The organism is Pantoea sp. ARC270, from assembly GCF_003236725.1.
Classification (GTDB): domain Bacteria; phylum Pseudomonadota; class Gammaproteobacteria; order Enterobacterales; family Enterobacteriaceae; genus Pantoea; species Pantoea anthophila.
The window spans coordinates 57051-114426 of record NZ_PUGA01000001.1; the positions used below are offsets into that span (position 1 = coordinate 57051).

General features: G+C 58.5%; 54 protein-coding genes, 1 pseudogene and 1 riboswitch (1 of these 56 running past the window's edge). Of the genes and pseudogenes, 24 read left to right on the forward strand and 31 right to left on the reverse strand.

Annotated elements, in window-relative coordinates; translation table 11 throughout:
• Positions 1-70: 70 nt before the first annotated feature.
• Genes CKF42_RS00270 through CKF42_RS00280 form a run of 3 tightly spaced genes read right to left on the reverse strand, consistent with a single transcriptional unit; the run spans position 71 to position 2245 of the window.
• Positions 71-544 carry an OmpA family protein gene (locus CKF42_RS00270; protein WP_111207146.1) on the reverse strand — a complete coding sequence of 158 codons (474 nt, stop codon included), beginning with the start codon at positions 542-544 and terminating at the stop codon, positions 71-73.
• A complete protein-coding gene (locus CKF42_RS00275) occupies positions 541-1755 on the reverse strand; it encodes a diguanylate cyclase domain-containing protein (RefSeq protein ID WP_111207147.1) in 1215 nt (404 codons plus the stop codon). The genes CKF42_RS00270 and CKF42_RS00275 overlap by 4 nt, the downstream gene beginning before the upstream one ends.
• Position 1756: 1 nt before the next feature.
• Entirely contained in the window at positions 1757-2245 is a 489-nt protein-coding gene (locus CKF42_RS00280) for a YfiR family protein (protein WP_233501011.1), read from the reverse strand.
• Here CKF42_RS00280 and CKF42_RS21285 point away from each other — a divergent pair.
• Positions 2141-2410, forward strand: a complete 270-nt coding sequence (locus CKF42_RS21285; RefSeq protein WP_233501014.1) for a hypothetical protein — start codon at positions 2141-2143, stop codon at positions 2408-2410. The genes CKF42_RS00280 and CKF42_RS21285 overlap by 105 nt on opposite strands.
• Before the next feature lie 88 nt (positions 2411-2498).
• Here CKF42_RS21285 and malT read toward each other — a convergent pair whose 3' ends face one another.
• Complete coding sequence (gene malT / locus CKF42_RS00285) at positions 2499-5201, reverse strand: HTH-type transcriptional regulator MalT (RefSeq protein WP_111207149.1); 2703 nt, start codon at positions 5199-5201, stop codon at positions 2499-2501.
• Between the two features lie 283 nt (positions 5202-5484).
• Here malT and malP point away from each other — a divergent pair, with 283 nt between their 5' ends.
• Positions 5485-7890 carry a maltodextrin phosphorylase gene (malP, locus tag CKF42_RS00290; RefSeq protein ID WP_111207150.1) on the forward strand — a complete coding sequence of 802 codons (2406 nt, stop codon included), beginning with the start codon at positions 5485-5487 and terminating at the stop codon, positions 7888-7890.
• Between the two features lie 8 nt (positions 7891-7898).
• The gene (gene malQ, locus CKF42_RS00295) at positions 7899-9968 is read left to right on the forward strand and encodes a 4-alpha-glucanotransferase (RefSeq protein ID WP_111207151.1); all 2070 of its coding nucleotides are present in this window, start codon (positions 7899-7901) and stop codon (positions 9966-9968) included.
• A gap of 219 nt (positions 9969-10187) precedes the next feature.
• On the opposite strand, the gene malM is transcribed toward malQ, so the two are convergent.
• From malM to malK, 3 genes are all read right to left on the reverse strand, one after another.
• Positions 10188-11129, reverse strand: coding sequence for a maltose operon protein MalM (gene malM / locus CKF42_RS00300; protein WP_111207152.1), 942 nt, complete (start codon positions 11127-11129; stop codon positions 10188-10190).
• A gap of 104 nt (positions 11130-11233) precedes the next feature.
• On the reverse strand, positions 11234-12535 hold the full coding sequence (locus CKF42_RS00305; protein ID WP_009093047.1) for a maltoporin: 1302 nt from the start codon (positions 12533-12535) through the stop codon (positions 11234-11236).
• Positions 12536-12577: 42 nt separating this feature from the next.
• Positions 12578-13687, reverse strand: a complete 1110-nt coding sequence (malK, locus tag CKF42_RS00310) for a maltose/maltodextrin ABC transporter ATP-binding protein MalK (RefSeq protein ID WP_111207153.1) — start codon at positions 13685-13687, stop codon at positions 12578-12580.
• Positions 13688-14049: 362 nt separating this feature from the next.
• Here malK and malE point away from each other — a divergent pair, with 362 nt between their 5' ends.
• From malE to malG, 3 genes are all read left to right on the forward strand, one after another.
• Entirely contained in the window at positions 14050-15240 is a 1191-nt protein-coding gene (gene malE / locus CKF42_RS00315; RefSeq protein ID WP_146239909.1) for a maltose/maltodextrin ABC transporter substrate-binding protein MalE, read from the forward strand.
• A 56-nt stretch (positions 15241-15296) separates the two neighbouring features.
• Positions 15297-16823 carry a maltose ABC transporter permease MalF gene (gene malF / locus CKF42_RS00320; RefSeq protein ID WP_111207154.1) on the forward strand — a complete coding sequence of 509 codons (1527 nt, stop codon included), beginning with the start codon at positions 15297-15299 and terminating at the stop codon, positions 16821-16823.
• Between the two features lie 106 nt (positions 16824-16929).
• Complete coding sequence (gene malG / locus CKF42_RS00325) at positions 16930-17820, forward strand: maltose ABC transporter permease MalG (protein WP_009093054.1); 891 nt, start codon at positions 16930-16932, stop codon at positions 17818-17820.
• An 81-nt stretch (positions 17821-17901) separates the two neighbouring features.
• Here malG and CKF42_RS00330 read toward each other — a convergent pair whose 3' ends face one another.
• The 6 genes from CKF42_RS00330 to CKF42_RS00355 all read right to left on the reverse strand — a co-directional run bounded on the left by CKF42_RS00330 (position 17902) and on the right by CKF42_RS00355 (position 22521).
• Positions 17902-18510, reverse strand: coding sequence for a TetR/AcrR family transcriptional regulator (locus CKF42_RS00330; RefSeq protein WP_111207155.1), 609 nt, complete (start codon positions 18508-18510; stop codon positions 17902-17904).
• On the reverse strand, positions 18507-19103 hold the full coding sequence (locus CKF42_RS00335; RefSeq protein WP_111207156.1) for an NAD(P)H-dependent oxidoreductase: 597 nt from the start codon (positions 19101-19103) through the stop codon (positions 18507-18509). Before CKF42_RS00335 ends, CKF42_RS00330 begins: the two co-directional genes overlap by 4 nt.
• A gap of 136 nt (positions 19104-19239) precedes the next feature.
• A complete protein-coding gene (locus CKF42_RS00340; RefSeq protein ID WP_046102906.1) occupies positions 19240-19908 on the reverse strand; it encodes a methionine ABC transporter permease in 669 nt (222 codons plus the stop codon).
• A complete protein-coding gene (locus tag CKF42_RS00345; RefSeq protein WP_009093061.1) occupies positions 19896-20684 on the reverse strand; it encodes a methionine ABC transporter ATP-binding protein in 789 nt (262 codons plus the stop codon). Before CKF42_RS00345 ends, CKF42_RS00340 begins: the two co-directional genes overlap by 13 nt.
• Positions 20677-21480: a MetQ/NlpA family ABC transporter substrate-binding protein gene (locus tag CKF42_RS00350; protein WP_111207312.1), complete on the reverse strand. Its 804-nt coding sequence runs from the start codon at positions 21478-21480 to the stop codon at positions 20677-20679. Before CKF42_RS00350 ends, CKF42_RS00345 begins: the two co-directional genes overlap by 8 nt.
• A gap of 21 nt (positions 21481-21501) precedes the next feature.
• Positions 21502-22521: an isopenicillin N synthase family oxygenase gene (locus CKF42_RS00355; RefSeq protein WP_111207157.1), complete on the reverse strand. Its 1020-nt coding sequence runs from the start codon at positions 22519-22521 to the stop codon at positions 21502-21504.
• 464 nt (positions 22522-22985) lie between these two features.
• Between CKF42_RS00355 and proP the strand changes: the two genes are divergently transcribed.
• Positions 22986-24452 (forward strand): glycine betaine/L-proline transporter ProP, encoded by a 1467-nt coding sequence (gene proP / locus CKF42_RS00360; protein ID WP_009093065.1) that lies wholly within the window; start codon positions 22986-22988, stop codon positions 24450-24452.
• Positions 24453-24543: 91 nt separating this feature from the next.
• Here proP and CKF42_RS00365 read toward each other — a convergent pair whose 3' ends face one another.
• Positions 24544-25128 (reverse strand): ABATE domain-containing protein, encoded by a 585-nt coding sequence (locus CKF42_RS00365; RefSeq protein WP_111207158.1) that lies wholly within the window; start codon positions 25126-25128, stop codon positions 24544-24546.
• A 178-nt stretch (positions 25129-25306) separates the two neighbouring features.
• Between CKF42_RS00365 and CKF42_RS00370 the strand changes: the two genes are divergently transcribed.
• Positions 25307-26173, forward strand: coding sequence for an alpha/beta fold hydrolase (locus CKF42_RS00370; RefSeq protein ID WP_111207159.1), 867 nt, complete (start codon positions 25307-25309; stop codon positions 26171-26173).
• Between the two features lie 51 nt (positions 26174-26224).
• On the opposite strand, the gene CKF42_RS00375 is transcribed toward CKF42_RS00370, so the two are convergent.
• Positions 26225-26773, reverse strand: a complete 549-nt coding sequence (locus CKF42_RS00375) for a YbhB/YbcL family Raf kinase inhibitor-like protein (RefSeq protein ID WP_111207160.1) — start codon at positions 26771-26773, stop codon at positions 26225-26227.
• Between the two features lie 110 nt (positions 26774-26883).
• Positions 26884-28524, reverse strand: coding sequence for a dihydroxyacetone kinase subunit DhaK (locus tag CKF42_RS00380; RefSeq protein ID WP_111207161.1), 1641 nt, complete (start codon positions 28522-28524; stop codon positions 26884-26886).
• Positions 28525-28788: 264 nt separating this feature from the next.
• Here CKF42_RS00380 and fucO point away from each other — a divergent pair, with 264 nt between their 5' ends.
• The 5 genes from fucO (at position 28789) to glsB (ending at position 33076) form a co-directional block, all read left to right on the forward strand.
• Positions 28789-29937 (forward strand): lactaldehyde reductase, encoded by a 1149-nt coding sequence (gene fucO, locus CKF42_RS00385; RefSeq protein ID WP_111207162.1) that lies wholly within the window; start codon positions 28789-28791, stop codon positions 29935-29937.
• Between the two features lie 303 nt (positions 29938-30240).
• The gene (locus CKF42_RS00390; RefSeq protein WP_009093071.1) at positions 30241-30414 is read left to right on the forward strand and encodes a GhoT/OrtT family toxin; all 174 of its coding nucleotides are present in this window, start codon (positions 30241-30243) and stop codon (positions 30412-30414) included.
• Positions 30415-30517: 103 nt separating this feature from the next.
• Positions 30518-30688 (forward strand): hypothetical protein, encoded by a 171-nt coding sequence (locus CKF42_RS21195; protein ID WP_167428668.1) that lies wholly within the window; start codon positions 30518-30520, stop codon positions 30686-30688.
• 170 nt (positions 30689-30858) lie between these two features.
• The gene (locus tag CKF42_RS00395) at positions 30859-32058 is read left to right on the forward strand and encodes an MFS transporter (protein ID WP_111207313.1); all 1200 of its coding nucleotides are present in this window, start codon (positions 30859-30861) and stop codon (positions 32056-32058) included.
• Between the two features lie 52 nt (positions 32059-32110).
• A complete protein-coding gene (gene glsB / locus CKF42_RS00400; RefSeq protein WP_111207314.1) occupies positions 32111-33076 on the forward strand; it encodes a glutaminase B in 966 nt (321 codons plus the stop codon).
• A gap of 121 nt (positions 33077-33197) precedes the next feature.
• Here the strand turns inward: glsB and CKF42_RS00405 are convergent.
• Both CKF42_RS00405 and CKF42_RS00410 read right to left on the reverse strand, forming a co-directional pair.
• Positions 33198-33922: pseudogene (locus tag CKF42_RS00405) on the reverse strand (Rpn family recombination-promoting nuclease/putative transposase).
• Positions 33923-34136: 214 nt separating this feature from the next.
• The gene (locus CKF42_RS00410; RefSeq protein ID WP_111207163.1) at positions 34137-35075 is read right to left on the reverse strand and encodes a D-2-hydroxyacid dehydrogenase; all 939 of its coding nucleotides are present in this window, start codon (positions 35073-35075) and stop codon (positions 34137-34139) included.
• Positions 35076-35296: 221 nt separating this feature from the next.
• Between CKF42_RS00410 and CKF42_RS00415 the strand changes: the two genes are divergently transcribed.
• The 3 genes from CKF42_RS00415 to CKF42_RS00425 all read left to right on the forward strand — a co-directional run bounded on the left by CKF42_RS00415 (position 35297) and on the right by CKF42_RS00425 (position 38292).
• Complete coding sequence (locus CKF42_RS00415; protein ID WP_369974590.1) at positions 35297-35689, forward strand: DUF2946 domain-containing protein; 393 nt, start codon at positions 35297-35299, stop codon at positions 35687-35689.
• 68 nt (positions 35690-35757) lie between these two features.
• Complete coding sequence (locus CKF42_RS00420; protein WP_111207165.1) at positions 35758-37488, forward strand: DUF2534 family protein; 1731 nt, start codon at positions 35758-35760, stop codon at positions 37486-37488.
• Positions 37489-37614: 126 nt separating this feature from the next.
• Positions 37615-38292 carry a pirin family protein gene (locus CKF42_RS00425; protein ID WP_111207166.1) on the forward strand — a complete coding sequence of 226 codons (678 nt, stop codon included), beginning with the start codon at positions 37615-37617 and terminating at the stop codon, positions 38290-38292.
• A 95-nt stretch (positions 38293-38387) separates the two neighbouring features.
• On the opposite strand, the gene CKF42_RS00430 is transcribed toward CKF42_RS00425, so the two are convergent.
• On the reverse strand, positions 38388-38615 hold the full coding sequence (locus CKF42_RS00430; protein ID WP_009093079.1) for a hypothetical protein: 228 nt from the start codon (positions 38613-38615) through the stop codon (positions 38388-38390).
• A gap of 171 nt (positions 38616-38786) precedes the next feature.
• On the opposite strand from CKF42_RS00430, the gene CKF42_RS00435 reads away from it, so the two are divergent.
• The 6 genes from CKF42_RS00435 to crtB all read left to right on the forward strand — a co-directional run bounded on the left by CKF42_RS00435 (position 38787) and on the right by crtB (position 45296).
• Positions 38787-39317: a YtfJ family protein gene (locus CKF42_RS00435; protein ID WP_009093080.1), complete on the forward strand. Its 531-nt coding sequence runs from the start codon at positions 38787-38789 to the stop codon at positions 39315-39317.
• A gap of 220 nt (positions 39318-39537) precedes the next feature.
• Positions 39538-40446 (forward strand): polyprenyl synthetase family protein, encoded by a 909-nt coding sequence (locus CKF42_RS00440; RefSeq protein WP_009093081.1) that lies wholly within the window; start codon positions 39538-39540, stop codon positions 40444-40446.
• 9 nt (positions 40447-40455) lie between these two features.
• On the forward strand, positions 40456-41748 hold the full coding sequence (locus tag CKF42_RS00445) for a glycosyltransferase (protein WP_111207167.1): 1293 nt from the start codon (positions 40456-40458) through the stop codon (positions 41746-41748).
• Positions 41735-42895 (forward strand): lycopene beta-cyclase CrtY, encoded by a 1161-nt coding sequence (gene crtY / locus CKF42_RS00450; RefSeq protein WP_111207168.1) that lies wholly within the window; start codon positions 41735-41737, stop codon positions 42893-42895. Before CKF42_RS00445 ends, crtY begins: the two co-directional genes overlap by 14 nt.
• Entirely contained in the window at positions 42892-44370 is a 1479-nt protein-coding gene (locus CKF42_RS00455; protein ID WP_046102889.1) for a phytoene desaturase, read from the forward strand. Before crtY ends, CKF42_RS00455 begins: the two co-directional genes overlap by 4 nt.
• Complete coding sequence (crtB, locus tag CKF42_RS00460) at positions 44367-45296, forward strand: 15-cis-phytoene synthase CrtB (protein WP_046102888.1); 930 nt, start codon at positions 44367-44369, stop codon at positions 45294-45296. Before CKF42_RS00455 ends, crtB begins: the two co-directional genes overlap by 4 nt.
• Here the strand turns inward: crtB and CKF42_RS00465 are convergent.
• The 6 genes from CKF42_RS00465 to CKF42_RS00490 form a co-directional block, all read right to left on the reverse strand.
• Complete coding sequence (locus CKF42_RS00465) at positions 45235-45762, reverse strand: sterol desaturase family protein (protein WP_009093087.1); 528 nt, start codon at positions 45760-45762, stop codon at positions 45235-45237. The two genes, crtB and CKF42_RS00465, sit on opposite strands and share 62 nt — an antisense overlap.
• Positions 45763-45952: 190 nt before the next feature.
• Positions 45953-47062, reverse strand: coding sequence for a fimbrial protein (locus CKF42_RS00470; protein ID WP_111207169.1), 1110 nt, complete (start codon positions 47060-47062; stop codon positions 45953-45955).
• A gap of 16 nt (positions 47063-47078) precedes the next feature.
• Positions 47079-49619, reverse strand: coding sequence for a fimbria/pilus outer membrane usher protein (locus tag CKF42_RS00475; protein WP_233501006.1), 2541 nt, complete (start codon positions 49617-49619; stop codon positions 47079-47081).
• A 45-nt stretch (positions 49620-49664) separates the two neighbouring features.
• Entirely contained in the window at positions 49665-50333 is a 669-nt protein-coding gene (locus CKF42_RS00480; protein WP_111207171.1) for a molecular chaperone, read from the reverse strand.
• 54 nt (positions 50334-50387) lie between these two features.
• Positions 50388-50978 (reverse strand): fimbrial protein, encoded by a 591-nt coding sequence (locus tag CKF42_RS00485; protein ID WP_111207172.1) that lies wholly within the window; start codon positions 50976-50978, stop codon positions 50388-50390.
• 441 nt (positions 50979-51419) lie between these two features.
• Positions 51420-51689, reverse strand: a complete 270-nt coding sequence (locus CKF42_RS00490; protein WP_111207173.1) for a hypothetical protein — start codon at positions 51687-51689, stop codon at positions 51420-51422.
• A 318-nt stretch (positions 51690-52007) separates the two neighbouring features.
• Between CKF42_RS00490 and CKF42_RS00495 the strand changes: the two genes are divergently transcribed.
• Positions 52008-52550 (forward strand): thioredoxin domain-containing protein, encoded by a 543-nt coding sequence (locus CKF42_RS00495; RefSeq protein WP_111207174.1) that lies wholly within the window; start codon positions 52008-52010, stop codon positions 52548-52550.
• 237 nt (positions 52551-52787) lie between these two features.
• Positions 52788-53201, forward strand: coding sequence for an ASCH domain-containing protein (locus CKF42_RS00500; protein WP_111207175.1), 414 nt, complete (start codon positions 52788-52790; stop codon positions 53199-53201).
• A gap of 8 nt (positions 53202-53209) precedes the next feature.
• Here CKF42_RS00500 and CKF42_RS00505 read toward each other — a convergent pair whose 3' ends face one another.
• The 6 genes from CKF42_RS00505 to CKF42_RS00530 form a co-directional block, all read right to left on the reverse strand.
• Positions 53210-54178: a HesA/MoeB/ThiF family protein gene (locus CKF42_RS00505; protein WP_111207176.1), complete on the reverse strand. Its 969-nt coding sequence runs from the start codon at positions 54176-54178 to the stop codon at positions 53210-53212.
• 9 nt (positions 54179-54187) lie between these two features.
• Positions 54188-54946, reverse strand: a complete 759-nt coding sequence (locus CKF42_RS00510) for a thiazole synthase (protein WP_009093096.1) — start codon at positions 54944-54946, stop codon at positions 54188-54190.
• Between the two features lie 2 nt (positions 54947-54948).
• Positions 54949-55146 (reverse strand): sulfur carrier protein ThiS, encoded by a 198-nt coding sequence (gene thiS / locus CKF42_RS00515; protein WP_009093097.1) that lies wholly within the window; start codon positions 55144-55146, stop codon positions 54949-54951.
• Positions 55136-56119 (reverse strand): FAD-dependent oxidoreductase, encoded by a 984-nt coding sequence (locus tag CKF42_RS00520; RefSeq protein WP_199559847.1) that lies wholly within the window; start codon positions 56117-56119, stop codon positions 55136-55138. Before CKF42_RS00520 ends, thiS begins: the two co-directional genes overlap by 11 nt.
• 84 nt (positions 56120-56203) lie before the next feature.
• A riboswitch (TPP riboswitch) is annotated at positions 56204-56324 on the reverse strand.
• A 107-nt stretch (positions 56325-56431) separates the two neighbouring features.
• Complete coding sequence (locus tag CKF42_RS00525; protein ID WP_009093099.1) at positions 56432-56749, reverse strand: helix-turn-helix transcriptional regulator; 318 nt, start codon at positions 56747-56749, stop codon at positions 56432-56434.
• Positions 56750-56765: 16 nt separating this feature from the next.
• Positions 56766-57376 carry the 3' portion of an alkene reductase gene (locus tag CKF42_RS00530; protein ID WP_111207177.1) on the reverse strand. The gene runs 508 nt beyond the window's last position, so the window shows 611 of its 1119 coding nt (coding positions 509-1119); its start codon lies off the right edge, out of view; the stop codon is at positions 56766-56768.

A 57376-nucleotide genomic window follows, 5' to 3' on the forward strand; every position in this document is an offset into this window, starting at 1 on the left:
CCAGGCGCGCCACGCTGCCAGCGTCGTGTCATAGCGAGGCCGGAACCCTGCGTCCGGCCTGCCGGGAGGATTACGGCGCCGTGATCACGATGGCCACACGGCGGTTCTGCGCCCGCCCCTGAGGAGTGCTGTTGCTGGTCACCGGGGCGCTCATGCCTAACCCGCGTGTGATGATATTCTCAGGGGGGATCGCCGCGCCCTGCGCCCACTGTGCCGCGACCGCGTTTGCCCTTTTCAGTGACAGCTGCTGGTTGTAATCCGGTTTGCCATAGTTATCGGTGTGCCCGTCAATGCGCACATGCTCAATACCGGTCGAGGCCAGGTTTCTCGCCATCGTCTGAATGGTCGTTTTGCTGGCAGGGGTCAGTTCGGATTCGTTAATACCAAACAGGATTTTATCGGACAGGCCCAATCCCCAGCCCTCCATGTTCTGCGTAAAGCCGGCGCTTTTCATCGCAGCGATCTGCGCCTCACTGAAGCGCGAAGTCGACTGACAGCCCGCCAGCGCCATCACAAGTAATACCAGGGAAAATTTCATTCTCATCTTTTCGCCTTACCTGCTCGTTTATTCCTGTACATGTTCATATCGGCACGCTCGAGAATGGCCGCGACCGTGTCACCCTGCTGTGACCAGGCATAGCCAACGGTCACCGAGGTCGTTATCTGCGTATCTCCGGCAATCGTGATCGCCTGCGTGATAACCTCATGAATGCACTGCACCAGACGCTGAAGCTCCTCCTCACTGACGCGACTGCTCACCAGCATGGCAAATTCATCGCCCCCTAAGCGGGCAACCAGATCCTGATCGGCCGCCAGAGACAGGAGGCGTGAGCCTATCGCTTTTAAAACGTCATCGCCTGCGGCATGACCCCAGCTGTCGTTGATGCTCTTGAAACGGTCGCCATCCAGAAACAGCAGAGCAAAGCGCCCCTTCTCCTGCTGTCGATCCAGAAGGCGGGCGAGATGCGCCGTAAAGGCGCTGCGATTGGCCAGCCCGGTCAGCGGATCTTCCAGCGCTTTGGCCGCCAGCGAGCGATTGTCACGGATCAGCGAAGCCTTCAGCGACTGCATCTCCTTCAGCAGCGAATTGAGATCATCGGAGAACAGCTGAAACTCACTCGTCGGGCTGCCGGGTATGCGCAGGGAAAAATCACCCGAATGAATCACATAGTGAATGGAACTGGTAATGTTGCGCAGCGTCGCGACGATACCCCGATGCAAAAAGGCGCTCAGCATCAGCGAGACAATCAGCACACACAGCATTCCGCTGGTCAGGATCAGGAAGGAGTAGCGAATAAATCGCATCGCGCCGGTCACGGTCCCTTCCAGCGTCAGTGTGCCGACCGTGACGTCAGCGTGATTGATGGCGACATTAAGCGGTTTGCTATACATCCACTCGCGTAACCAGCGTGAATACCAGCCCGTCGGTTCCTGCTGCGCATGCCAGCGGACCAGTTCAATATTATCCCGGGTGACGAGCTTTGCAGAGGCATAAAGGCCCTGCTCGCCGAGCTGTTCAATTTTATTACGCGCATCGTAACTGTCGGCAAAAACGGTCGCGGCGGTCAGCGTCGTGCTGAGCGTGGAGCCAATCAGTTCAAGATTACATTTCTCATAATTTTTAATGAAGAGCAGCGAGGTCGAGGAGAGCAGCAGCCAGCACAACAGTAATATTACCGCCGCATTGATGGTGCTTATTTTCTGCAGCTTATTACGTATTGATGATTTGTCGTTTCTTACTTTATCGAATTTCATATTATTCGACTCTCTGGCGGGAGAGCAAAAGCACATCCGGACTCACCCTGACGCCACTTCTGGCAAGCGAGTCAAGATTAACGGAAAAAAGCGTTCGGTCCGGTTGAAATATCAGGCAAAAAGCGGCCCCCACGGTGCACTCCGGGCTGCTCTCTGCAAGGGTAAGCACCGCTCTGCCCTGTAGCTGCTGGATAGTTTTTGCCTGCTGCTGCGGGTTTTCCGCGCCAAAATAGAGTGCATCGCACCGGTGCGTCGCAAGCTGGCTGACAGTCGCTATATAGACAACGGTAAAGGTTGCAGCAGGCGAAGTACTATTTTCCGGCAGGGAGAGATGCCGTGCCGATGAAAAGACACATAACTGGGGCGGACTGTTCAGGCCGGGCCAGTGGCTGAAGCTGATAATTCCGCTGACGATACGATTGGCTTTGCCATCCCGTATTTCGCCATAAGCCAGATGAGGAATGAGCAGCAGCAGAATAATGAGTGTCAGGACGCTTCTGCAGACAGGGCGCAGGGAATGCAGCAAACAGGCATTCAGATAAAAAGGATATTTTACGGTCATACTGCGTTCCCGGAAATAGATCGCTCGGCAGGACGCCTGAATAAGCGCCGGAATATTAACACAGCGTTAATAAGAATTGTACCGGATGAATAATTAAACGGGGTGGTGGAAAACTATATTGTCTTTCTGTCACAGGGACTGTGACGCGATGCTGACCGGGAGACGGACATCGCGTCAGAGGTCAGACATAGCCCATCATTTTTAGCAGCGACTGCACCTGGTTCATCGCTTCACTGCGGTGAGAAACGCCCAGCTTCTGATAGAGATTGCGGATATGGGTCTTGATGGTAGTGGAGGCCACAGCCAGCTCCCCGGCAATCTGATCGTTGCTGTAGCCCGAATAGATAAGCCCCAGCACCTGCCATTCACGCTGTGTCAGCGGGCTGGTGCGGATCAGCTCCGGCACGTCAGGATGGTTGAGCAACCGGCTGACAAACCCCTCATCGAAATGGGCAAACTTGTGACGGTGATATTTATTGATCTCCAGCAGGATGCGGCGGGCGCGATGGCTGTCCAGCTCATTCAGGGTATTCAGCTGAATCAACTGCCGCAGTTGTTGTGCCATCATCTCGCCTTCAATCACAAAGTGACTGATAAAACCGGTACTGCGCGCCAGTTTCAGCGCCTCAATCAGCACACGCTGCGCCTCCGCTTTGCGTTCAGTCTGCCAGTAGATCTGATTCAGCAGCAGCAGGTTGCGGTTCAGATCGCTCATCAGGCGCAGGGCGCGAGCATTCTCGTTCAGCTCTTCCAGCACTACTTCCGCCTGGCTGACATCGCCCAGCAGGATCTGCGCACGGGCGATGTTGCGCCACTGCCCCTGCAGAAAATGGTTGTTGGCAAAGGCAGGTTTTGGCGTCTGGCGCATCCAGTCGCGTGCGTTCTGACTGTCGCCGGTCATCTGCCAGTAGATCACCCGGACCTTATCGGCATTGGCAATCCAGTCGCTGTGCCAGTTGCCGTTGTTCAGCAGGTTTTCCAGCCGGTTCAGGTAGCTGCGGGCGTTATCCAGATTGCCCCGCGCCAGCGAGCACTGCACCAGCAGGCCCAGACATTGGATCTGCTGCTGCGGCTGAAAACCGTTCAGAACGCTGATGCCGTCGCGTGCGGCCTGTTCCGCCTCTTCCAGCCGCCCCCAGGCCCACAGCAACTGAGCGCGAATGCGCAGCAAAAACTCATGCAGCGGGAACTGCGCCAGATGCTGCTCTTCCACCAGCACAAAGGCGCGACTCTGGATCTCATAGGCTGCCTGCAAAAAGCCCTGCGCAAACAGAATTTCGCTCTGCTGAATCAGGCTCCAGAGGGCGTAGTGCCACACCTCATCGCGGCGCGCCAGCTGCTCGGTCTGACGCATCAGCTTGAGGGAATTCTCCAGCTCGCCTTTGCAATGCATCACTTCGCCATGCACCGACATCGCCACAATATGGCTGTAGTGACGATTGCCGGGCAGCGTGTCGAGCGCCACTTTTGCCAGTCGCTCCGCTTCGTCAATGTTGCCGTCGTTAATCGCTACCTGAGCGCGTAATGCATTAAATTCGCCGCGCAGCGCCTCATCAATCTCGCAGCGGCTGGCCTGTTCAAAGCGTGCCAGCAGGCTGTCCACCTCGGAAAAGCGGTGCTGAGTCTGCATCAGCCAGGCCTGCAGCAGCACCAGCATCGGGTTGTCCAGCATCATCTCCCACGGCAGCGCCCTGAGGGAGTTCTCCAGCAGCGGCAGCTCACTCTGATTGAACAGTGTCCAGGCGTGCTCCAGCAGCACATCGCGCAGCATGCTGGCGTCGCCGGACGCCAGCGCATGATGAATCGCCTCGCCAGGAAAACCCTGCGCCATCCAGCTCTCGGCCGCCGCCCGGTGCAGCGCGGGCAGCTCCGCCGCCAGCTCCCACTGACAGCGCTGCCGCAGGAAATTACCGAACAGCGGGTGGTAACTGAACCAGCAGCCGGAATCATCCATGCGCTGCAGGAACAGCCCCTGACGCTCGATCTCTTCAAGCCGCATCTGGCCGTTCTCTTCGCAGGTAACCCGGGCGATGAGTTCATCATTCATGGAGCGCAGCAGCGCGGTTTTCAGCAGGAAGTGGCGGGTGGGGAGATCGACATGATCCAGGACCTCCTCCACCAGATAGTCAGAGAGGTGGCTGGCATTGATGCCGGAGAGACGACGGGCCGAATGCTGAGCCGAACTGGCTCCCTGCCGCGCCGACAGCACAATCAGCTGCAGCGCGGTCGCCCAGCCCGCCACATCGTCACATAACCGGCTGCTCTCTTCGCTCTCCAGCGGGGCCGCCAGACGACAGTCGAAGAATTGCCGCGCCTCCTGATGGGTAAACGCCAGCTGCTGACTGCCCAGTTCAATCAGTTGCTCGCGCACCCGCAGGTTGGCAATACCCAGCTGGGGCAGATTGCGCGACATCAGGATCAGCGTCAGATTTTCAGGCTGGTGACGCAGGAAAAAGCGCATCGCATCGTGGATCACCGGATTGGTGATGAGGTGGTAATCATCGACGATCAGCCACAGCGGCTGTTGCCACTCCACCAGCTCGATAAACAGTTGTGAAAACAGGGCGTTAAGATTGATATACTGCCGCTTCTGCGCCAGCTGTTCGCTGCGCGGACAGCCACCGTGGGTGGCCTGCTGCAGGGCCGCAATCAGGTAATCGGCAAAACGCTCCGGCTGGTTGTCGCCCTCATCCAGAGAGACCCAGCCCAGATCGCTTTTCCCCGCCGCCCACTGTGACACCAGCGTGGTTTTGCCGTAGCCCGCCGGACTGGTGACCAGCACCAGACGATAGTTTCCGGCTGCGGTGAGCTTTTGCAGCAGGCGCTCACGGATGACGGTGCCATCAAGACGCACCGGGCGGCTGAGTTTAGCGGGTATTAACATGGGCGCGCGTATCTCCGTTTGTCGAGCGCAGCATTATTTTACGCTTCGTAATTATTCCTTACACAGGTTCAGCATTTCGTCAGATGAATGCAAGCAAACCCATTAATTAAACTTTACAAAAGTGTGCGCTATCACACTCCTGAACCGATTTCGGATTAGCCTCATCCTCTCCACCCTCCCTATCCTCCTGCGCTAATTCTTTTCAGGAGGAGGAGCGCCAGCTTTCGCGCGGGCACACTGTCGCCATATTGACCCCTTTTTCTGTTTTTCCAGGAGATCAACCATGACGACACAGCCCGAATTTAACCCGATTCAGTTCAATGCCGCCCTGACCCGTCAGTGGCAGCGTTTTGGCCTGCGCGAAGCGCAGGAGATGACCCCGTCACAGTGGTGGCAGGCGCTCAGCGGTGCGCTGGCGGATATGCTGGCCGCACAGCCAGGCGCCCCGGCACCCGCAACACAGCGCCACGTTAACTATCTGTCGATGGAGTTTCTGATTGGCCGTCTGACCGGTAACAACCTGCTGAATCTGGGCTGGTATGACGCGGTCAATGACGCGCTCTCTGCGTGGAATATTTCACTGACCGACGTGCTGGAAAATGAGACGGATCCGGCGCTGGGCAACGGCGGACTGGGTCGGCTGGCCGCCTGCTTTCTCGACTCTATGGCCAGTGTGGGCCAGCCTGCAACCGGCTATGGCCTCAATTATCAATATGGCCTGTTCCGCCAGCGCTTCGAACAGGGGGCGCAGCAAGAAACGCCGGATGAGTGGCAGCGCGATCGTTACCCCTGGTTCAATCATAACGCGGCGCTTAACGTTCGGGTCGGACTCGGCGGCAAAGTGGTCACCACAGAGGGGCAGCCTCAGTGGCAACCGGCGTTTGAACTGGTGGGTGAGGCCTGGGATTTACCGGTCGTTGGCTACCGGAATGGCATTACCCAGCCGCTGCGTTTGTGGCAGGCGAAACACGCTGAGCCGTTTAACCTCAATCGCTTCAACGACGGCGACTTTCTGCGCGCAGAGCAGCAGGGCATCGACGCTGAAAAACTGACGAAGGTGCTCTATCCCAATGACAATCATCAGAACGGTAAAAAACTGCGTCTGATGCAGCAATATTTTCAGTGCGCCTGTGCGCTGGCGGACATTCTGCGCCGCCATCATCAGGCCGGACGGTCGATCGAAACCCTGCCCGATCATGAAGTCATTCAGCTGAATGACACCCACCCTACGCTGGCGATCCCGGAGCTGATGCGTCTGCTGCTGGATGATCACCAGCTGAGCTGGGATCAGGCCTGGCAGATTACCCGCCACACCTTTGCCTACACCAACCACACGCTGATGCCGGAAGCGCTGGAGTGCTGGGATGTCCGGCTGGTACGCAGCCTGCTGCCGCGCCATATGATGATCATTAACACGCTCAACGCCCGGCTGAAAGCCGTGGTCTCAGCACGCTGGCCGGAGGATGAGGCGAAATGGGCGAAGCTGGCGCTGGTCCACAATAATCAGCTGCGGATGGCGAACCTCTGCGTCACCAGTGGTTTTGCGGTAAACGGGGTGGCCGCACTGCATTCGAAACTGGTGGTGCAGGATCTCTTTCCGGAGTATCACCAGCTCTGGCCGGAGAAATTTCACAACGTGACCAACGGCATTACCCCGCGTCGCTGGATTAACCAGTGCAACCCGGCGCTAAGTGCCCTGATCACCCGAACCCTGAACACGCAATGGCTGAACGATCTGGATGCGCTGCAGGGGCTGGAAGCCTTTGCGGATGACGCCGCGTTCCGCGCCGAATACCACGCCATCAAGCAGCAGAACAAGCAGGCGCTGGTCGGCTGGGTCAAAAACCGCACCGGCATTACGATCGATCCCACGGCGCTGTTCGACGTGCAGATTAAGCGCCTGCATGAGTACAAACGCCAGCATCTGAGCCTGCTGCATATCATCGCCCTGTGGCAGACGCTGGTGATCGATCCGCAGGCGAATCGTGTGCCGCGCGTGGTGCTGTTTGGCGCCAAAGCCGCGCCGGGTTACGCCCTGGCGAAGAACATCATCTATGCCATCAATAAAGTGGCTGAGGTGATCAATCACGATCCCCGCATCGGCAACCGTCTGAAGGTGGTCTTTATCCCCGACTACAACGTCTCCGTCGCGGAACGGCTGATCCCGGCCGCCGATCTCTCCGAGCAAATCTCGACCGCCGGCAAAGAGGCTTCCGGCACCGGTAACATGAAACTGGCGCTGAACGGTGCCCTGACCATCGGCACCCTCGACGGCGCAAACGTTGAGATCGCTGAACAGGTTGGCAGTGACAACATCTTTATCTTTGGGCATACCGTTGAACAGGTCGTGGCCTTAAAAGCTGGCGGATATGATCCCGCTCTGTGGCGTAAAAAAGATCCGCAGCTTAATCAGGTACTGCAGGCGCTGGAGGATGGCACCTTCAGCCAGGGGGATCGCCATGCCTTTGACGCGATGCTGCACAGTCTTGGCCCGGAGGGTGGCGACCCCTATCTGGTGCTGGCCGACTTCCAGCCCTATCTGGAGGCCCAGGCGCAGGTGGAAGCGCTCTGGAGCGATCAGGACGCCTGGACCCGTGCCACTATCCTGAATACCGCGCGCTGCGGGATGTTCAGCGCCGACCGCGCTATCCGCGATTACCAGCAGCGCATCTGGCAAGCGAAGCGCTGAGGAACGCCATGAAAACGATTCCGGTTAAGGATGATTTTTCCGTGGCGGGTATCGCTGCGGAATATATTAACGCCCACGGCAGACCGCAGGCGATCCCGGCCCTGACCCGCCAGCGTCTGCTGGCGGTGATGCAGCCACCGCGTCAGCAGAGCACGCCGCTGCCGCCGGTGGTGATCTTTCGCAGCGGCGATCTGCTGAGCCTCTCCCCTCAGCTGACGCAGGATGCGCAGTGGCAACTCACCCGTGAGGCGGGAGGAGTCACTTCGGGTCGCTGTCATCCCGCTCAGCCGCTGCATCTGCCGCCGCTGCCGGAGGGCTACCATCAGCTGACGCTGCAGCAGGGCGCCCGGCAGTGGTCGTGCCGGATCATCATTGCTCCGCCGCGCTGCTATGAGCCGCCAGCGTTGCAGGCGGGGGAATCGCTGTGGGGAGCCTGTGTGCAGCTCTATACATTACGTTCGGCGGAGAACTGGGGCATTGGCGACTTTGGCGATCTGCGCCGGATGCTGCCCGCTGTCGCGGCACGCGGTGGCGCGTTTATCGGGCTAAATCCCATTCACGCGCTGTTTCCCTCCAGCCCGGAGAGTGCCAGTCCCTACAGCCCCTCCTCCCGGCGCTGGCTCAATGTCCTCTATATCGATGTGAATGCGGTCAGTGACTTCCGGCAGAGCAGCGCCGCCCAGGCCTGGTGGCAGCAGCCGGAGACACAGCAGGCGCTGACGCAGGCGCGCGCCGCGGAGTGGGTCGACTATGCGGCGGTCACCCGCCTGAAAATCACGGCGCTGAGCCTGGCATGGCCGCAGTTCAGCCGGCGTGAGGCCAGCGATCATGAGGTGCAGGCATTCCACGCCTTTATCAAAGAGGGTGGCGTCAGTCTGCAGCATCAGGCGCTGTTTGATGCCCTGCACGCCGATCAGATTGCGCAGGATAGCCAGCGCTGGGGCTGGCCGGTGTGGCCGGAGGCGTTGCAGGACCCTGCCAGCCCGGCGGTGAAAACCTTTCTGCAGCAGCATGCCGATCAGGTGCGTTTCTGGCTCTGGCTGCAGTGGCTAGCCGCGCAGCAGTTTGCTGACTGCTGGCAGGGCTGCCAGCAGCAGGCAATGCCCATCGGCCTCTACCGCGATCTGGCGGTCGGGGTGGCCAAAGGAGGAGCCGAGACGTGGAGCGATCGCGACCTCTACTGCATGGAGGCCAGTATCGGAGCCCCGCCCGATATCCTCGGCCCGCGCGGTCAGGACTGGGGACTGCCGCCGATGGACCCGCAGGTCATGCAGCAGCGCGCCTGGGAGCCGTGGATTGCCCTGCTGCGCGCGAATATGCGCCACTGTGGCGCACTGCGCATCGATCATGTGATGGCGCTGATGCGACTCTGGTGGATACCGGCCGGGGAACCGGCGATGCACGGAGCCTATGTTCACTATCCCATCGACGATCTGCTGGCGATTCTGGCGCTGGAGAGCCAGCGACATCGCTGCATGGTGATTGGGGAAGATCTCGGCACGGTGCCGGAGGCGATTGTCGATAAGCTGCGGGATGGCGGCGTTTACTCCTACAAGGTGCTCTGGTTTGAACAGACCTCCCCGTCGGGATTCCGACCACCCGCCGCCTGGCCGCGGCAGGCGATGGCCGTCGCGACCACCCACGATCTCCCGACGCTGCGCGGCTGGTGGCAAAGCGACGACCTGACCACGGGTGCCCGGCTGGGCCTCTACCCGGACAAGGTGGTGCTGGCCGGGCTGTATCAGGATCGGCTGCGGGCAAAGCAGGCGCTGCTGAACAGCCTGCATCAGGTGGGCGCCCTGCCGAAACGGGCTGGACGGTCTGCCGGACGTACCGGGATGAGCAAGGCGCTGAACCGGGCGATGCAGCGCTATCTGGCGGACAGTCACAGCGCCCTGCTGGGTCTGCAACCGGAGGACTGGCTGGATATGGCCACGCCGGTCAATATCCCCGGCACCAGCGATGAATACCCGAACTGGCGACGCAAGCTGAGCGTCACGCTGGAGGCGCTGTTCAGCGATGCGGAAACCTGTGCACTGTTGCGGGATCTGACGGCGAGACGGAAGCAGTCAGCATGAATCAGGAAAGCTGAAATCAGCGCGGATCAGGGATGACCGCGCTGTATTGCATGAATAACGCTTTAACCTTAATGGCAGACAACGGCTCTTTCTCCTGACATCTCTGTCACTGAATCCGCTCACAGGTCATATCTCCCCCTCATTCAACATTATTTCAATCCAAAAAAAGGTGCGCCGGAGCGCACCAGATGGGACAACATCCCTGGTGTCGGGGCGGTTTCACCCCTTGCCTTTAACACCACGGATAAAGGTTTGCCGGGCAGAGGTAGAACCCAGCCGTTCAGCTTCATCCAGCAGCTTCAGCGCTTTGTCGATATTGCCGCTGTTAATCGCCTGAGTGATCTGCTGATTAAAGTAGCGCTCAGTGTCACTCATGATCGGTTCTGCTGCTGTTTTCGTCGCGGGTAAAGGCGCGGCCGTGGCGGCAGGGGCCGAACGATAAGCAGGCGCAGGCGCGGTGTTACCGACGGTGACCGGGCCGGGACCGGACGATCCAAACAGCGGCCCGACCAGAATGGAGGAGCCGGAACTGGTCTGCATTTTCAGTTTGAGGGTGCCCTCCCGACTGTGGCTGGCGATGGGATCGGGGATGTCCGGCACAGCATGGCCGGTGCCCTGCGCGTAGGCTTTAGCCGGATCGAGCAGGGTGGTGGTCTGGCTCAGATCGCTGTCGGTGGTGAACACCAGCAGGTAAATTTTTTGCTGGCCCAGCGCCGGGGTCAGTTTCATCACCCCTTCCAGCCTGTCTGCCGCCATCACGCCTGGCTTCTGGTAGGTAAAGTAGCGGCTGGGGAACCAGGCGGCGGGCCGCAGAGTTTCATCCAGTACCAGCACGTTAGGCGCAAAAACCTGCCCGTTGGCCACTTCACTGCTCAGCGTCAGCGTCAGTTCGCCGATTTTCGCTGGCAGGCTGTAGGCCGCCACCGGTCCGGCAATGTGCGGCGCGTTGAGCGTCTGCCCGCTGCTGGCGAGTTTTGTCGTCTGGGTCTGTGAGGCGGCCAGCGGCTGCCAGCTCAGATGTTGCAGGGTTTCAGCAGGGACAACCGGGGCGGAGGTGAGATCCTGCGGCACCAGGTTGACGTCCGCCAGGGCGGGCAGGCTCTGTCCGGCCAGTAATGTTGCACTCAGGCAGAGTGCAGTCAGCGTCTTTTTCATTTTCATTATGCGTACCTTATTACAGGTCGCGGCATGCACCAGGCAATGGCACACCGCGACCAGAGAGATTCATCAGGCGTGCAGGCACGCCCGTCAGAAACGGTGCGGGTTTACCACCAGATTTCCATCTGCGCGCCGAAGGTAAATTCGTCGTTATTACCGCGGCTGTTGGTCAGGATGCCGTTGCCGGTAGAGTCAGCAGAGGCGAAGGTGGTGAGATCGCCGGCGCTGTCTTTGTTGTAACCCCACTTCTCATCCCATTTGGCGTAGGTAGCGAACAGACGCAGCGCCGGACGTGACCAGATGCTGTCACCCGCCTGCCACTGCTGTGCCAGCGTCACTTTGTACTGACCGTTGCGCTCGCTGGCCTGCTGTGACTTCACATTGTCATAGCCCAGTTCCAGCAACGTACTCATGATCGGCGTCCATTTGTACATCGGACGCACGCCGACGGTGTACCACTCGGTGCCGCGGTCGTTATCCAGATCGATGTTCTGATACATGGCGACGTACATCAGGTCCCAGCGTTCTGCCAGCGAGATCGCCCCGTGGTCGAGGATGCGGTACATGTCACCGTTGTTATTGAGACTGGTGCCCTGCGGCACCCCTTTGCCCTGCGAGGTCATCGCGTCGGTGGCGTACTGTAGTACAAATTTGTTGTAGCCCTTGAGCATGCTCTGGGTATGTTCGGCGGTGAACATCCAGCCATCTTTTGAGGCGCCATCTTCCAGACGGTAGTCGTCACGGGCATTGGCACGACCGTAATCGACCCCCAGCTCCAGCACGCCATCCGGGTTGGTTTCCAGACCCGCCAGGCGCACATCAAACACGTCATTCGCGGTGCTGGTGGCGAAGTCACGGATACGATCGCTGGAGAAGGTGTAAGAACCGCCCGCTTCCGAGGAGCGGGTTGCCGCGAAGGAGAGTTTACCGAAGCCGAGATCGACATCTTCCAGACCGGCACCCGGTCCGGAGATATCCCAGTAGTAGAAGTCGATCATATGAACGTCATGACGCTGATAGAAACGCTTACCGGCCCAGAGGGTCGATCCTGGCAGCGCATCGATCAGGTTTTTTCCTTTTACGTTGGCTTCACGGAATGCCGGTGAGGTGGCTTCCCAGTCGTTCTGCTGGGCTACGGAGTAAGCCACGTTGGTGTCGAAATAGAAGCTTTTGTCGCCCTCTTTCCACACTTCCTGGCCTAATTTCAGTTCGGCGTAGGTTTCACATTCGTTACCCAGACGGTATTTACTTTGAGCACCGGTGGCCTGAAAACATTGCTGTTCTCCACCGCTGCCTGTCCAGCCGATGCCGGAACGGGCATAGCCGGTGAAATCGACCGCCATCGTCGGGGCGGAGAGCGTGCCCACCGCGACGGCAACGGCAAGGGGAAGTTTGCGCAGAGTTAACATTTTCTATCTCCTGAGGTCATGGCTTTTATTGTTTTGGCAGGGCTACACACCCGGCTCCTGGTACAGCCTGCGGCACGCGCTCCCGTCCTCGCGGAACAGGTGACAACGCTCGGGCGGCAGGCCAATCGCCAGGATCGCGCCCTCTTTTACCAGCACGACGTCCTCCTGGCGGTAGACCAGGTTCTGACGGATTGCGGGAATCTCGATGTGGATCTGTGTTTCATGCCCCAGCTGTTCCACCACCTGCACTTCCCCTTCAAGGGTGACGTCGGCGATATCGCTGGAGAGCAGATGTTCCGGGCGAATGCCCAGTGACATATTGCTGCCGACCAGTACGCCGGCGCTGTCAACCGGCAGCCAGACCAGCTGCTGATTCGGCAGACGGACCTGAACCTGATCGAGGGCGATGGCGGTCACTTTGACCGGCAGGAAATTCATTTTGGGTGAGCCGATAAATCCGGCGACAAAGCGGTTGGCGGGATAGTGATAGAGCTCCAGCGGCTTGCCGACCTGCGCGATGCGCCCGGCATCGAGCACCACAATTTTGTCAGCCAGCGTCATCGCTTCGATCTGATCGTGGGTCACGTAAATCATGGTGCGCTTCAGGCGCTTATGCAGACGAGAGATCTCAATGCGCATCTGAACGCGCAGGGCTGCGTCGAGGTTGGACAGCGGTTCATCCAGCAGGAAGACGCGCGGTTCCGCCACCAGCGTGCGGCCGATGGCGACGCGCTGACGCTGCCCCCCTGAGAGGGCTTTTGGCCGGCGATCAAGCAGGTGCGCCAGCTGCAGAATTTCGGCCACCTGATTGACCCGCTGATGGATTTCGGCCTTTTTTACCCCGGCCAGTTTCAGGCCAAAAGACATGTTTTCCGCTACGGACAGGTGCGGATAGAGCGCATAAGACTGAAACACCATGCCGATGCCGCGCTCGGCAGGCGGCACCTCATTCATGCGCCGGTCGCCAATGAGCAGCTCGCCGATGGTGATGGTTTCCAGTCCGGCAATCATGCGCAGCAGCGTCGATTTGCCACAGCCCGACGGGCCGACGAAAACAACAAATTCCCCTTCACGAATGGTGAGATCGATCTCTTTCGACACCACCGTTTCGCCCCAGGCTTTTGTGACATTGCGTAGCACAACGCTCGCCATGATCCCTTTCCTCTTAGCTGCACATTCGTGTCTGCTCAGCGGCAGACAGGTTCCGGGGCTCACTATGCGAGAGGAAACCGGCGGTCACATCCTCCACCGCAGCTCAATCCACTGGGGGAGGAGACGGGAGGAGGAGAAACCGTGGCAGACGAGGCAACCAGCGCGCCGCCGCGGTTTTTTGTGATCGTTCACGCAGACCTGCACGATTTTTTGCCGCGCCATCTCCCGCCCCGGACGCTTTTTGCCAGCGCGATCACAGTGATGGGCGGCGGGGCGTAGAGCAGAGGAGGATGAGATGCCGGTGTGGATACGCACAATGATGCCGACAGAGTCTTCACCACTTCCGCTAACAGGATGAATTTATGACGATGAAAACCGGAGCAAGAATTCTGGCCCTCTCGGCCCTCTCTGCCATGCTCTTTTCGGCCAGCGCGATGGCAAAGATTGAGGAAGGTAAACTGGTCATCTGGATCAACGGTGACAAGGGCTATAACGGTCTTGCTGAAGTGGGTAAGAAATTTGAGCAGGAGACCGGTATCAAAGTCACCGTTGAACATCCTGACAAAATGGAAGAGAAGTATCCGCAGGTAGCGGCGACGGGCGATGGTCCGGACATTATCTTCTGGGCGCACGACCGGTTTGGCGGCTATGCGCAGTCGGGCCTGCTGGCGGAAATCAGCCCGGACGCCAGCTTCCAGCAGAAGATTTTCCCCTTCACCTGGGATGCGGTTCGCTTTGACGGCAAGCTGATTGGCTATCCGATCTCGGTCGAGTCACTCTCGCTGATCTACAACAAAAAGCTGCTGCCCAATCCGCCAAAAACCTGGGAAGAGATGGCCGGTCTCGATAAGCAACTGCGCGCTAAGGGCAAAAGCGCCATTATGTTCAACCTGCAGGAACCCTACTTCACCTGGCCACTGCTGGCCGCTGGCGGAGCCTACGCCTTTAAGCTGACCGACGGGCGCTATGACGTGAAAGATGTCGGCGTGGATAACGCGGGCGCGAAAGCCGGGATGCAGTTCCTGGTCGATCAGGTCAAAGCCAAAACCCTGAATGCGGATACCGATTATTCGATTGCCGAGGCGGCCTTTAACAAAGGGGAAACCGCGATGACGATCAACGGCCCCTGGGCATGGAGCAACATCGACAAGAGCGGAATCGACTATGGCGTGACCACGCTGCCAACGCTGAACGGTAAACCCTCTAAGGCGTTTGTTGGTGTGCTGAGTGCCGGGATCAACGCCGCCAGTCCCAATAAAGAGCTGGCGAAGGAGTTCCTGGAGAACTACCTGCTGACCGATGCCGGCCTGGATGCGGTCAATAAAGATAAGCCGCTGGGCGCGGTGGCGCTGAAATCGTTCCAGCAGACGCTGGAGAAAGATTCCCGTATCGCCGCCACCATGACCAACGCCCGTCAGGGTGACATCATGCCGAATATCCCGCAAATGGCTGCATTCTGGTACGCGATGCGCACCGCCACGCTGAATGCCCTGGGCGGTCGTCAGAGTGTTGACGCCGCACTGAAAGATGCCCAGGCGCGTCTGAAGAAATAATTTTTCCCTGCCGCCGGGGCAACCCGGCCTGAGTGACCGTTAAGGAAAACCGCATCATGTCAGGAAAACCGAAAACGCACAGTCTGCTGTTAAAGGGCGTTCTCATCGGAATGGGCTGTCTGCTGGTCGGCTATCTGCTGGTGCTGATGTACGCGCAGGGCGAATATCTGTTTGCGCTGCTGACGCTGATCCTCAGTGCCACCGGGCTGTGGATTTACGCCAACCGTCGCGCCTATGCGTGGCGTTATGTCTATCCCGGCGTGGCCGGGATGGGGCTGTTTGTGCTGTTCCCCCTCGCCTGCACCGTGGCCATTGCGTTCACCAACTACAGCAGCACCAATCAGCTGACCTTTGAGCGCGCGCAACAGGTACTGCTGAGCCGCACCTTCCAGTCGGGGGACGCCGTCAGTTTCGCACTCTTCCCGGCTGGCGACCGCTGGCAGCTGGTGCTGAACGATGGCAAAGCAGACTTTGTCTCGCCGCCGTTTCAGTTTGGCGCTGAACAGACGCTGAAAATGGCCCCCGCGACGCCGCCAGCGGGTGAGCGGGCGACCCTGAGGGTCATCACCACCCATCGCCAGGCGCTGAGCCAGATCCGTGCTGAACTGCCGGATGGCCGTCAGCTGCGGATGAGTTCGCTGCGCCAGTTCTCCGGAACTCAGCCGCTCTACCGGGTGGGCGCGCCGGATGAGCTGATCAATCAGCAGAGTGGCGTGCACTATCGCGCCAATCCGCAGACCGGTTTTTATCAGGCCGTCAACGCCGCGAACAAATGGGACAACGAAACGCTGAGCCCCGGCTTCACCGTGAATACCGGCTGGAAAAACTTCGCGCGGGTCTTTACCGACGAAGGGATTCAGAAACCGTTCCTGGCGATTTTTGGCTGGACGCTTTTCTTCTCGCTGATCACCGTGGTGCTCACCGTCGCCGTCGGCATGGTGCTCGCCTGTCTGGTGCAGTGGGAGGCGCTGCGCGGCAAAGCCGTTTACCGTGTGATGCTGATCCTGCCCTATGCCGTGCCCGCGTTTATCTCGATTCTGATTTTTAAAGGGCTGTTTAACCAGAGCTTCGGTGAGATCAACGTGATGCTCAGCGCGCTGTTTGGTGTGAAACCCGCCTGGTTCAGCGATCCGACGCTGGCGCGTACCATGCTGATTATTGTGAATACCTGGCTGGGCTACCCCTACATGATGATCCTCTGCATGGGGCTGCTGAAGGCGATTCCGGACGATCTCTATGAAGCCTCGGCGATGGATGGCGCAGGCCCATTGCAGAACTTTTTCCTGATCACCCTGCCGCTGCTGCTGAAACCACTGATGCCGCTGATGATTGCCAGCTTTGCCTTCAACTTTAATAACTTTGTGCTGGTGCAGTTACTGACCAACGGCGGGCCCGATCGTCTCGGTACCACCACGCCAGCCGGGTATACGGATCTGCTGGTGAACTACACCTGGCGTATCGCTTTTGAAGGCGGCGGCGGGCAGGACTTTGGTCTGGCGGCGGCGATTGCCACCCTGATCTTCCTGCTGGTGGGTGCGCTGGCGGTAATTAACCTGAAAGCCTCGCGGATGAAATTCGACTAAACGTCTGGCCCGACAGGCGCAGACCCGAACCGTGAGGATGGTAAGCACGGTCCGGGTTCAGACTGACAAATCAAATCGCCTGAGGGACCAGGTTTAAGGAGCTGTTATGGCTATGGTACAACCCAAATCGCAACGGCTGCGTCTGCTGACCACGCATCTGCTGCTGCTGTTATTTATCGCGGCGATTCTGTTTCCGCTGCTGATGGTGGTGGCGATTTCGCTGCGCGCCGGTAATTTCGCCACCGGCAGCCTCATCCCGGAGCAGATCTCATGGGAGCACTGGCGTCTGGCGCTGGGTTTCAGTGTGGAACATGCGGATGGGCGGGTCACACCGCCGCCCTTCCCGGTACTGCTTTGGTTATGGAACTCGGTTAAGATCGCGGCCATCAGTGCGCTGGGCATCGTGGCGCTCTCTACCACCTGCGCCTATGCGTTTGCCCGCATGCGCTTTACCGGCCGTGCCAGCCTGCTGAAGGGGATGCTGATTTTCCAGATGTTCCCGGCGGTTCTGTCGCTGGTGGCGCTCTATGCGCTGTTTGACCGGCTCGGCCAGTATCTCCCGTTCATCGGGCTGAATACCCACGGCGGCGTGATCTTCGCCTATCTTGGCGGCATTGCGCTGCATGTCTGGACGATAAAAGGCTATTTCGAAACCATCGACGGTTCGCTGGAAGAGGCGGCGGCGCTGGATGGTGCCACCCCGTGGCAGGCGTTCCGGCTGGTGCTGCTGCCGCTGTCGGTGCCGATTCTGGCGGTGGTGTTTATTCTTGCCTTTATCGCGGCGGTGACAGAGGTGCCGGTCGCCTCGCTGCTGCTGCGCGATGTTAACAGCTACACCCTTGCGGTCGGGATGCAGCAGTATCTCAATCCGCAGAACTATCTGTGGGGCGACTTTGCCGCCGCCGCGGTGCTCTCTGCGATTCCGATTACCCTGGTCTTCCTACTGGCCCAGCGCTGGCTGGTCAGCGGCTTAACCGCGGGCGGGGTGAAAGGCTAAACGATCATCATTGTACGTTGCCACTGCTTACACAACCTCTGTTGTGGTTGAAGGATTCGGCGGCCTGCGGGCCGCCTTTTTTTACGCTTCCTCTGCCGGACGGCTGCCTGCCACCAGCGCCACGACAAGCGCGGTTATCGCCTGCTCCCCTGCCTGTTTATCGATATCGCCCCGTGCCACCGCGCCTGCGATAGCATCCGCACCCCCCAGCAAGCCCCACATGCCTGCTTCGGCCATTCCGCTGCTGCCCGTAAACGGAGCAAACCAGCGCTGACAGCGGGCGATAAAGTCGAGCTGATAGTGACGTTTTACCGCAGCGAGTTCAGGCGTGGTGCTGAGCGCGGAAAGCAGTTCAGGAATTTCACGTCCTTCCGTCATCACACAATCCACGTAACAGGCTGCGAGCACGGCCGCTTTTTGCTGCATCTGCATCGGCGCAGCCTCCATGGCCGCTTCCATCCGATCGGTCTGGCGGCGGTCGAAATCGTCATACAATGCCGCCAGCAGACCATGACGGGTCGTGAAGTGATCGTAAACGACGGGCTTACTGACGCCCGCTGCCTCACCCACCCGGGCCAGCGTCAGCGCCTCGCTGCCTTCGGCCTGCATGATCTGCCAGGCGACTTCGGACAGCTGTCTGCGACGCGCCTCGCGTGACAGACGTTTAGGGGAAGACTTTTTCGCGGTCATGCGCTTTCCTCTCGGGCAAAAATCCGTTGCCCCCATTGCTGCGCCCGCTGATAGTGTGACTCAGGAAATCCCTCGTCGCTGGTCAGTAGCAACTCGCTGGTAACCACCGGCGCGCCACAATAATCAAAGATGCCGTGATCGATCAGATTCCGCATGCTGCCGAAATAGCCGCGGCGCATGAAAGTTCGCGTATCGGCTGCACCCAGCGCGATCAGATGCACGGGGAGATGCCCGAGGCGCTTCACTATCCGATCATCCTGCTCGTCAAAGGCCCAGCCTGCAATAAAGACCCGATCGATCCAGCCCTTGAGCTGCGCCGGAAATGACCACCAGTAAATCGGGTAGACCAGCACCAGCGCATCAGCGCGATCCAGCCGCTGCTGCTCGGCCAGCACATCCGGCGGAGTTGCAGCCTCACCGTTAAAACGTTGGTGATCGCTGAGCGTAAAACGCGGGTCGAACCCCTCAGCGGCGAGATCGGCCTGTTCAACCGTATGGTGGCCTGAGGCCATAACGCCCTGCGCAAGCTGGTCCGCAATGCGGTGGGTGTGAGCATCATGATTGGGATGGGCAGTTACTATGAGTGCATGCATCGTCGTCACCTTACCTGATTAGCCATTAAGCTACTAAAGGTAGGTTACGGTTAGTAGGTTAGCAAGCGGTAACGTATGCAGAGATTCGGCTGACCGCATTCAGGGCTAAACCCGGTCATCGCCCTGCGGCCAGCCGTTAACGACGATAAGCCAGCGAGCGCACCAGCCAGTCGCCCAGTTTTTGAATCAGCATCACCAGCGCCAGCAGCACGACAATGGTCGCTGCCATGATCTGATTATCGAAGCGCTGATAGCCGTAACGAATCGCCAGATCCCCCAGTCCGCCGCCTCCGACCACGCCGGCCATCGCCGAGAAGCCGATCAGCATCACAATCGTCAGGGTGATCCCTGCCACCAGCGCAGGCAGCGCCTCTGGCAGCAGCACGCGGCTGACGATATGCCACAGATTGCCCCCCATCGACACCACCGCCTCAATGCGGCCGCGATCGACTTCATCCAGCGCGTTCTCCACGATGCGCGCAAAGAAAGGAAACGCCCCCAGGGTAATCGGTACGATCGCAGCGGTACTGCCCAGCGTGGTGCCAACCAGCAGTCGGGTAAAGGGGATAAGCGCGATCAGGAGCACGACAAACGGCAGCGCGCGTCCGGTATTCACCAGCGTGTTCAGCAGGAGAGCGATGGCGCGATTGGGCAGAATACCCTGTGGACGGGTCAGAAACAGCAGGACGCCCACCGGCAATCCGATAGCGACGGTAAAAAGCGCTGCCAGCAGGACCATATAGAGCGTTTCGCCCGTGGCATTCAGCAGCAGTTCCTGAAAACGATCGCGGGTCATGCTACGCATCGGGTAAGGGCCTCCCGCTGATATTTTTCGATAAACGCCCTGTCCGCCTCGCCATCCTTCAGCAGCATCGTGCGGAGACGGCCCTCTTCGCGTCCCATGATCTGGCTGAGGGTGCCACTTTCCACCAGCTGCCCCTTCTCCAGCAGCGCGGCACCGTCGCAGATACGCTTCACCACCGCCATCTCATGTGTGATCAGGACGATGGTGATATTCAGCTGCTGCTGAATATCTGCCAGCAGATCAAGAATGGAGAGAGTGGTTTCCGGGTCCAGGGCGCTGGTCGCCTCATCGCACAGCAGATAGCGGGGACGGGCCGCCAGCGCGCGGGCGATGCCGACGCGCTGTTTCTGTCCCCCGGAGAGCTGTGATGGCCATGCCGTTGCAAAGGCTGTCAGTCCCACCAGATCCAGCAGCGAAGTCACGCGGGCGTGGCGTTCGGCCCTGGGTATCCCGGCAATCTCCAGCGCCAGGTCAATATTGTCCCGCACGTTGCGGGAATGAAGCAGATTGAAGTGCTGAAAGATCATCCCCATCTGCTGCCGTTGCTGACGGAGCTGTGCCAGACTCAGCCGGGAGATATCTTCCCCATCGATCTCAATCAGGCCGCTGGAGGGACTCTCCAGCCGGTTCAGGCAGCGCAGCAGCGTGCTTTTACCCGCCCCGCTTCGCCCCAGTATGCCGAAGATCGACCCTTCACTGATGGTGAGAGAGATATCGTCTAACGCTGGCGCGGGTGCGCCAGCATACTGTTTGCTGAGGTGACGGATATTAATCATGCTGATTATCCGCGACCGGAATCACGGAGCCCTGGTAGTTTTTCCGGATAAACGCGGCCACCTGCGGCGAACGCAGATCCTTTGCCAGCTGCACGACGCGGGGATCGTTTTCCAGTGCCGGGGTGGTGACCAGCAGGTTGGCATACGGGTTATGCGCAGCGGACTCCAGACCCAGCGCATCTTTGGCCGGATTCAGCCCCGCTTCCAGCGCATAGTTGCCGTTGATGATCGCGGCATCAACATCATCCAGCGAGCGTGGCAACTGAGGCGATTCAATCTCGATAATTTTGATTTTCTTCGGGTTTTCGCTGATATCTTTCGGCGTCACCAGCGTGGAGCCCGCTTCACCCTGCGCCCTGAGTTTAATGACCCCTTTATCCTGCAGCAGCCACAGCGCACGGCTCAGGTTGGTGGTGTTGTTGGGTACCGCAATGCTGGCACCCTCTGGCAACGCCGCCAGCGACTTCACTTTGCGCGAGTAGATGCCCAGTGGCTCAATGTGCACACTGGCGACGACGGCAAAGGTCTTACCCAGCGCCTTTTCCTGATCTTTCAGGTAGGGCAGATGCTGGAAGTAGTTTGCATCCACATCCCCGGAGGCGAGCAGTTCATTGGCGTTTACCCCACCGCTCAGCTCCACGATCCTGATGTCGAGTTTGGGATCCAGCGTTTTAACGTACTCCAGAATTTCGGCGTGTGGCACCGGATCCGCAGCCACGCGCAGCGGCGCAGCCTGCAGACTTTGAGCAATCAGCAGTGAAAGACCGGCCAGAGCCAGAACGCGCTTTTTAATCATCATCATTTATCTCTTATGGTTTTAGTGGGAGGTGTGTTCAGGATAAAAACGCTCTGCAACTTCCGGATGCGAACGCAGCCGGCCTTTGAGGTAATTCCAGCCGACTTCACGCAGCAGCGGGTTGAGCGGATCGCTGCCCGGTCCCTGAGCCAGTTCGGCCAGCTGCGGGGGCAGCGGATAGATCGGCACAACGGCATCAAGCTGCGCACCGAGGAAAAAGGCGATGGAGAGGCGCTCGCGGCTTTGCGGGGGCGATATCACCCGATGAACGGTGGCGCGCAGATAGCCATTGGTCGCCAGCTCCAGCAGCTCGCCAATGTTCACCACAAACGCGCCCGGTTTGGGTAAGGCGTCAATCCAGTTGTCCGGCGTCACTTCCACCTGAAGACCCGGCTGATCGTCCTGCAGCAGCATCGTCAGGAAGCCGGAATCTTTGTGCGCGCCGACGCCCTGGCGGGATTCGCCCTCGCTACGGCCGGGGTAGCGGATAAGCTTGATATGTTCGTTGGGATAGTCGCCATAGAGATTGTCAAAGGCGTTGCGCGGCAGATGGAGCGCTTCGGCAAAGGCGCGCAGCAGCTCCAGCGCAACGGCGGTCATCTGCTGCTGCCAGCGGGTGACGACGGTCTGCAGTTCCGGCAGGGCTTCAGGCCACTGATTGGGGCCCTGCATCCGTTGCCAGGTGGGCGAGTCGGCGGTTACGGGCAGCGCTTCGCGTTCAGCACCAATGTCAAACTGCTCGCGAAAATCGGGCTGGCTGCGGGTTATCTCCACGCCGGCCAGGTTATAACCGCGAAAATGAGGCGAATTGGCCATCCTGACGGCACTTTTGTCCGCCTGTGGCAGGGCAAAAAACTGGCGTGCGACCTGCTGAACCTCATCGGATAACGCGCGGTCGATCCCGTGGTTGATCAGATAGAAGAAACCTACCTCACGCGCCGCCTGGCTGAGTTTCTCGCGTGACTGTTGCTGCTGCTGTTGATCTCCCGATAACAGTGCGAAATCAATAACCGGTAATTCTGCTGATGTTAACGCGCCCATGTTTAACACTCTGTTGGTCTGGAATAGCAGTACACTGCCACTGCATTTATGCGTTAACTACCAACTAATCCTGCTATGGATATGCGGCGAACGGAAATATCGCGCTACACCCCAGTCAAATGATCCGCAGATTACGCTGGTTGCCGGATGAGACATTCTGGCGCGCGTCAGGCCTGGCGACGCCTGCTGGCCGGAATCATCCTGCGCTGGATGTTACGAAATGTTTATGGCCGTAAGCAGAGATGAATAAGATTACTATGCTGACTTTGTCAGTAAAAGTAGTTATTTCCGCTGAAAACTTGCAATACCTTACAATTGTGGTCTAAGGTTTGCCCCTGCGGTTAATTGCCGCTTCACTTAAAACTTATTCGGCTTCTTATAGCTTTCATTTCCACGGTTTCTTCTGACCCTTATTTTCGGCTGCGAAAGCTATAAGACTCCTTCATTCAGCAGTTGAGGAGTTTATGGACACCAGAAACAGATCGTCTGACCACGCAAAGAAACATTTCTGGAACAGGAAGCAAAAAGAGCTGACTGTTGATGACATTACCGTGATCGATAACGACATGCTGAAGCGTGCCGTTGGCGCAGCCGCGTTAGGTAATGCGATGGAATGGTTCGACTTCGGCGTTTACAGCTACCTCGCCGTTATCATCGGCAAGGTCTTCTTCCCGGACGCCAACAACGCCGTGCAGCTGATCGCCACCTTCGGTACGTTCGCAGCGGCATTCCTGGTCCGTCCGATTGGCGGCCTGGTGTTTGGCCCGCTGGGTGACCGCATCGGCCGACAGAAAGTGCTGGCGATGACGATGATCATGATGTCGATCGGCACATTCTGTATCGGCCTGATTCCGGCCTATTCCTCCATTGGCATCATGGCACCGATCCTGCTGCTGGTGGCGCGTCTGATCCAGGGCTTTTCGACCGGCGGCGAGTATGGCGGCGCAGCGACCTTTATTGCGGAGTACTCCACCGATAAACGCCGTGGCTTCATGGGCAGCTTCCTGGAGTTCGGCACTATTGGTGGTTACCTGCTGGGTGCCAGCCTGGTGACGGTGATGACTACCCTGATGTCAAACGAGGCGATGATGTCCTGGGGCTGGCGCGTGCCCTTCTTTATCGCCGCGCCGCTGGGTCTGTTTGGTCTCTATGTGCGACTGAAGCTGGAAGAGACTCCGGCATTCCAGCAGCACATGGAAAAACAGGAGGCGCTGGAGCAGAGCAAACCGCGCCTGACCCTGATGCAGATGCTGAGCAAATACCGTGCGCCGATGCTGAAATGTATCGGTCTGGTGCTGCTGTTTAACGTCTCTAACTACATGCTGACCTCTTATATGCCAAGTTATCTGACCGGCGTACTGGGTCTGCCTGAACTGAGTGGCCTGCTGCTGGTGATGGTGGCGATGTTTGTGATGATGCCACTGACGCTGCTGTGGGGCCGCTGGACGGACCGCATCGGGCGTCGGCCGGTGATTGGCTTTGGTGCGGTGGGTCTGATCCTGCTCGCGATTCCGAGCTTTATGCTGATCGGTTCCGGTAACATGTGGGCAGTATTCGGCGGCCTGCTGATTCTGGGCGTGCTGCACACCTGCTTCAGCGGCACCATGCCTTCAACGCTGCCTGCGCTGTTTACGACCGATATCCGTTACAGTGCGCTGGCCATTGGCTTTAACCTGTCGGTCTCCCTGTTTGGCGGAACCACCCCGCTGATTACGGCGTGGCTGGTCGATACCAGTAAAAACACCATGATGCCGGCCTACTACATGATGGGTGCGGGCATCATCGGTCTGCTGACTATTCTGACCGTCCGTGAAACCGCCCGGCAGCCGCTGACCGGTTCATCGCCAGCGGTGGCGACCAAAGCGGAAGCGCATCGCCTGATTGATAAGCTGCGCAAGCGCTCAAAACCTTCAGCGCCCGCCGCGCATTAAGCCTGAAAACACCCTGCTCTGCAGGGTGTTTTTTTATCTGTCGCCTCTTCCTCTTTTTCCGGCATCACCTCAGCGCCCGGAGTCGTCATCCCTATGACTTCACGCCCTGCCGGAAACGCGCCACTTTCGCCCGATTACCGCACAGCGCCATGCTGCACCAGCGACGGCGATGCGCTTTGGTACGATCGTAAAACCACAGGTTACAGGCGGGATGTTCACAAGCGCGTACCCGGCTGAAATCCGCCTGGGCCAGCAGGCTGGCAGCCTGTTCTGCAACCCGCCCCAGTCGCTGCATTGCGCTCTGAGCAGGATAAATCTGGCGGATCTGCAACGTCCCCTGCTCTGTGACGAGCTGCATATGGCTGATCGCCTCGCCCAGCCAGGCATTCAGCACCCGCACATCTATCGCTTCACCCGCCTTCTGTTGCTGCACCATGTCGCGAATGTTGTCCCGCAGCTGACGGGCAGCCTGCAACAGCGTGCCAGCTTCAGAGTGCGCTGCCGGGCCGTCTGTAGCCAGTCCGGCCTGCTGAAGCCATGCGTCAACATCCTCATCGGTTTGCCAGAAATCGTGCGGCTGACCGTCCACGATGGCGACGGTATTAATGAAGTCCAGCGCCGGATGATCGGCCAGAAACCACGGCCCCTGCGCGGTGGATGATTGTGTTTCTGCCATGTTAATGCCTCTCCTGGGAGTCTCGCCTGACAACAGTGTCACCGATAAAAGACGCATTATACAGTTACAAACAGACCGTGTAACCACTTAAATCATCATTGACAGGTTACCAAAAGGCAGCATAATCAGCATCAGTAACCCCTAATAAACGAATTTACCAGTTACAGGAGTGTCAGCTATGACCAACCACGCTATTCAACATCGCTATCTGCAGGCCGATGGGGTCAATATCTTCTATCGGGAAGCGGGCGATCCTTCCCACCCGGTACTGTTACTGCTGCATGGCTTTCCCACCTCGTCACATCAGTTTCGTCACCTTATTCCGCTGCTGGCTGACAGGTTTCACCTTATCGCGCCCGATCTGCCCGGCTTTGGCTTTACTGACGTTCCCGCTGAGCGTCACTACAGCTGGACTTTCGACGCACTCGGTCAGACGCTGACCGCTTTCGTGGATGCGCTGGGTCTGAAACGTTATGCCCTGTATGTTTTCGACTATGGTGCCCCTGCCGGTCTGCGTCTGGCCCTCGCCCGGCCTGAGCGTGTCAGCGGACTGATATCGCAAAACGGCAATGCCTATCTGGAGGGACTGGGAGAAGCCTGGGCGCCGGTGCGTGCTTACTGGGACGACCCCAGCGAAGCTAAGGGTCAGGTGGTGCGCGACACCGTCCTGACGCCGGAAGCGATCAAGTGGCAATACACGCATGGCGTCAGCGATCCGCAGTTAATTGCGCCGGAGACGTATACGCTGGACACCCTGCTGATGGAGCGACCCGGTAATAAAGCGATTCAGCAGGCGCTGTTTCTCGATTACGCCAGTAATTTGCAGCGCTACCCGGAATTTCAGGCCTTTTTCCGTCAAAAGCAGCTGCCGACGCTGGTGATCTGGGGGAAACACGATCCCTTCTTTATCCCGCCGGGGGCAGCAGCCTGGCAACGTGACAATCCGCAGGCGGTGGTTGAGATGCTGGATAGCGGGCATTTCGCGCTGGAGACCCATACTCAGCACATTGCAACGCGTATCCGGGAGATGTTCAGCGGCGACTGACAAAAGGGGCACAGAAGCTATCCGATACCGCCTCTGTGCCTCTCCCTTCCTTTATTCATTACTGAACCGGCCGACCGTACTGGCCGCGCCCAGCGCATGCCCCTTCAGCTGTGCAATCAGTTCCGCCTGGGTTAACCCCGCTTTTAACTGGCCCGGCGGCAAATCGGTGGCGATCAGCACAAAGTTATAGTGGTGCAGACCGCTACCCGCTGGCGGACAGGGGCCATAATAGTGTGTGGTTCCCGGCGTATTCTTTCCGCCGGTATACCCATTCCCCTTCGTCAGAGCGCCCTGAGCAAACGATGAACGCGTGGGGGCAATGTTGTAAGCCACCATGTGGGTGACGCCAAGCCCCCTGGCCCCCACCGGATCGGTCATCAGCAGCGCCAGACTGCGGGTGCCCGCCGGAATAGCCGACCAGTTGAGTTCAGGAGAGATATTCTCCCCGGTACAGGAAGGATTACTTTTATTGGCACCGGCAAACTTTTTATCGAGCAGCGCATTGTCGCTGAAGTCCCGGGATTGCAACGTAAATACGGATGCCGCCAGCGTGGTCATGGGCAGAACGGCCAGCGCCGCCGCGCAGAGTAATTTTTTCAACCGTCACTCCTTATCAGATAGCACCTGAGAAAATTGTCCCGCTAAACTGTTTTAGTGCCTGCTTACTCTGACGGCTGCGCGACAAAGGCCGCACAGCAGCGTCAGCATTTTCACTGCACCTTGTTCAGGGCCGCAAAGACGCGTGCGACCGCGACGGCCCCCGGATCGGGCACACCATTGAGGTTTGTGCTGTTCAGATAGGAGGAGCGACCCGCTTTTGCAGTTCCCATGGTGGCCGTCGCCTCACTGCCCTGCTGCGCCGCTTCTGCTGCCGCCTCCAGTGACTGGCCCGCCACCAGCGCCTCAATGGCCGGTTGCAGTGCATCGATCAGTGTCCGGTCACCCGGCTTTGCCCCGCCATACTCCTTCATCTTCTCCAGCCCCTGCTGCAGGGCGACAGGCAGGGTATCGCCCTCCGCCAGTTGCTGGGCGGCAGCGGTAAAAAAGATCGCCATCAGCACGCCGCTGGAGCCGCCCATCACCGTCGCCAGCCGCTCTCCCGTTACCGCGAGCAGCTCGGGTAAAGCATTCAGTGGCAGCTGATTATCATCACATTCGCGCTGGATCTGACGCGCACCCGCGGCAAAGGTCGAACCGGTATCACCGTCCCCGACCTGCGCATCCAGCCGGTTCAGCTCACTTTCGCAGGCCATCAGGGTTTCACAGATAGTGTTCACATAGGCGGCAACCTGGGGGTTTGCAGAGGGCTGGACCGGGTGGGCTGAGGCCGGAGTGGCGGCACTTACCGGTTCCAGTGGGGCGATTTTCACCGGGGTTACCCAGCCGGTGACCTCAACCGGCGCGCAGAGAGCCTCTTCGAAGAGGGGAGTCAGCCTCATGCAGGTCACGGAAAACCCTTTCATGTCCAGTGCGGTCATCAGCGGCGCAGGCCCCATCAGATAGTTACTGCCCCGGCTGAGCGGCGACGCAATCAGATCCCGCGTCACCAGACTCATCTCCGGCGCGGACATACCGCCCAGATTATTCACCAGCAGCGCGCAGGGTTCCTCATTCTCCGGCATCACCTTCTCCAGCAGCTGCTGAACAATCTGCTGACTGTTCTGGCTCTGCATCACTTCAACACCCGGTTCTCCGTGAATGCCCAGTCCCATTTCGACACTGCCTTCCGGCACCCGCTGGCTAACCGGCTCATCCGGCAGATTGCAGCCGGAGAGCGCCACGCCCATCGACGCGATGGCCTGGCTGGCCGCCTGCGCGGCCGCGGTGACCGCCGCCAGGTCATCACCCCGTTCGGCGACGAAGCCCGCCACCTTGTGTACCAGCAGGGTACCGGCCAACCCGCGCGGCTGAGGATTCTCCGGCAGGGCCACATCATCACCGACAATCACCATGTTGACGCTGTATCCCGCCTTACGCGCCTTCTCTGCCGCCAGGCCAAAGTTAAGCCGATCGCCGGTGTAATTTTTTACAATCAGCAGGCATCCGGCTTCCCCGGTAAGATTGACGATGGCGTGATACACCGCGTCTACGCTGGGTGAAGCAAAGAGATCGCCACAAACGGCGGCCGTCAGCATCCCTTTACCGATAAATCCGACATGCGCCGGTTCATGTCCGGCTCCCCCGCCGGAGATCAGCGCCACCTGCTGTTTCTGCCAGTCCCTGCGCATGACAATGCGGATTCGCGGCGCGACCTGTAGCCGCACCAGATTGCGCCACGGGCTGGCGTAAATCATGCCATCTAACGCGCTGTCGACAAGGTCGTCCTTGTTATTCAGTACAAATCGGGTCATCTCTTCATTCCTCATGGGCGTGCGAAGGGGAAGTAAACAAGTGTTGCACATAACCGCCAGACGGGAAGAAATCCCCTGCGAAACCCGGCGTATCATCCCGTCTCGTTCAGCGCCTGGCGCGGCATCTGGCAAAGGCATCGCGCCACTCCGGACTAATTTATTGATTTTTATCAAATATCTTTATCCGAAACTGAGAGGTTCTGCGCAGAACCCTGATAGGGAATGTCGGAAGTTAGAGCGCATTCACAAACAGAGGATGTTTTTATGACTCAACGTATGATTCTGAATGAAACGGCCTGGTTTGGTGCCGGCGCGTTACGCCATCTGCCGGAAGAGGTAGAGCGTCGTGGAATGCGCAAAGCCCTGATTGTTACTGACCGTGCACTGGTGGCAGCCGGTGCGCTGAAGCGGGTGACCGATCGGCTGGCCAGCCACCAGCTTGCCTGGGCTGTGTACGATGAGGTGGTGCCCAATCCCACCATTCGGGTGGTGCAGCAGGGCGTGGCGGCCTTCAGGGCATCGGGGGCAGACTATCTGATAGCGATCGGGGGCGGTTCACCTCAGGATACCAGCAAGGCGATCGGTATGATTATCAATAATCCCGAATTTGAAGATGTGCGCAGCCTGGAGGGCGTGGCCCCCACCCGCCATCCCTGCGTTCCGATTATCGCTATCCCGACCACCGCAGGTACCGCCGCTGAAGTCACCATCAACTACGTTATTACCGATGAAGAGAAACGCCGTAAGTTTGTCTGTGTCGATCCGCATGCCATTCCGAAAGTCGCGATTGTTGATGCGGAAATGATGGCGAGCATGCCCCCCTCACTGAAAGCCGCAACCGGCATTGATGCGCTGACCCACGCGATTGAGGGCTATATCACGCGTGGCGCCTGGACGCTGACCGATATGCTGCATCTCAAAGCCATTGAGATTATCAGCCAGTCACTGCGCAAATCGGTGGCGGGGGATCCCGACGCGGTGGAGCAGATGGCGCTGGGACAGTATGTCGCCGGGATGGGTTTCTCCAGTGTCGGACTCGGGCTGGTTCATGGCATGGCCCATCCGCTGGGCGCCTTTTATGATGTGCCACACGGCATTGCTAACGCCATTCTGCTGCCGCAGGTGATGGCGTGGAATGCCGCCTGGACCGGCGAAAAGTATCGCGACATTGCGCGCGCAATGGGCGTGAAGCAGGTCGACACCCTCTCGCTGGAGCAGGCGCGGGAGGCCGCGGTTGATGCCGTTCGTCAGCTCTGTCGGGATGTGGGCATCCCGCGTTCCTTACGTGAAGTGGGTTTACAGCAGGCCGATATCCCGGCCCTGGCGCAGGCCGCGCTGGATGATGTCTGTACCGGTGGCAACCCGCGCACGCCCGATCTGGAGGCGGTGATGGCGCTCTACCGTCAGAGTTAACGCGCGCCAGCGTATCCGCCGCTGACGTCAGGCCCGCTCACGCCAGCGGGCTTTTTATCGCACTCGATCTGTCGCGATTCGCCAGGGCGGATAAAGCCAGTCATCGCAGTGACGGCCGGGGTTTTCTCGATTTTCTGATGCCCGTTTCAGCCTGAAATCGCCCGCGCGTTTTCTGCAGGTTGCGGTGCATGCGCCACCTGACCGGATGATTTCTTTAGATGCTAAACCCTGAGTCACTTGATCTGGATCACAAAAATCCGCATCATGCGCAGCGAAAACCTTTACGATGCTGCGGAGATATTGATGACACTGTACCAGGGTATGCTGATTTTTTATGCCGTTGTTGCACTGTTCGCTACGCTGATCACCTTCTTTATCGCCAAAGATAAGCTCAGCATTAAACTGCTCAGCGCCTTTCTGGTGGGTGCCACCTGGCCGATGAGTTTTCCCGTTGCGCTGATGTTCGCGCTGTTTTAATTGACATTTTCGCCTTACCGACCACACTCAGATTAGACGTCACTGACCCGCTCTGCGCCGATCGCTGATGTCGGCTTGCTCATCACTCATATAAGGAGCGGATATGCGCGTAATCAGTGTGGCGATTCTGATTTCCCTTCTCAGTGCCTGCAGCGGACCTTGGGGCGCCGAAAAACCGGTCCCGGCGGCAGAAACCCGTCAGCAGACCTGCCAGCCTGGCACCAATCCCAGCCAGAATGACTGCGGTCACTTTCCCGAACCGGAATTTCACTGACACACCCGCACAGTGTGTTACGGGATCGCATTTGCGCTATTTCATCGCATAACAAGGCTTTACACGCCGATGGCCGGTCAGTAAAGTAGCGCCCAGACATCATTTCTGATGCGTAAGCGTTAACGTCAACCAACGCCCCCGCAGCGCTGCTGCCTGTGATGATCCCTGCCATGAAGCCTCTGCAACTTAGTGTTAAACCTCATGCTGCGCTCTCCGGCGCCTCATTTTTTTTATTTGTGCTGCTGCTGACCGCGGCCAACCTTCGCGCACCGGTGACTGTGGTCGGCCCGGTTCTGCAGGATATCCGTCAGACCTTTGGACTGAGTGCCGGTGAAGCGGGTCTGTTCAACTTTATTCCCCTGATCCTCTTTGCCCTGCTTGCGCCACCAGCCGCCTGGCTTGGCAATCGCATCGGACTCGAACGCAGCCTGTGGGGCGCACTCTGCTTGATGACCGCCGGTTCCCTGTTGCGCTGGCTGCCTGTGGAGGCGGCGTTATGGGGCGGAACCCTGTTGCTCAGCGCCGGGATTGCTGCCGCCAACGTCCTGTTGCCCCCGCTGATTAAACGCGATTTCACCGCCCATACTGCCCGCTATATCGGGCTTTACGCCGCCACCATGTCGATTACGGCCAGCCTGGCCTCCGGGATTGCCGTTCCGCTGAGCCAGCTTTCCTCCGCAGGCTGGCGACTGTCGCTGGTGGTCTGGGCGATCCCAGGGCTGATTGCGCTGCTGGCCTGGCTGCCACTGCTACGCCAGCGTCCGTTAAAGCAGGCATCCGGCGAGACGACAGTTCTCCATCGCCATCCGTGGCGCTCGGCAGGCGGCTGGCAGATTGCCCTGTTTATGGCGCTGCAGTCGCTGGCGTTTTATACCCTGATCGACTGGTTTACGCTATTCGCCCAGGACCAGGGTTTCAGTCAGGCCACGGCGGGCTGGCTGCTGTTCTGGTATCAGGCCATCGCGATTGTCGCCAATCTTGGCTGCATGATGGCGCTGAAGCGGGTGAAGGATGCCCGCCTCACCGCCTTCATCGCCTCGTCGGCTATCTTTCTCGGCATGCTGGGGCTACTGCTTAACCCGCTGTGGGCGGCGATCTGGCTGACCCTGGCCGGTCTGGGCGCAGGCGCCTCACTGGTGCTCTGCCTCTCCCTCTTTAATCTGCGGGCCAGCAATCATCGTCAGGCTTCACAGCTCTCCGGTATGGCCCAGTGCGTCGGCTATGCGCTGGCGGCGCTCGGTCCTTTGTTGTTTGGCGTGCTCCATGAGCAGAGCGGAAACTGGACGATCCCCTTCAGCGTACTGGTGCTGCTGAGCCTGCTTCAGATGCTGCTGGCCCCCCTGGCCGCACAGTCAAAACCCATCAGCTGAACGTGCGGCCATGCCGCCATCAGACCTTAACAATATGACCTGCCGGACGCTGATGCACAGCATCAGCGTCCGGCGGGAAGCGACAGGAGAAGCGAGTGTGTCTGAACTGAATAATGCGCTGTTGCAGGCGATTCTGGATGAGGTGCGTCCGCTGGTTCATCAGGGAAAAGTGGCGGACTATATCCCCGCGCTGGCCGATGTGGCCGCAGACCGGCTGGCTATCGCTGTCTGCCTGCCTGACGGCACCCTCTTTCAGGCGGGCGATGCCCAAACGCGCTTTTCGATTCAGTCGATCTCTAAAGCGCTGTCGCTGACCGTGGCGCTGACCCGCTATGACGATAGCGAAATCTGGCAGCGGGTCGGAAAAGAGCCGTCGGGTCAGCCTTTTAATTCGCTGGTGCAGCTCGAACTGGAACAGGGTAAACCGCGTAATCCCTTTATTAATGCGGGTGCCCTGGTGATCTGCGACCTGCTGGAAACCCGGCTTACCGCGCCGCGTCAGCGTATGCTGGAGATTGTCCGGCAGCAGAGTCAGCAGCCGGACATCAACTATGACCGCCACGTTGCCCGCTCCGAGTTTGAACACTCGGCCCGCAACGCGGCGATTGCCTGGCTGATGAAGTCGTTCGGGAATTTCGATAACGACGTGACCAGCGTGATGCAGACCTATTTTCACTACTGCTCACTGTCAATGAGCTGCGTTGAACTGGCACGCACGTTTATCTATCTGGCGAATGAGGGCCGGACGCTGGATGGCAGCCAGATGATTACCGCGCGTCAGGCGCGCCAGATTAATGCGCTGATGATCACCAGCGGGATGTACGATGGCGCGGGCGAATTTGCCTGGCGGGTCGGCATGCCGGCAAAGTCAGGGGTAGGTGGCGGGATCATTGCCATTATCCCCGGAGAGATGAGCATCGCCGTCTGGTCACCCGGACTCGATGGCGCGGGCAATTCCCTGGCGGGCACGGCGGTGCTGGAGTTACTGACGGAAAAGCTGGGCCGCTCTATTTTCTGACCCTGGAACCCGACGAAGTAGAGTAGTCATCTGTGCAAGGCGGTATGATGATGAACAGGCACGACGACTCCGGACGCCGGGGAGTGGGATCATAGTCTGCATAACAGACTGAGAGCATGTCTCAGTCTGTTTGACGGATATCCGCCAGTTCCGCTTCGCTCAGCCCGGTCATTTGCAGAATGGTATGGCGGTCCATACCGCTTTGCAGCATTGCGCGGGCGATCTTAAATTTTGCTGCACGTTCACCTTTTACCATACCGAGCCGGATACCCTGCTCAATGCCGATTTGTTCCAGCTGTTGTGCAATCGTCATAAGTGAATCCCCATGCTACGGTGCTGCATAATTTCGTCATCAGGTATAACTGTGACGTCAACCAATGGGAAAGCCTGATGATAAAGCCTTCCCGCCAGTACCGGATCGTCAAACTCATCCAGCCACCGGTTAGAATAGGGATAGGGGCTACGTTTACCGGTATAAAACAGCACCGGTATCACCAGCGGTAACCGCTTATGTCCATTCTCCAGATGGCGCTGCATCGCTGCAACGGCATAACGAAGTAACCGAAACGCCATGTGTTTGTCTGGTGCAGACTGATGCTCAATCAGAACATGGACAAATCCCTCACCTGAAGTCGTTTTCAGACTGTAAAGCACGTCGCTGAAATATTGCCTGAGATCCTTTTCCACAAACGACCCCGATTCGAGCTTCAGCGTGTCGGGATCACAGATCTCCCGCAGGTCTGGCGGCAGGTGCAGGGCCATAAAATCTCTGGCAATTTCAGGCTGCGTCAGAAACTGCCGGAATGTTGCATCATGAGGTGTATGCGTGCCGTTCTTCTTTTTCATCGTGCCATCCTGGCTCTGTTCATGATCCCCTTAACCTGATCCACCTGCTCTTTGTTTCGCGGTAATGAATCAGGCTATGACTGGAATATCACTCCGGACAAGGCAGGTAAAACGACACGCTTTAAATTTACGAGGTGGCCCGCTTTTCAGTGCAGAAAGCGTCATGCGCCGCCCCATGCCGAAACTGCCGAAGATGCCCCCACTCAGACCGGGTTCAGCTCACCACGTTAATCGGCTCGCCCTGAAGAGAGGCGGCGATATTTTTCATCACGCCTTTCACCAGATTCTCTGCGCCACTGCGGCTTGCCCAGGCAATGTGCGGTGTCAGCAGCAGACCCGGCAGATCCGCCAGCAGCGGATTATCGGCAGCAGGCGGTTCACTACTCAGTACATCCAGCGCCGCCCCGCCGATAACGCCCTGCGCCAGGGCAGCCGCCAGGTCGGCTTCATTGATCAATCCGCCACGCGCGGTATTAATCAGCAGCGCCTGCGGTTTCATCTTAGCCAGCGCCTCACGGTCAATCATCTGTCGGGTCTGATCGCTTAACGGACAGTGCAGTGAAATCACATCGCTGGTAGCCAGCATCTGCTCAAAGCTGACATAGCCGTCACGCACTGTCTGACTCCCTTTGCGCTCGGCGAACTGGACCTGCATCCCCAGCGCCTGCGCCAGCCTTCCTACCGCCTGACCGATTTCGCCCCGGCCCGCGATACCCAGCATAGCCCCGCCGATATCCTGAATCGGCCGACGATGCAGACAGAAGTGTTGCGCCTGCGGCCAGTCCCGGCGGGTGGTGCTGGCATAGTCAAATAACTGCCGGCGCAGCGCGAAAAGGGCTGCAATCACCGCCTCGGAGACGCTCTGCGTGGAGTAGCCGGGCACATTGCTGACGGTGATCCCGCGATCGCGACAGGCGTCGAGATCGATACAGTCATAGCCGGTTGCGGCAACACAGATAAAGCGCAGATCCGGCAGTTGCCTGAGTGTGGCGGCGCGTAACGGAACTTTATTGGTGATCGCGATAGTCGCCCCCTGCAGGGCAGACACGATCTCATTAACCGGCGTGTGTGTGCGGATCTCCCACTCACCCTGTAGCTGTTCGATCGGCAGTGAGATCGGCAGCGTATCGCCATCCAGCATAACTATTTTCATTATCTGTCCTTAATTGCTCAGAGTGTCATCCACAGGCTCAGCCGTGATGTTACCTGTATGTGTTCAGTGGGTAACAACTAAGTTAAATGAAGCTGAAATTAAAGTGAATATGTTCAAAGAGTGCGAATTTCTTTGTTTCAGCAGCCACTTTATTTAACCCTTTTATTCCCTTCGCGTTACACTGCCGCCCGGAAATTTGTCCCATTGTGCCTGTGTAAATGATGCCGAAATGCTTATTCAGACAACGACTCACAGCCGGTATTGCGATACTGGCCGTGCTGATGTTGTTTGTTGCACCGATGGTCTCTAAAAACCTTGCGGCAGATCATGCCAGGATGCAGCACGTCAGCATGAGCGCAGAGATGCCGATGATGCATCATCACGGCGAGATGTCCATGATGGACCCTGTGATGATGTCCGATGCAGGCTTTGCCTGCGGATACTGTGATTTACTGGTGCATGTGCCCCTGATGCTCTGGAACTTTGTCCCGTTCATCTGGTGGATGTGCCTCATCAGTCGCGCCCCGCCGCCCCGAGCGGTCACGCCGCTCCGGCGGCGGCGAACGCTGCGCCTTCATCGCCCCCGGGCACCGCCCTGTTACGCATCACACTGACACCATAACATTTCGATTGCGTGACAACGTCACCCGATCGCCCCTGTCTTTTAAAAGTGTGGAATGCTATGTCCTCTTATCAGGAAACATCCCCTGCACCACGCGGCACGCTGTTCAATCTGCTACGCCGCCTGCATTTTTATATTGGTCTGTTTATTGCGCCGTTCATTTTCATTGCAGCCCTCACCGGAACGCTCTACGTTCTGACTCCGCAGCTGGAACAGGCGATCTATCACGATGCCCTGACGACCCGTGCGCAGGGCGAGCCGCAGCCGCTCTCCGCGCAGGTTGCCGCTGCACGTGCCTGGGCAGGCCAGTCAGCGCACATCTACGCCGTGCGTCCCGCGCCGGGTCCCGGGGATACGACGCGGGTGCAGTTCACTGCCGCTGATGCGGGTCCCTCTGAGTCACGCTCGGTGTTTATCGATCCCTATACCCTGCAGGTCAGGGGAGATATGACCGTATATGGCACCAGCGGCGTGTTGCCGCTGCGCATGTGGCTGGATCAGCTGCATCGTGGCTTGTTACTGGGCGATTTCGGCCGTAACTACAGTGAACTGGCCGCGTCCTGGCTCTGGGTCGCCGCGCTGGGCGGGCTCATCCTGTGGGCCGGTACCCGCCCTCCCCGTACCCGAAAGACCGTCCGCAACGGGTTTGCCGCCGTGCGTCACTGGCACGTCACGCTGGGACTGCTGCTGGCCCTGGGCCTGATCTTCTTTTCGGTGACCGGGCTCACCTGGTCGCAGTGGGCGGGCAGCAACATTGAAAAGATGCGCAGCGACCTGAACTGGAAAACGCCGCAGGTGAAAACCGCGCTGAACGGTGACGCCCCGGCTGAATCTGCCGATCCCCACGCAGAGCATCGCGGCGCAATGGAAGGGATGACCATGTCGGGCATGACGATGCCCGCTAAGACTCCCGCGCGGGTCATTCCTAATCAGCCGGATGCCCGCTGGGATCAGGCCCTGTCTGCCGCCCGTCAGGCAGGACTGAAGGCGGCAAAACTCGAACTGCGCCAGCCCAAAAACGCCGGACAGGCATGGACGGTTTCGGAGATTGACCGCAGCTGGCCAAGTCAGGTGGATGCCGTTTCACTTAATCCGGCCGACTTTACCGTGGTCGACAAAGTGGCGTTCGCCAGCTTCCCGCTGGTGGCAAAACTGACCCGCTGGGGCGTCGATGCACACATGGGTGTGCTGTTCGGCCTGCCTAATCAGCTGATTCTGGCCCTCTTTGGCTTCGGACTCTGCACGATGATTGTGCTGGGCTACCGCATGTGGTGGATTCGTCGTCCGGCGGTTCCGCAGCTTAACCCTTCACAGACGCTGTTAACCGCCTGGCTGGCGCTGCCACGCTATGCGCAGGGCACCAGCCTGATTGTGATGCTGGCGCTCGGTTATGCCCTGCCGGTCATGGGCATCAGCCTGCTGCTGTTTCTGCTGCTGGATATCCAGCGCTGGCGCAGCGCCCGGCGTCGCAGCCAGGCCCGCACCGAGATTGCACCCGACAAGCAGTCGCCGCTGGCGATCGTGCAGTCCCGCTTCGCCGTAAAGCGCAAAGAGATGCGCTATTTTCTGCGCAGCGTGACGGTTCTGGCGCTGATTGTGATTTCGGTGATGGCGAATGCGATGATAGGCGGCGTGATTGATCAGTATCAGATCCCCTTCAGCCACTGGTCGCTGACGATGTATATCACGCAGGCGATGATGATTCTGCTCTACTCCACGGTGTTTACCGGACTGCTGTCGATTCCACTCTGGTATTTCTTCCTGGGTGAAAGCGATGAGCAGGGCAAATAGGCTGCCGCCTCCGCGGGCAGTCTCTCCTTCAACATAACTGACGAAGCCGGGCAAATTTCCCGGCTTTTCATTCTCTCACTAAAGGCTATGATCGTTGTCACTGACCCTTCTGTTTAAAGGCAAATCATGAACATCCTGCGTGCTAATCCTGAACAGCTGTTTGAGTACGGCCCCTTTACCGTCCGCCGTCAGCGACCTGGCGAGGCGCTAAGCCCGCTGGTCAGCGTTGACCTGATGTCGCTGAAGCTGGATGCCCGGATCCCGATGCAGCAGCACTGGAATGAAGAGGTTTTTACCTATCTGTGGCGGGGATCGATGCAGCATCAGGACAGTAACGGCGAGCGGACCCAGCTCTCGGCTAAGCGGGTGATGGTGGTCAATGCGGGTGACGGCGTTCAGTACGAAGAGTCGGTGCCTCTGTTTGAAGCGGAACTGTTACAGGCGGTTATCCGTCCCGCCCAGCCCGGGGGTGAAGCGATGACACAGGTGCTGGAGCGCGATCAGGGCATTATGAGTAATGGCTGGACCGAACTGGCCGGGCCGGATGAGTCAGACGCCCCGCTGGAACTGCGCCAGGCAGCCTATATCTATGACACCCTGCTGGAGCGCAACCATACGCTGGACGTGCCTGCCCTGCCGGGCTTTGTGGCTTATCTCGTCGTGCTGGAAGGCAGCATTCGTATCGGCGAGGCGCGACTGGGTCGGGGTGATGCGGTCAGCGGGCTGGCGGCCGGGAGTGAAATCACGGGTGACCGGGATGCCAATCTGGTCTGCTTCCTGATCAAGCCCGATCACGCTGCATAAAAAAACGCGCTGCCTTTCCCGGTGAGGTCGCGGGCAGCGCTCCGCTTCACTTAAAAGCGCCGCGCGGGACGATTCCCACGCGGCGATCAATGTCCTTACTCCCGGTTACGGGGCTGCTTCGCCTGAACCCGTTTATAAACGTGGTCAAACTGACGCACATCGTCGAGTAACCAGTGGCGCTGCGTCAGCGGCGCATCATCCAGTGCCTGCGGCAGCGGCACCCCATCCAGTGAACCCCGACAGCAAAAGGCGCGCGCCAGGGTCGGCGTGGCAATACCAATGTAACGGGCAAATTCGGGCAACGTCATCAGTGCAGCACTCATCTTCCACCTCCGGCAATTAACTTTCCTCTGCATTCTCAGGCTAAATCTTTACTGCTTTTATTGATCTGAAACATGGATGTGGTACTAATCTTCTGCCTGCTGATGAGAAAGCTCGCCTCGCCCACCGCAAACCGAGAAAGAAGTGAGGAACCTGTGCGCCATTATGGATTGATGATAGCCCTGCTGTTTTCCGGCGTTGCGTCCGCCCACACCCTGACACCCGGCCAGCCGGTTCCGCCGGTCTTTGTGGCCGATAAAGGCGAAATGGTCCTGAATCAGGGCGATATCGGCTACCAGCGCTGGAACAGTCAGGCGCTGACCGGCAAAGTGCGGCTGGTGATCCATGTCGCGGGCCGTCTTTCAGCCAAAGAGCAGAGTGCTGCCCTGATTGAGGCCGTTCAGCAGGCCAGTCTGCCGCGCGATCGCTTTCAGACCACCACCATCGTGAATACCGACGACGCCCTGCCCGGCAGCGCCATTTTTGTGGTGCGCAGCATCGCCTCCAGCAAAAAAGCCGCTCCCTGGCAGCAATTCATCATCGACAGCAGCGGCGTGACGGCGCATAGCTGGCATCTTCAGCCAGAAAGCGCAGCCGTCGTGGTCGTTGATCAGCAAGGTATTGTGCGCTTCGCTAAAGATGGCGCATTATCTGCTGACAACGTCGCCAGCGTGATGAAACAGCTACGGGCATTGCTGGGCTGATGGTCGCTTAGTTTTCACCCGGCTGACGCCGCAAATCGCGGAATGCTCCTGAATTTCCCGACATTTTTTATTACCGTAAGCTACGCTTAGTTGTAATAGATTTACCCGCCGTTCTTTGAAAACCTGCCCACTATGCCGGGGCAGCCGGGGACGATGATTGAAGATGGCATCGAATCATTTCGACCTGCTGTGACTTCCTCTGTAGATAAGGACAGCCCTGATGACGGTCTGCGCAGAAAAACACGTCAATGTCATACACAGCGATGCAGCGATTCTGTTGAACGATATCGAGCAACGGCTCGATCAGCTTTTACCGGTCGACAGTGAACGTGACCTGGTCGGCGCGGCAATGCGCGACGGCGCGCTGGCGCCGGGAAAACGGATTCGTCCGCTGCTGCTGCTGCTGACCGCGCGCGATTTGGGGTGCAATGCCAGCGCAGCCGGTCTGCTTGACCTCGCCTGCGCGGTTGAGATGGTGCACGCCGCTTCGCTGATCCTGGACGATATGCCCTGCATGGATGATGCACAGCTGCGGCGCGGACGCCCTACCATCCACTGTCAGTATGGTGAACATGTCGCCATCCTCGCTGCCGTGGCCCTGCTGAGTAAGGCTTTTGGGCTGGTCGCCGTGGCAGAGGGCTTAACCGCCAGCGCCAGAACGGACGCGGTTGCAGAGCTGTCTCAGGCGGTTGGGATGCAGGGGCTGGTACAGGGGCAGTTCAAGGATCTCTCGGAGGGAGACAAACCCCGCAGCGCCGACGCCATTCTGATGACCAATCACTTCAAAACCAGCACCCTGTTCTGCGCCTCTATGCAGATGGCCTCTATCGTCGCGGAAGCCCCCAAAGAAGCCCGCGAACAGCTGCACCGCTTTTCGCTGAATCTCGGTCAGGCGTTTCAGCTGCTGGACGATCTCACTGACGGAATGAGTGACACCGGTAAAGATGCCCATCAGGATGAGGGAAAATCGACGCTTGTGAATCTTCTCGGCGCAAAAGCGGTCGAATCGCAACTGCGCGACCATCTGCGCTGCGCCGGAGAACACCTGCTCTCCGCCTGCCGCGACGGTTACGCCACCCATCATTTTGTTCAGGCCTGGTTTGAGAAAAAACTCGCTGCCGTCAGTTAAGGATGCTGCATGAGCCACTTTGCGGTTATTGCACCGCCCTTCTATAGCCATGTGCAGGCGCTTCAGCATCTCAGCCAGGCCCTGATAGCACGCGGACACCGTATTACCTTTATTCAGCAGACGGACGTCAGCGCACTGATCAACGACCGCCGCATCGGCTTTTTTCCGCTGGGCTTAACCTCGCATCCTGCCGGGAGTCTGGCGCATACCCTGCAGCTGGCTGCACACCCCCTTGGCCCGTCGATGCTGAAACTGATCAGTGAGATGGCGCGCAGCAGCGATATGCTCTGTCGCGAACTGCCGGTGGTGCTGAATACGCTGGCAGTGGATGGCGTGATTGTCGATCAGATGGAGCCTGCCGGCGCGCTGGCCGCTGAAGCACTCGATCTGCCTTATGTTTCGGTGGCCTGTGCCCTGCCGCTTAACCGTGAAGCGGATTTCCCGCTGGCAGTGATGCCGTTTGATTATGGCACCAGCGACCAGGCGCGCGAACGTTATCGTGCCAGTGAAAAAATCTACGACTGGCTGATGCGCCGCCACGACAGGGTAATCGCCCGTAACGCCCATGCAATGGGGCTGTCACCGCGGGAAAAGCTGCACCACTGTTTTTCTCCGCTGGCACAGATCAGCCAGCTGATCCCGGCGCTGGATTTTCCCCGTCAGGCACTGCCCGACCATTTTCATGCTGTTGGCCCGCTGCGCGCCCCGGACGCGCCCCAGGCCGCACAGCCGCGCTATTTTCCGCATGGCAACAGGCCGCGCATTTTTGCTTCCCTCGGCACCCTGCAGGGACACCGTTACGGCCTGTTTAAAACGATCGTCCGCGCCTGTCAGGAGATCGACGCGCAGTTACTGCTGGCCCATTGTGGCCGCCTGTCGCCGTTTCAGGCGGAGAAACTGGCGCAGGCCAGCCATGTTCAGGTTGTCGATTTTGCTGACCAGGCCGCCGCGCTGGCCCAGGCCGACCTGGCCATTACCCACGGCGGCATGAACACGGTGCTGGATGCGATTAACCATCTGACGCCACTACTGACAATCCCGCTGGCCTTTGACCAGCCGGGCGTGGCCGCCAGGGTGGTCTGGCACGGTATCGGGCGCCGCGCCTCACGCTTTACCACCAGCCACGCCATGGCCCGCCAGCTTCAGACCTTACTGACGGATACGCACTATGCTGAGCAGATGAAGCCCCTGCGCGCCGCGCTTCGTCAGGCGGGTGGTGCCTCGCTGGCAGCGGATATCGTCGAGCAGGCGATGCTGACCCGCCAGCCCGTGCTGAACGGGAGTGCCTATGCCACGGTATGATCTGATCCTGGTGGGCGCGGGGCTGGCCAACGGGCTGATTGCGCTGCGCCTACGCCAGCAGCGCCCGTCGCTGCGCATACTGCTGATTGACGCGGAGAGTCAGCCTGGCGCCCATCACACCTGGTCCTTTCATGCAGACGACCTGACTGAAGCGCAGCACCGCTGGATCGCCCCGCTGGTGGTGCATCACTGGCCCGGTTATGAGGTGCGCTTTCCGCAACGTCAGCGCCATCTGAACAGTGGCTATTTTTGTGTCACCGCAGAGCGCTTCGCTCAGGTCATGCGCGATCACTTTGCCGCTGACCTGCTGCTGAATACGCGTGTCGCAACGCTCGATTCACACTCGGTTACGCTGGAGGATGGGCGGGTAGTGGAAGCGGATGCCGTGATTGATGGCCGGGGCTACCAGCCCGATGGCGCGCTGCGCATGGGCTTTCAGTCGTTTGTCGGACAGGAGTGGCAGCTGAGTGCTCCACACGGGCTGACCGCGCCGATCATTATGGATGCCACGGTTGACCAGCAGGCCGGCTATCGCTTTGTCTACAGCCTGCCCTTTTCGGCCGATACGCTGCTGATTGAAGACACCCATTATATTGACCGCGCCACGCTGGACGGTGAACGCGCCCGCCAGAATATTCGTGACTACGCGGCGCAGCAGGGCTGGCAGCTGGCCCGTTTGCTGCGCGAAGAACAGGGTGCCCTGCCCATCACGCTGACAGGCGACGTTGACGCATTCTGGCAGAAGCGTGACCTGCCGTGCAGCGGCTTACGCGCCGGGCTGTTTCATCCCACCACCGGCTACTCACTGCCGCTGGCAGTGGCGCTGGCTGATCGGCTGGCGGAGATGCCCGCAATGACATCGGCCTCACTCAACGCCACTATCAGACAGGTGGCCTCCCAGGCCTGGCAGCAGCAGCGCTTCTTTCGCATGCTGAACCGGATGCTGTTTCTGGCGGGGCCGGCCGGGCAGCGCTGGCAGGTGATGCAACGTTTTTATGGCCTTCCCGAAGGTTTGATCGCCCGTTTTTATGCGGGAAAACTTACTTTGCCTGATCGGCTGCGTATTTTAAGCGGCAAGCCCCCGGTCCCCGTACTGGCGGCGTTACAGGCTATCATGACTCCTCACCGTCAACAGGCGATGCAATGAACAGAACGACAGTAATTGGCGCAGGCTTTGGTGGTCTGGCGCTGGCGATTCGCCTTCAGGCGTCAGGCATTCCCACCCGACTGCTGGAGAAGCGCGATAAGCCAGGCGGCCGGGCGTATGTTTATCAGGATCAGGGCTACACCTTTGATGCCGGCCCGACGGTGATCACCGATCCCAGCGCGATTGAAGAGTTATTTACGCTGGCGGGCAAAAAGCTCGCTGACTATGTTGAGCTGCTGCCGGTCAGGCCCTTTTATCGTCTCTGCTGGGAGTCCGGCAGGGTCTTCAGTTATGACAACGATCAGCCCGAACTGGAAGCGCAGATCGCCGCCTTTAATCCGCGTGATGTCGAAGGCTATCGCCGTTTTCTGGCTTACTCCCGCGCTGTGTTCGCCGAAGGCTATCTGAAACTGGGCACCGTGCCGTTTCTCTCTTTCCGCGACATGCTGCGTGCCGCGCCACAGCTGGCAAAACTGCAGGCCTGGCGCAGTGTTTACAGCAAGGTGGCAAGCTACATTGAGGATGAACACCTGCGTCAGGCGTTCTCCTTTCACTCGCTGCTGGTGGGCGGCAATCCCTTTGCCACCTCCTCCATCTACACGCTGATTCATGCGCTGGAACGTGAATGGGGGGTCTGGTTCCCGCGCGGCGGCACGGGCGCGCTGGTGCAGGGCATGGTGAAACTGTTCGAGGATCTGGGCGGCGAAGTGGAACTGAATGCCAGCGTGGCCCGGCTGGAAACGCAGGAAAACCGGATTACGGCTGTCCATCTCGAAGATGGCCGGGTACTCCCGACCCGCGCCGTCGCCTCCAACGCAGACGTGGTTCACACCTACCATGATCTGCTGCGTCAGCATCCCCCTTCTGTGGCACAGGGAAAGACACTGCAGAACAAGCGCATGAGCAACTCCCTGTTTGTGCTCTATTTTGGCCTGAATCATCATCATGACCAGCTGGCTCACCACACCGTCTGCTTCGGCCCACGCTATCGTGAACTGATCGATGAGATCTTCAATCGTGATGGCCTGGCCGAGGACTTCTCGCTCTACCTGCATGCCCCCTGTGTCACCGATCCCTCCCTGGCTCCGGAAGGCTGCGGCAGCTACTACGTGCTGGCCCCGGTGCCGCATCTCGGCACGGCTGATATCGACTGGGCGGTTGAAGGTCCGCGCCTGCGCGACCGTATTTTTGACTATCTGGAACAGCACTATATGCCGGGCCTGCGCAGTCAGCTGGTGACGCACCGCATCTTTACGCCGTTCGATTTCCGCGATGAGCTGAACGCCTATCAGGGCTCCGCCTTCTCGGTTGAACCCATCCTGACCCAGAGCGCCTGGTTCCGGCCACATAACCGCGACAAACACCTCAGTAACCTCTATCTGGTCGGCGCAGGCACGCATCCGGGCGCAGGCATTCCCGGCGTGGTGGGCTCGGCGAAAGCCACGGCAGGATTGATGCTGGAGGATCTGGCTTGAACAGTCCGTCACTGCTCGATCATGCTGTAGAAACCATGGAAGTGGGTTCAAAAAGTTTTGCCACGGCATCGAAACTGTTCGATGCCAAAACCCGACGCAGTGTGCTGATGCTCTACGCCTGGTGCCGTCACTGTGATGATGTGATTGACGATCAGGTGCTGGGTTTCAGCAATGATACGCCGTCGCGACTCTCCGCCGAACAGCGTCTGGCGCAGCTGGAGACAAAAACCCGCCAGGCTTATGCCGGGTTGCAGATGCATGAGCCTGCCTTTGCGGCCTTTCAGGAGGTGGCGATGGCGCACGATATTCTGCCTGACTACGCCTTTGCTCATCTGGCCGGTTTTGCGATGGATGTGCGTGAGACGCGCTATCAGACCCTGGACGACACGCTGCGCTACTGTTATCACGTGGCGGGCGTGGTCGGTCTGATGATGGCGCAGATCATGGGGGTGCGCGACAGGGCCACGCTGGATCGCGCCTGCGATCTCGGTCTGGCGTTTCAGCTGACCAACATTGCCCGCGACATCGTCGAAGATGCGGCCGCAGACCGCTGTTATCTGCCTGAAGCGTGGCTGGCTGAAGAGGGGCTTACACGGGAAACTCTGGCCGCGCCACAGCATCGTCAGGCGCTGAGCCGCGTCGCCCGTCGCCTGGTTGAAACGGCGGAGCCCTACTATCACTCGGCCACGGCAGGTCTGCCAGGCCTGCCGCTGCGATCGGCATGGGCAATCGCAACCGCGAAGCAGGTCTATCGTAAAATCGGCATGAAGGTGATTCAGGCAGGGCCAGCGGCGTGGGATCAGCGCCTGTCCACCAGCACACCCGAGAAACTGGTCATGCTGATGGCGGCGTCAGGTCAGGCGGTTACTTCCCGGATGGCGCGTCCTGCTCCACGCCCCGCTCACCTCTGGCAGCGCCCCGTTTAACGCCGTGACGTTCACGCAGCGTCGCCTGCAGTTTTGACAGCGGTGGCGCATAGAGGAAGCCAAACGAGACACACCCCTCTTTTCCGCGCACCGCGTGATGCATCCGGTGCGCCATATAGAGCCGACGTAAGTAACCCCGACGCGGAACATAGCGGAAGGGCCAGCGCTGGTGAACCAGGCCGTCATGAACAATAAAGTAGAGCAGGCCATAGAGCGTCATCCCGGCACCGATCCACTGCAACGGCCAGACGCCCGTGCTGCCCAGCCAGATCAGTAAAATCGACAGGCCCGCGAACACCACCGCATAAAGATCGTTAACCTCGAACCAGCCCTTGTGCGGCTCATGATGCGACAGATGCCAGCCCCAGCCCCAGCCATGCATAATATATTTGTGCGCCAGCGCAGCCGTTATCTCCATGCCGATCACGGTGACCAGAACAATCAGGGCATTCCAAATCCACAACATAGCTTCTCCCGAACATGCATCCTGCAAAGTGGCGCAGAGGTTCAATTTTAACAGAGATTGGCCAAAACAGCCGGGCGGGTTTGGCGGGTTTTAACAATTACTGCAGATGATAAAGCGGATAACCCAGGTAGCCGGACCCGGAAGAGAAACCGGTCGCCATAACCGGGGAATCCGCGTCAGCGGCAACGGCTCAGTTATACACCAGATTAAAGGTGACGGTCCCGTCCGCTTTACCCGCCATCACCTGGCTGTCGGTCTGAATATATTGGGCATTAAACGACATCGACTTCGCCTGATTGGGTGAGGAGACGGTAGTCAGCACCGGCAGCTGATCGGTCGGCACATTCAGCGGCACGCGCTGGCCTTCTGCGACCTGCAGACCGGGCCCATAGGTCAGGGCAATGCCCACCCCTGACGCGGCGTTACTCTGTGGTGTCAGGCTGATGGCATCCTTGTCGCCAGCGGTCGCCATGCCAAAAAAGCCCACTTTGACTGCGGCGCTGTGTTCGCAAATCACCTGAATCCGGAAATTTTTTTCGCTTCCCGCCCGGCTGCCGATGCCGGTGAACTCCGCCTTACTCACTTTTCCCATCTCCACGTTAATCGCAGACTGGGATGTGACAACGGCACAGCTGCCATATTGCACCGTGAAGCTGGAGAGAAAGAGCTGCGGCCTGTCGTTGATCGGCTGGCTGCTGGCCGCACTGTTCCCCACCTTTAAGCTGGCATTACCGATGTTTACCTCACCGACATTCGCGGGTTGGTTGCCTGGATTCAGCGGTGAACGCTGCCCCGGAATTTTGTAAAACACCACATAGGACTGCAGTTTAATGTCGTGTGCCGCGTTGAACTGTGGACTGACCTGCGAGTTACAGATCGAACTGGTTTTGCCTTTGCCGGTGGTATCGAAAAAGCCGCTGTTGCAATATGAAGGCTCTTTAAATCCAATCGCGAATCCGATGCTCTCAACACCCGGTACGCGATAGATTGGCGTCGTGTGCCCTCCTGCAATTGAGGTCTGTAATCCCGACTCTTCAGCATTAATCTGAAACCCCATATCTTTCCAGGCATAGCCCTGCTCACCGCTGTTTTTATTGCAGGTAAACGCATTGGTACTTTGCACGGGCATCTGCGCAGAGATGGGGGTGCCGTCAGCGGCGCCCGGCACATAATTGACGTTATGCACCTGCACGACCACCTGACTCACCCCCTGACACGACTCCTGGGCCAGAGAGGGCCAGCAGACCAGTGCCGGGATGAGCAGCACGATCCCTTTAATGACACGCTGAACTGATTTCATCTGAAACTCCTGTGAATTACTGGCAAACCGCAGAGACCAGTCTGACCGGATTCGAACCGCTGGCGTCAGACAGACGGAACGGCGCGCGACAACTTTTCTGTTTCCCTTCCTCCTGCCACTTCACTTCAACCGTCCCCTGAGCGGGCACACCGCTCAGATAGAGTTCGCCCTTTTCTGCGACAATGCCGCTTGTGCTGCTCTGATTCCCCCCGGCATGGATGGCAATCTGCCCTGTGGCACCAAAAGGCGGGAAGGTATGCTGCCAGGTAAGCGTGAACAGCACCCGGTTCCCCACATGGGTCGCGTAGTCAGCCAGCACAATCGCCCCGCGGGTCGGGATAGCCGTTTGCCCATCCAGTTCCACATCTACATTGTCGGGCAGCGTTTCAGTTTCCAGCTCGATGGCATTTTCATGATACGGCGAGAGTGAAGGCACAACTGCATAGCCGCGGCCGTCCGTGAACACATTGCTGCCGCTCTGGATGCCCACATTGGCGGTATCCGGAACCCGGACAATCGCGAAGGTATCCCCCAGCGGCTGGCTTAGCGTCACGCCGTGCGCATGGGCCACGATCCCGCCCGAGAGGCCATAGCTGTATTGCGTACTGTGACGATCATGACCAACCCCGGCACTGACGCTGCCCTGACTGCCGCGATAGTCCAGCGAGCCGCTACTGTTCACGTTCTGCCCCTGACTGTCGTGGCCCTGCTGCAGGGAGTAGTGCAGGTTATTGTTCTGCAATGCACTGCCTGACAGGCCGACCTGCTGCGAGACATCCCCGCGATTGCTGGCATTCATGCTGTAACTGACCGAACTGTCCGGCAGTAAGGCACTCAGTGGAACCGAAATATTGAAGGAGATAGCGCGGTCAGCTTTCCGGGCATGGGTCGAGTCGGTGTAAAACCAGGCCACGCCCCAGGAGATGGCTTTATAATTGCTGTAGAAACCCAGATGCAGGGTGCGATCGTTTCTGTTTGATCGCCAGTAGCGCTGCATATAGGCAGACGCACTGAGACTGCCAGCGTCACCGATACCCTGGGAGACGGCAATTTCTGAACGACTGCGCTTGTTATCGACATAGCTCGCCGGAGAAGTGAGCGCATTAGCTTCGCTGAAAGCATAGAATCCGCTGGAGGAGTAGCGATAGCTGGCCATGCTGAAAGTGGTATTTGTGGAGGCGAAATCTTTCTGATACTGCGCGCGCACTGACTGACCACTTCGGCTCAGCCCCTGCGGCAACCGGGTGCTGGCAACGGTCACATCCATTCCCAGCGAACCGAAATCACCCAGACTCTTGCCCAGACCCGCCGCCACAGCATGATAGTTTTGCGCGAACTGTACGCCACCAAAGGCAGTAAAGTCATGCGGCAGCCCGTAAAACAGCGTGGACTGGACAAATTCAGGTGAGCGCAGATTGTGACTGCCTGAATAGTGATAACGACCACCGCTGACGCTATATTTCAGATGTCCCTGACGCAGCATATAAGGCACCGCAGAGTAAGGCTGGGTGAAGGTGCGCACCGAACCATCGCTTTCATGGATAGTGATATCAAGATCGCCGCTCTGAGCGGTGGGATAGAGATCTTTGATCTCGAAAGCACCCGGTGCGACCACGGTTTCATAAATCACATAACCATGCTGACTCACCGTCACCCGTGCATTACTGTGGGCAATGCCATGGATCACCGGGGCAAAGCCGCGCTGACTTTCGGGAAGCATGGTGTCATCAGACATCATCTGCACCCCCCGAAACTGCACGCTGTCAAATACGTCACCTGAGGTGTAGGTATCACCGACCCGGAACTGGCTTTTCAGCGTCTTAAGATCCCGCTCCAGCCAGGTCGTCTGAGACTGCCAGTGACTGACCAGATCGTAGCGCCAGCTGGACGTGTTACGCAGACGCCATGCGCCAAGATTAGCCCCGCTGCGCAGGCTCAGCAGCGTCGAGTTCCAGTGGTCATTCTGATTGCGGCCGCTGCTGCCAGAGAGGTTATAGTCCACGAAAGCCGCTGATACGCCCTCATCCCAGCTGGCGGGATCGACATAGTCACGATCTTTCATCTTCAGGGCAATCTGCGGAATGGAAAGGTTTAACTGCTGGTGCGCAAAATCGAAGTCACTTGAGGCATCGGGAATATAATCGCCCAGCTCAGCAATCGCCTCATCTTTCTTCAGGTGGCTGAATGCAGAGAAACCCTCAACGTTTACCCCCATCGCGGAGAGATCGGCTACCGTCAGCTGGGGAATCAGCCCGTTTTTACCCTCAACAAAAGAGACATCACGGCTATCGATCACTCTGTTGTTGAGCAACAGCGAGACATGATAGGTGCCGGGCTGCTGGCCGCCCTCACGGGCGAAATAGTGCAGATCGGCGGCCGTGTGTTGATCGGATGAAAACTCCAGTGCCGCCGGATTAAAGTAGTCGTCGGCGCGGGCAGCCCGCAACGGGCAGAACACCATCAGTATCACTCCCGGCACACCCGCCAGCCATGAAGAGGCATGCCACGTCTTTGCATGTTTTCTCTTCTTTAACTGCGCGTGCTGTGTCACTTTCACGGTTAAGGCCCCGGCATCAGATCAGTAAAACAACAACAAAACCCATCAGCGTGTACGTTCTTCAGTAACGCCGCCATAGTCATTGATGGCAGACCAGCTCACCGGGCCGGCATGGCTGACCGTCCAGTGACGATCTTCACCCGGACCAATCATGCCGGGATCGTTGATCGCCTGATGATTCACGCTCAGCATGTAAAAGGAGACGAAATAGGGCGTCGGGTTATGCGCAACCAGCTGGTTGCCCTGCTGGCGAAAAGTGATTTCCTGCCAGGCGTCAGCCGGATTTCCCGCCAGCCCTTTTGGCCGGAAAAAGAGTTTAAATTTCGATTTAATATTGACCTGCAGCTGATTGCTTTTATCGCGCGGTGTAGGTGAGATCGATTTGACATTCAGCCAGAAAACAGACTCCCGATCTTTCGGCAGTGGCATGCCCAGATAATTAATCCTGAGCAGGTTCTCTTTATTGGCATCCAGCCGAAACAGCGGGGGCGTCACAATAAAAGGGACGCGGGTGTGATTATTTTTATCGGCATTCTCGATCCAGGATTCGATCAGATAGGGTGTCGTCTTATCCTGATTTGTTACCGACAGCGTGGCTTCCTTTTTTCCTTCAGCAAAAATAACCCGGGTCCCTCCCATCACCACACCTGCATGCGCCGCGAGATGAAGCAGACACGCCGAAATGAGCGAAATAATTCTTATTACCTTAATCATAGAGCGTTACGCCATTGAATTACGGAGGGAAAGCAGGGTTGCCCCTGCTATGAATCAGTTATAAACCATCACAAAATTTGATACGGCATTGGCCGCACCCACATTAATAGCGGCACCGTCACTTTTGTAATCAGCATAGAATTTTAAATCGGCGTGCCCACCCGTGCTGGCTGCCACTACATCAACGTTTTTGGAGACGGCGCCGATAGCCACCTGAGTCTGACGGTCAGCTTCATAAAGTTTCACGCCGACACCGGACGCCCCGCCGCTGGCGACTTTAAGCAGGGTACTGTCGCCACTGTCTTTATCGCCATCGAAAAGCACCGCCACTTTTTTGACGGATGTCGGGCAGTCGGTGACTGAAATAGTGAACGGCGTTTCAGTGGTTTCCGTACGGCTTTCGAAATAGGATTTGGCCCATTTACCTAAATCAATACTCTGCTTACTACTGGCGGTTGTCACGTTGCAGGAAACATCGGTAATTTCACCGGTAAATTTAACTTCACCACCGGCTCCCTGCGTTCCCGCTGCCGTTCCCGGATTCGTATTAACAGGGGATGGGCCGTCAGTCGGGGTGGCGAATGCTGATCCGGAAATCATAAGGCCCGCCAGCGCCACTGGCAGAATACGTTTTCTGATATTCATCAACTGTTTCTCTTTTCAGAACATGCAAAGTGGCCGCAACCAACCACCTGATGGATAAATATGCATCGATAATAATGCGCCAACATAATAACGCGCTGTTTATTATGTTGCGGGTATATTAATTAAACAAAGGTAGACGAAACTTAAACGAGCAGATTTAACCGGGGCTGAGATTTAATATTGAGGAGGTTAATTGAGCAGGATCAATTCCAGCAATCCCGACTTAAATAGTCGGAAAATAAAAGACAGGATGTGATGAATAATATGATCACTTTAATTACCCATTATATTTTCAAAAAATATTTATGAATTCCAGAATGGGGATCTTTAAGCAGTCCATCGTTAAATCAGGTATGCGGTATGACCCGCAGCGATCTCTCTCCGGTTCAGGCGTCGCCCTTTCTGTAATGTTCACGGCTGAAGCGCACCAGTCCGCTTCACTCAGGGCAGATCGTTATCCAGCGGCGCACGAAAAGCATGGCGGGCAGCCAGCATTAACTGGCTGGCAGTCACGGTGGCAGGCAAACGCCTCAGTATTTTGCAGGCCTGCCAGTAGCAGAGCACCATCACCTCATCCTCCTCTTTTTCCGCCCGTTCAAGCAGACGGGCGCGCAGTGACAGGACATCCAGGCTCTGCTGCTCATCCAGCATGTCCGCGATTGTCTGGTTAATAATGCGATAGAGTGTTTTCCAGGTGAGATCGGTATACAAATTTAGCCTCTTCTAACACGTATCCGCTTCCCGTATATCCCCGACAGGGAAGTCACAGAAAGGATCTTCTCATTCAGGCGAATGAACGCTGCTGATTAACTATAGCGACTCGCCAGCGGCCGTCCAGAACCCGCGGCGAAGATTGCCAGAACGGATAATTCTAACGATTCAGAGGCCTGCCTGTCGCCTGTTACCTGCGGCTCCGCTTCTGATTGCCGATTTTTGTAACAATTGAGCCCCATTCTTAACTGGCTGCTGTGCCGCAGATTTGCCAGAGTAAAACGACTTCCCGTTACGTTTAAACTTAAGGAGTGGTTAATGAATCAGCACGCTGATGTTCTGGTCTGGGGTCAGGGTCCTGCGATCTTCGAAGTCTTTCTGGAACCTACCTGTCCGTTTTCCGTTCGCGCTTTCAATAAATTCGACGCCTTACTGGCGCACGCAGGCGAAGAGAACATCACTCTGAAGATCCGTCTGCAATCCCAGCCGTGGCACCTCTATTCGGGTCTCATTGTGCGCTATATCCTCGCCGCGGCCTGCGAAAGTAAAACGGCCGCCAGACAGGTGATGCAGGCCGTTGCCGATCACCGCGAAGAGTTTGAATTTACCGACCACTGCACCGGTCCGAACCGCGATGCCACCCCGAATCAGATTCTGGAACGCCTGAAAACCTACAGTGGCGTCGACGCCATGGCGGCATTTGATCGGCCCGATTTGCAGAATGCCATCAAGTGGCATTGCAAATACGCCCGCCAGAATGGCATTCACGTCTCTCCTACCTTTATGGTCAACGGCCTGGTGCAGCCTGAGATTAGCAGCGGTGATGACATTGAGCAGTGGGCAAGCTTCCTGAAACGCTAGTTCGTCTCTCCTGAGTCACTGCTTTGCCTGACAGCGACGCTTGTGCACGACATCGGCGGGCCAAACGGCTTATCCCGGAGATTCGCCTGTTTTCCTGCCGGAATGCCGGGTAAGCTGTTCGGCGACAAGCAGCCTGCTCCTCAGATAGCGCTGTTGCAGAGAGAACGGCTGCACACCTTTTCGGTGCCTCTGCAATGATGCAGGCAGGCACGCACCCACTTTCATAAGGATTTGCTGATGACGATGACGCTGGAACAACTGCAGGAAAAATATCCGGATGCGATGGTCGATGCATTTGGTGATTCACCCGAGCTGGCGAACGCGTTAAGTACGCTGATTATTGCGGGTAAAAAAGTGGCCACCTGTGGATCGGCAGCCAGCTGGCAGGATCAGGAAAAACTGCCCCAGCCGGGCGGTTACAGCATTGTTCTCAACGGTGAACAGCAGCCCGTCTGCGTGATCCGCACCACCGGGCTGTTCCTGACGCGCTTTGACCGGGTGACGCCGGAGATGGCGATGCTTGAAGGTGAAGGCGATCTCAGCCTCGACTACTGGCGTCAGGAACATCAGCGATACTTTCAGCGGGAAGGCTCTTTTCACCCTGAGATGGAGCTGATTTTCGAAACGTTCCAGCTGGTCGAGGTGATCTGAACCGGCAGTTACAGCGCCTTTGCCGCCATCAGCGCCAGACGCGTGACCCCGCGTGCGGCAAGATTTTCAGCCGCACGCGCGGCCCGCATTCCGCTGGCGCACACCAGTACCACGCGTCGATCGGCAGGCGGCTGCCAGCCGGCGATCTGCTCTGGCAGCATGCGCAACGCCCCTTCCGCCACGCTGACCGGAGCCTCTTCGGCGCTGCGCAACTCCACAATGCAGTCCTCACCGGTGAGCATGGCCAGGTCGATGAACGGCGTGCCCGGCGCCTCCGGTTCCGGGGCATCGTCAAAGCGGAACTGTCGCATATGCCACGAGGCCAGGTCGCAGTGGATCATACAACCCAGCGGTGAAGGCGTCAGTTTCAGCAATACCGTGAGCACCATCTGTGCCTGCATGGCCCCCAGCGTGGCCACCGCAGGCCCCATAACGCCCGCGGTGTTACAGTCAGCCGATGCAGTGGGCAAGTGCGGAAACAGCGCGCGATAGCCGGGCGCACCGCCGCAGAATCCGCCGACATAACCTTTGCGCCCCAGCACTGAGGCGCAGATCAGCGGCAGGCCGCGCGCATAACAGGCGTCCGAAAGCTGATAGGTAATGGCAAAGTTATCCGCCGCATCCACCACCACATCAATCTCCGCCAGCGCCTGCGGCAGCAGACTGGCGCTCAGTGACTGCGGATGCGCGTCGACTTCACACTCAGGGTTTCGCTGCGCCAGTGCCCGCTGTGCGCAGAGGGCTTTTGGCTGCCCGACATCGTCCACGCCAAACAGCGTCTGCCGGTGAAGATTGTGCAGTTCAACCCGATCGCCGTCGTAAAGACGAATGAACCCTACCCCGGCACCTGCCAGCAGGGGCAGCAGCGTGGCACTGAGACCGCCCGCGCCCACAACCAGCACCCGCGCCCTGCTCAGTCGCTGCTGCCCCGCCTCACCAATTTCCGGCAACATCGTCTGTCGCTGATAACGATCCATTGTCGCTCCTTAACTGAACTGTGCCAGACCAAACAGGGGCGTGGAGGCCGACGCCATATCGCGCTGCTCCATCAGCCCGGCCTGAAACGCCTCATGTCCCCCATGGATCGCTGCGGCAAAGGCACCGGCCATCCGGACCGGATCGCGAGCTTTTGCTACGGCCGTGTTGAGCAACACGCCATCAAAGCCCATCTCCATCGCCTGAGCCGCCTGGCCCGGTGCGCCGATCCCCGCGTCAATAATCAGCGGAATATCCTTAAACCAGGCACGCATGGCACGCAGCCCCTCGATATTGCGCAGTCCCTGGCCGGAGCCAATCGGCGCCCCCCAGGGCATCAGCACTTCACAGCCGGCTTCCAGCAGTTTTTCACCGACAATGAGATCTTCCGTGGTGTAGGGAAACACCTGAAATCCGTCAGCGCAGAGAATGCGGGCGGCTTCCACCAGGGCAAAGGGGTCGGGTTGCAGCGTATCGGCATGACCTATCACCTCCAGCTTGATCCAGGGGGTATCAAACAGTTCACGCGCCATCTGCGCCGTGGTCACCGCCTCCTTAACCGAATGGCAGCCGGCCGTATTCGGCAGAATGCGTTTGTTGAGCTGTTGCAGCAGCGTGCGAAAGGCCGCGCCTTCCCGCCCTTCCCGTCGCAGGCTGACGGTAATGATCTCCGCGCCTGACGCGTCGATCGCCTGATGCAGAATCTCCGGCGAGGGGTAACCGGCGGTGCCGAGCAGAAAACGGGATGTCGGTGCAAACTGATAAAACATGATTAACCTCCCTGCATCGGGGACAGAATTTCCAGCTGATTCCCGGCCTCAAGTCGCTGGCTGGCGTAACGGGTGCGCGGCACAAACTCACCGTTCAGGGCGGTGGCGACGGTGCGCGGATCGATCTGCTGCTCCTGCATCAGCTCCGCCAGGGTCGTTGCGCCGGTTTCAATCGCGCGTCCGTTGAGTTCAATTCGCATGGGGTGTCTCCTGAGTCAGTCGCCGCATAAGGTTTTCAGCCATTATCGGGGCCAGTAAAAAGCCGTGTCGGTAGAGGCCGTTGAGCGAGAAGCGGCCATTTTCGTAGCGCACCTCCGGCAGATTCTGCCGGTAAGCAGGACGCAACCCGGTACCGCTCTCGACGATCCGCGCTTCAGCCAGCGCCGGATGCAGGCTGTAAGCGGCGCTCAGCAGCTCCATCATCGCTTTCGCGCTAATCGGGCTGCTGTCATGGCTTTCGACCATGGTGGCACCCAGCATGAAGTGCCCATTGGCACGAGGCACCAGATAGCAGGGAAAGCGCGGATGGAGCAGCCGGACGGGACGGGAGAGGCAAATATCGGGGGTATGGAGGATCACCATTTCGCCGCGCACGGCACGCAACGCGGGCTGCTGATCGGCGGCGTGGATGCCGCGACAGTCGATAATCTTTCCGCCGGGCTGACCGCTGTGAAACGGCACGCCCGCCTCTTTGAGCCTATCCTGCAGCTGCTGCAGCGCCCGACGCGGGTCGAGATGCGCTTCCCGGGCGAAGAAAAGGCCGCGAGCGAAGCGGTTTTCCAGCGCCGGTTCAACGTCGCCGGGGGCCACCCACTGATGCTGCTGCGTCATGCTGGCAAAGCGCGTCAGCTCACGGCTGTCACGCGGCGGTGCAACCACCAGCGTACCCTGCTGCACCACGCCCTCGACACGCTTTGCCCACCAGCCCGCGGCATGCTGGCCCCATTCGATCACCTCTGGCGGTGCACTTTCTGCCTCGCACCAGGGCGCGAGCATGCCGCCCGCCCAGTGCGAGGCTGCCCGGCAGTCAGGCTGAGTAATAATTTCGACAGCTTCTCCCCGTTCCGCCAGCAGGGTGGCGACACAGAGTCCGGCGACGCCGCTGCCCAGCACCGACCAGCGGCCCTGGCTGCCCGCCACAGAAGAAGAGAGATTCAGGATTGAGTGGGTCACATTCGCCTCGTTATCCGTTAACGAAGACCCGTGATACAGAGGGAATAGGCAGAAGCGACGCGAATGCGCTCCTGCGGCAAGTATCTGATGCGATACCCGTCTTCCTACGCCAGTATCAACTGGGTCAGGTTCTAAGGGTCGCTGAGCCGCGCGGGTGCGCTATCAGCCTCTCAGTCTCTCCGGCGAGACTCCCCTGACGGGTTTAGTTGTAAGTGAAGCGAACAGCTTCGTCAAGCAGTGTGCAGGGGCGCGACGCAGAAAGAGAGAGACAAGGAAAGATGTCGCTACCGGATCAGAGGCGCGCGGCGACGTCTATAGCAGCGCCTGCAGGGAGTGCGTCACTGCGTCGGTGACTTCCCGAATACGCGGTTCGGCGCGGCGATAGTAGGTCCATTTACCCACTTTGCTGGTTTCCACCAGTCCGGCACTCTGCAGAGCTTTCAGGCATAACGAGGTGGCGGGCTGCGATAAGCCCGCCTTGTCCTGGATGAGACTGGCACAGACGCCATACTGGTCGAAGGGATAGAGCTGGGCATAGCCCGCAAACGCTTCGTCAGGGTTTTTGAGCCACATCAGCACGGCCATTCTGGTGGGATTGGCCAGTAACTTCAGGGCCTCTTCGGGTGACATGCCGCCTCACAAAACATCAGGATGGATAAACAGGGTAGTCAGTATACCCTTTCTCCGTTCCGCCATACAGGGAGGTGTGATCCACAGGATTCAGCGGATTGCCTGCTTTAATCCGCGCGGGCAGATCGGGGTTGGCGATAAAGGTTCGGCCAAAACCAAACAGGTCACCCCAGCCTTTATCCAGCATCCGCTGGGCTTTTTCGGCGGTGTAACGGCCTGAGTAGATAATGGGCGAGCGGAAGGTTTCCCGCAGCGCAATACGGAAGCTCTCCGGCAGGTCAGGACTATTATCCCAGTCCGCCTCGGCGATAGAGAGATAACCAATTTCCAGCTCATTGAGCAGCTGCGCGGCGCGGATATAAGTCGCATGCGGATCACTTTCGACCAGGCCCAGATAGACACGATCTTCGTCCGTGCTGCTGAAAAGCGGGGCAAACCGGACGCCGACACGATGACTGCCAAAGACCGAACTTACCGCTTCAACCACTTCACGCAGAAAACGCAGACGATTCTCAGGCGAGCCACCATATTCATCCGTGCGGAAGTTGGTGTGCTCAGAAATAAACTGATTAATCAGATAGCCGTTGGCGGAGTGAAGCTCAACACCATCGAACCCGGCCGCTTTGG

Bases quoted from the DNA above. Each gene is read 5' to 3' on its own strand.
- CKF42_RS00390 (WP_009093071.1), top strand. From the start codon at position 30,241: ATGACACTGTACCAGGGTATGCTGATTTTTTATGCCGTTGTTGCACTG.
- CKF42_RS00440 (WP_009093081.1), top strand. From the start codon at position 39,538: ATGACGGTCTGCGCAGAAAAACACGTCAATGTCATACACAGCGATGCA.
- malF (WP_111207154.1), top strand. From the start codon at position 15,297: ATGTCAGGAAAACCGAAAACGCACAGTCTGCTGTTAAAGGGCGTTCTC.
- CKF42_RS00415 (WP_369974590.1), top strand. From the start codon at position 35,297: ATGCCGAAATGCTTATTCAGACAACGACTCACAGCCGGTATTGCGATA.
- thiS (WP_009093097.1), bottom strand. From the start codon at position 55,146: ATGCGAATTGAACTCAACGGACGCGCGATTGAAACCGGCGCAACGACC.
- CKF42_RS00370 (WP_111207159.1), top strand. From the start codon at position 25,307: ATGACCAACCACGCTATTCAACATCGCTATCTGCAGGCCGATGGGGTC.
- malP (WP_111207150.1), top strand. From the start codon at position 5,485: ATGACGACACAGCCCGAATTTAACCCGATTCAGTTCAATGCCGCCCTG.
- malT (WP_111207149.1), bottom strand. From the start codon at position 5,201: ATGTTAATACCCGCTAAACTCAGCCGCCCGGTGCGTCTTGATGGCACC.
- CKF42_RS00445 (WP_111207167.1), top strand. From the start codon at position 40,456: ATGAGCCACTTTGCGGTTATTGCACCGCCCTTCTATAGCCATGTGCAG.
- CKF42_RS00395 (WP_111207313.1), top strand. From the start codon at position 30,859: ATGAAGCCTCTGCAACTTAGTGTTAAACCTCATGCTGCGCTCTCCGGC.
- CKF42_RS00340 (WP_046102906.1), bottom strand. From the start codon at position 19,908: ATGCGTAGCATGACCCGCGATCGTTTTCAGGAACTGCTGCTGAATGCC.
- CKF42_RS00435 (WP_009093080.1), top strand. From the start codon at position 38,787: ATGATAGCCCTGCTGTTTTCCGGCGTTGCGTCCGCCCACACCCTGACA.
- CKF42_RS00430 (WP_009093079.1), bottom strand. From the start codon at position 38,615: ATGAGTGCTGCACTGATGACGTTGCCCGAATTTGCCCGTTACATTGGT.
- CKF42_RS00305 (WP_009093047.1), bottom strand. From the start codon at position 12,535: ATGTTAACTCTGCGCAAACTTCCCCTTGCCGTTGCCGTCGCGGTGGGC.
- CKF42_RS00510 (WP_009093096.1), bottom strand. From the start codon at position 54,946: ATGTTTTATCAGTTTGCACCGACATCCCGTTTTCTGCTCGGCACCGCC.
- CKF42_RS21195 (WP_167428668.1), top strand. From the start codon at position 30,518: ATGCGCGTAATCAGTGTGGCGATTCTGATTTCCCTTCTCAGTGCCTGC.
- CKF42_RS00485 (WP_111207172.1), bottom strand. From the start codon at position 50,978: ATGAATATCAGAAAACGTATTCTGCCAGTGGCGCTGGCGGGCCTTATG.
- CKF42_RS00425 (WP_111207166.1), top strand. From the start codon at position 37,615: ATGAACATCCTGCGTGCTAATCCTGAACAGCTGTTTGAGTACGGCCCC.
- CKF42_RS00420 (WP_111207165.1), top strand. From the start codon at position 35,758: ATGTCCTCTTATCAGGAAACATCCCCTGCACCACGCGGCACGCTGTTC.
- malG (WP_009093054.1), top strand. From the start codon at position 16,930: ATGGCTATGGTACAACCCAAATCGCAACGGCTGCGTCTGCTGACCACG.
- crtY (WP_111207168.1), top strand. From the start codon at position 41,735: ATGCCACGGTATGATCTGATCCTGGTGGGCGCGGGGCTGGCCAACGGG.
- CKF42_RS00275 (WP_111207147.1), bottom strand. From the start codon at position 1,755: ATGAAATTCGATAAAGTAAGAAACGACAAATCATCAATACGTAATAAG.
- CKF42_RS00380 (WP_111207161.1), bottom strand. From the start codon at position 28,524: ATGACCCGATTTGTACTGAATAACAAGGACGACCTTGTCGACAGCGCG.
- CKF42_RS00355 (WP_111207157.1), bottom strand. From the start codon at position 22,521: ATGGGCGCGTTAACATCAGCAGAATTACCGGTTATTGATTTCGCACTG.
- CKF42_RS00505 (WP_111207176.1), bottom strand. From the start codon at position 54,178: ATGGATCGTTATCAGCGACAGACGATGTTGCCGGAAATTGGTGAGGCG.
- CKF42_RS00350 (WP_111207312.1), bottom strand. From the start codon at position 21,480: ATGATTAAAAAGCGCGTTCTGGCTCTGGCCGGTCTTTCACTGCTGATT.
- CKF42_RS00500 (WP_111207175.1), top strand. From the start codon at position 52,788: ATGACGATGACGCTGGAACAACTGCAGGAAAAATATCCGGATGCGATG.
- CKF42_RS00480 (WP_111207171.1), bottom strand. From the start codon at position 50,333: ATGATTAAGGTAATAAGAATTATTTCGCTCATTTCGGCGTGTCTGCTT.
- glsB (WP_111207314.1), top strand. From the start codon at position 32,111: ATGCACAGCATCAGCGTCCGGCGGGAAGCGACAGGAGAAGCGAGTGTG.
- fucO (WP_111207162.1), top strand. From the start codon at position 28,789: ATGACTCAACGTATGATTCTGAATGAAACGGCCTGGTTTGGTGCCGGC.
- CKF42_RS00335 (WP_111207156.1), bottom strand. From the start codon at position 19,103: ATGCATGCACTCATAGTAACTGCCCATCCCAATCATGATGCTCACACC.
- CKF42_RS00495 (WP_111207174.1), top strand. From the start codon at position 52,008: ATGAATCAGCACGCTGATGTTCTGGTCTGGGGTCAGGGTCCTGCGATC.
- proP (WP_009093065.1), top strand. From the start codon at position 22,986: ATGGACACCAGAAACAGATCGTCTGACCACGCAAAGAAACATTTCTGG.
- CKF42_RS00455 (WP_046102889.1), top strand. From the start codon at position 42,892: ATGAACAGAACGACAGTAATTGGCGCAGGCTTTGGTGGTCTGGCGCTG.
- malK (WP_111207153.1), bottom strand. From the start codon at position 13,687: ATGGCGAGCGTTGTGCTACGCAATGTCACAAAAGCCTGGGGCGAAACG.
- CKF42_RS00470 (WP_111207169.1), bottom strand. From the start codon at position 47,062: ATGAAATCAGTTCAGCGTGTCATTAAAGGGATCGTGCTGCTCATCCCG.
- CKF42_RS00525 (WP_009093099.1), bottom strand. From the start codon at position 56,749: ATGTCACCCGAAGAGGCCCTGAAGTTACTGGCCAATCCCACCAGAATG.
- CKF42_RS00345 (WP_009093061.1), bottom strand. From the start codon at position 20,684: ATGATTAATATCCGTCACCTCAGCAAACAGTATGCTGGCGCACCCGCG.
- CKF42_RS00330 (WP_111207155.1), bottom strand. From the start codon at position 18,510: ATGACCGCGAAAAAGTCTTCCCCTAAACGTCTGTCACGCGAGGCGCGT.
- malE (WP_146239909.1), top strand. From the start codon at position 14,050: ATGACGATGAAAACCGGAGCAAGAATTCTGGCCCTCTCGGCCCTCTCT.
- CKF42_RS00270 (WP_111207146.1), bottom strand. From the start codon at position 544: ATGAGAATGAAATTTTCCCTGGTATTACTTGTGATGGCGCTGGCGGGC.
- malQ (WP_111207151.1), top strand. From the start codon at position 7,899: ATGAAAACGATTCCGGTTAAGGATGATTTTTCCGTGGCGGGTATCGCT.
- CKF42_RS00410 (WP_111207163.1), bottom strand. From the start codon at position 35,075: ATGAAAATAGTTATGCTGGATGGCGATACGCTGCCGATCTCACTGCCG.
- CKF42_RS00465 (WP_009093087.1), bottom strand. From the start codon at position 45,762: ATGTTGTGGATTTGGAATGCCCTGATTGTTCTGGTCACCGTGATCGGC.
- CKF42_RS00365 (WP_111207158.1), bottom strand. From the start codon at position 25,128: ATGGCAGAAACACAATCATCCACCGCGCAGGGGCCGTGGTTTCTGGCC.
- malM (WP_111207152.1), bottom strand. From the start codon at position 11,129: ATGAAAATGAAAAAGACGCTGACTGCACTCTGCCTGAGTGCAACATTA.